At 32.2% G+C, this 48,954-nt stretch carries 59 protein-coding genes; 1 reads left to right on the forward strand and 58 read right to left on the reverse strand.

Annotated features, from left to right (window positions below; all coding sequences use genetic code 11):
* Positions 1–50: 50 nt before the first annotated feature.
* From DCO46_RS11255 to DCO46_RS11380, 25 genes are all read right to left on the reverse strand, one after another.
* The gene (locus DCO46_RS11255; RefSeq protein ID WP_116752652.1) at positions 51–656 is read right to left on the reverse strand and encodes an acyltransferase; all 606 of its coding nucleotides are present in this window, start codon (positions 654–656) and stop codon (positions 51–53) included.
* A 10-nt stretch (positions 657–666) separates the two neighbouring features.
* Positions 667–1,794, reverse strand: a complete 1,128-nt coding sequence (locus tag DCO46_RS11260) for a glycosyltransferase family 4 protein (protein ID WP_116752653.1) — start codon at positions 1,792–1,794, stop codon at positions 667–669.
* A 79-nt stretch (positions 1,795–1,873) separates the two neighbouring features.
* Complete coding sequence (locus tag DCO46_RS23225; RefSeq protein WP_243416298.1) at positions 1,874–2,569, reverse strand: CatB-related O-acetyltransferase; 696 nt, start codon at positions 2,567–2,569, stop codon at positions 1,874–1,876.
* Complete coding sequence (locus DCO46_RS11270) at positions 2,547–4,004, reverse strand: hypothetical protein (protein WP_116752654.1); 1,458 nt, start codon at positions 4,002–4,004, stop codon at positions 2,547–2,549. Before DCO46_RS11270 ends, DCO46_RS23225 begins: the two co-directional genes overlap by 23 nt.
* A 2-nt stretch (positions 4,005–4,006) precedes the next feature.
* A complete protein-coding gene (locus DCO46_RS11275) occupies positions 4,007–5,410 on the reverse strand; it encodes a lipopolysaccharide biosynthesis protein (RefSeq protein WP_116752655.1) in 1,404 nt (467 codons plus the stop codon).
* A gap of 203 nt (positions 5,411–5,613) precedes the next feature.
* Positions 5,614–6,792, reverse strand: coding sequence for a sialidase family protein (locus DCO46_RS11280; RefSeq protein WP_116752656.1), 1,179 nt, complete (start codon positions 6,790–6,792; stop codon positions 5,614–5,616).
* Positions 6,793–6,795: 3 nt separating this feature from the next.
* Positions 6,796–7,488 (reverse strand): cytidylyltransferase domain-containing protein, encoded by a 693-nt coding sequence (locus tag DCO46_RS11285; protein ID WP_116752657.1) that lies wholly within the window; start codon positions 7,486–7,488, stop codon positions 6,796–6,798.
* Between the two features lie 6 nt (positions 7,489–7,494).
* Positions 7,495–8,940 carry an aminotransferase class I/II-fold pyridoxal phosphate-dependent enzyme gene (locus DCO46_RS11290; protein WP_116752658.1) on the reverse strand — a complete coding sequence of 482 codons (1,446 nt, stop codon included), beginning with the start codon at positions 8,938–8,940 and terminating at the stop codon, positions 7,495–7,497.
* Positions 8,930–9,778: a TIM barrel protein gene (locus DCO46_RS11295; protein ID WP_116752659.1), complete on the reverse strand. Its 849-nt coding sequence runs from the start codon at positions 9,776–9,778 to the stop codon at positions 8,930–8,932. The genes DCO46_RS11290 and DCO46_RS11295 overlap by 11 nt, the downstream gene beginning before the upstream one ends.
* Entirely contained in the window at positions 9,768–10,214 is a 447-nt protein-coding gene (locus DCO46_RS11300; RefSeq protein WP_116752660.1) for a GNAT family N-acetyltransferase, read from the reverse strand. The genes DCO46_RS11295 and DCO46_RS11300 overlap by 11 nt, the downstream gene beginning before the upstream one ends.
* On the reverse strand, positions 10,208–11,233 hold the full coding sequence (gene neuB, locus DCO46_RS11305; RefSeq protein ID WP_116752661.1) for an N-acetylneuraminate synthase: 1,026 nt from the start codon (positions 11,231–11,233) through the stop codon (positions 10,208–10,210). The genes DCO46_RS11300 and neuB overlap by 7 nt, the downstream gene beginning before the upstream one ends.
* A 64-nt stretch (positions 11,234–11,297) precedes the next feature.
* On the reverse strand, positions 11,298–12,371 hold the full coding sequence (gene gmd, locus DCO46_RS11310) for a GDP-mannose 4,6-dehydratase (protein ID WP_116752662.1): 1,074 nt from the start codon (positions 12,369–12,371) through the stop codon (positions 11,298–11,300).
* 64 nt (positions 12,372–12,435) lie between these two features.
* Complete coding sequence (locus DCO46_RS11315) at positions 12,436–13,386, reverse strand: GDP-L-fucose synthase family protein (protein WP_116752663.1); 951 nt, start codon at positions 13,384–13,386, stop codon at positions 12,436–12,438.
* 40 nt (positions 13,387–13,426) lie between these two features.
* On the reverse strand, positions 13,427–14,485 hold the full coding sequence (locus DCO46_RS11320; RefSeq protein WP_116752664.1) for a lipopolysaccharide biosynthesis protein: 1,059 nt from the start codon (positions 14,483–14,485) through the stop codon (positions 13,427–13,429).
* Between the two features lie 10 nt (positions 14,486–14,495).
* Positions 14,496–16,907: an SLBB domain-containing protein gene (locus DCO46_RS11325; RefSeq protein ID WP_116752665.1), complete on the reverse strand. Its 2,412-nt coding sequence runs from the start codon at positions 16,905–16,907 to the stop codon at positions 14,496–14,498.
* A 43-nt stretch (positions 16,908–16,950) separates the two neighbouring features.
* Positions 16,951–17,997 carry a dTDP-glucose 4,6-dehydratase gene (gene rfbB / locus DCO46_RS11330; RefSeq protein ID WP_116752666.1) on the reverse strand — a complete coding sequence of 349 codons (1,047 nt, stop codon included), beginning with the start codon at positions 17,995–17,997 and terminating at the stop codon, positions 16,951–16,953.
* A gap of 3 nt (positions 17,998–18,000) precedes the next feature.
* Positions 18,001–19,008, reverse strand: coding sequence for a mannose-1-phosphate guanylyltransferase (locus DCO46_RS11335; protein WP_116752667.1), 1,008 nt, complete (start codon positions 19,006–19,008; stop codon positions 18,001–18,003).
* A 36-nt stretch (positions 19,009–19,044) separates the two neighbouring features.
* Positions 19,045–20,328 carry a nucleotide sugar dehydrogenase gene (locus DCO46_RS11340; protein ID WP_165828924.1) on the reverse strand — a complete coding sequence of 428 codons (1,284 nt, stop codon included), beginning with the start codon at positions 20,326–20,328 and terminating at the stop codon, positions 19,045–19,047.
* Positions 20,329–20,622: 294 nt separating this feature from the next.
* Entirely contained in the window at positions 20,623–21,087 is a 465-nt protein-coding gene (locus DCO46_RS11350) for a UpxY family transcription antiterminator (protein ID WP_116752669.1), read from the reverse strand.
* Between the two features lie 84 nt (positions 21,088–21,171).
* Positions 21,172–22,563, reverse strand: a complete 1,392-nt coding sequence (locus DCO46_RS11355; RefSeq protein WP_116752670.1) for a UDP-glucose 6-dehydrogenase — start codon at positions 22,561–22,563, stop codon at positions 21,172–21,174.
* Positions 22,564–22,592: 29 nt separating this feature from the next.
* A complete protein-coding gene (locus tag DCO46_RS11360; protein WP_116752671.1) occupies positions 22,593–23,576 on the reverse strand; it encodes an SDR family oxidoreductase in 984 nt (327 codons plus the stop codon).
* A gap of 7 nt (positions 23,577–23,583) precedes the next feature.
* Positions 23,584–26,031: a polysaccharide biosynthesis tyrosine autokinase gene (locus tag DCO46_RS11365; protein ID WP_116752672.1), complete on the reverse strand. Its 2,448-nt coding sequence runs from the start codon at positions 26,029–26,031 to the stop codon at positions 23,584–23,586.
* Between the two features lie 14 nt (positions 26,032–26,045).
* Positions 26,046–26,840 carry a polysaccharide biosynthesis/export family protein gene (locus DCO46_RS11370; RefSeq protein ID WP_116752673.1) on the reverse strand — a complete coding sequence of 265 codons (795 nt, stop codon included), beginning with the start codon at positions 26,838–26,840 and terminating at the stop codon, positions 26,046–26,048.
* 71 nt (positions 26,841–26,911) lie between these two features.
* Positions 26,912–27,532 (reverse strand): recombination mediator RecR, encoded by a 621-nt coding sequence (gene recR / locus DCO46_RS11375; RefSeq protein WP_116752674.1) that lies wholly within the window; start codon positions 27,530–27,532, stop codon positions 26,912–26,914.
* A gap of 106 nt (positions 27,533–27,638) precedes the next feature.
* Positions 27,639–28,004 carry a CoA-binding protein gene (locus tag DCO46_RS11380; protein ID WP_116752675.1) on the reverse strand — a complete coding sequence of 122 codons (366 nt, stop codon included), beginning with the start codon at positions 28,002–28,004 and terminating at the stop codon, positions 27,639–27,641.
* A gap of 153 nt (positions 28,005–28,157) precedes the next feature.
* On the opposite strand from DCO46_RS11380, the gene DCO46_RS11385 reads away from it, so the two are divergent.
* Entirely contained in the window at positions 28,158–28,787 is a 630-nt protein-coding gene (locus tag DCO46_RS11385) for a MarC family NAAT transporter (protein ID WP_116752676.1), read from the forward strand.
* Between the two features lie 79 nt (positions 28,788–28,866).
* Here DCO46_RS11385 and ctlX read toward each other — a convergent pair whose 3' ends face one another.
* The 33 genes from ctlX to rplC all read right to left on the reverse strand — a co-directional run bounded on the left by ctlX (position 28,867) and on the right by rplC (position 48,658).
* Positions 28,867–29,802, reverse strand: coding sequence for a citrulline utilization hydrolase CtlX (ctlX, locus tag DCO46_RS11390; protein ID WP_116752677.1), 936 nt, complete (start codon positions 29,800–29,802; stop codon positions 28,867–28,869).
* An 81-nt stretch (positions 29,803–29,883) separates the two neighbouring features.
* Positions 29,884–30,798 (reverse strand): dimethylarginine dimethylaminohydrolase family protein, encoded by a 915-nt coding sequence (locus tag DCO46_RS11395; protein ID WP_116752678.1) that lies wholly within the window; start codon positions 30,796–30,798, stop codon positions 29,884–29,886.
* 64 nt (positions 30,799–30,862) lie between these two features.
* The gene (locus DCO46_RS11400; protein WP_116752679.1) at positions 30,863–32,140 is read right to left on the reverse strand and encodes a citrate synthase; all 1,278 of its coding nucleotides are present in this window, start codon (positions 32,138–32,140) and stop codon (positions 30,863–30,865) included.
* Positions 32,141–32,297: 157 nt separating this feature from the next.
* On the reverse strand, positions 32,298–33,590 hold the full coding sequence (gene eno, locus DCO46_RS11405) for a phosphopyruvate hydratase (protein WP_116752680.1): 1,293 nt from the start codon (positions 33,588–33,590) through the stop codon (positions 32,298–32,300).
* A 100-nt stretch (positions 33,591–33,690) separates the two neighbouring features.
* Positions 33,691–34,809, reverse strand: coding sequence for a glutamine-hydrolyzing carbamoyl-phosphate synthase small subunit (carA, locus tag DCO46_RS11410; protein ID WP_116752681.1), 1,119 nt, complete (start codon positions 34,807–34,809; stop codon positions 33,691–33,693).
* A 241-nt stretch (positions 34,810–35,050) separates the two neighbouring features.
* Positions 35,051–35,542, reverse strand: coding sequence for a 50S ribosomal protein L17 (gene rplQ, locus DCO46_RS11415; protein WP_029272056.1), 492 nt, complete (start codon positions 35,540–35,542; stop codon positions 35,051–35,053).
* Positions 35,543–35,578: 36 nt separating this feature from the next.
* Entirely contained in the window at positions 35,579–36,571 is a 993-nt protein-coding gene (locus DCO46_RS11420; RefSeq protein WP_026109818.1) for a DNA-directed RNA polymerase subunit alpha, read from the reverse strand.
* A gap of 21 nt (positions 36,572–36,592) precedes the next feature.
* Positions 36,593–37,198: a 30S ribosomal protein S4 gene (gene rpsD, locus DCO46_RS11425; RefSeq protein ID WP_035619621.1), complete on the reverse strand. Its 606-nt coding sequence runs from the start codon at positions 37,196–37,198 to the stop codon at positions 36,593–36,595.
* A gap of 90 nt (positions 37,199–37,288) precedes the next feature.
* Complete coding sequence (gene rpsK / locus DCO46_RS11430; RefSeq protein WP_007803677.1) at positions 37,289–37,672, reverse strand: 30S ribosomal protein S11; 384 nt, start codon at positions 37,670–37,672, stop codon at positions 37,289–37,291.
* A gap of 8 nt (positions 37,673–37,680) precedes the next feature.
* Complete coding sequence (rpsM, locus tag DCO46_RS11435; RefSeq protein ID WP_012022478.1) at positions 37,681–38,055, reverse strand: 30S ribosomal protein S13; 375 nt, start codon at positions 38,053–38,055, stop codon at positions 37,681–37,683.
* Positions 38,056–38,057: 2 nt separating this feature from the next.
* Complete coding sequence (gene ykgO, locus DCO46_RS11440; RefSeq protein WP_002987490.1) at positions 38,058–38,174, reverse strand: type B 50S ribosomal protein L36; 117 nt, start codon at positions 38,172–38,174, stop codon at positions 38,058–38,060.
* Positions 38,175–38,186: 12 nt separating this feature from the next.
* A complete protein-coding gene (gene infA, locus DCO46_RS11445; protein ID WP_007136545.1) occupies positions 38,187–38,402 on the reverse strand; it encodes a translation initiation factor IF-1 in 216 nt (71 codons plus the stop codon).
* 7 nt (positions 38,403–38,409) lie between these two features.
* Positions 38,410–39,756, reverse strand: coding sequence for a preprotein translocase subunit SecY (gene secY / locus DCO46_RS11450; protein ID WP_116752682.1), 1,347 nt, complete (start codon positions 39,754–39,756; stop codon positions 38,410–38,412).
* A gap of 12 nt (positions 39,757–39,768) precedes the next feature.
* Complete coding sequence (gene rplO / locus DCO46_RS11455; protein WP_007803667.1) at positions 39,769–40,221, reverse strand: 50S ribosomal protein L15; 453 nt, start codon at positions 40,219–40,221, stop codon at positions 39,769–39,771.
* 11 nt (positions 40,222–40,232) lie between these two features.
* Positions 40,233–40,415 carry a 50S ribosomal protein L30 gene (gene rpmD, locus DCO46_RS11460; protein WP_017495010.1) on the reverse strand — a complete coding sequence of 61 codons (183 nt, stop codon included), beginning with the start codon at positions 40,413–40,415 and terminating at the stop codon, positions 40,233–40,235.
* Between the two features lie 12 nt (positions 40,416–40,427).
* Entirely contained in the window at positions 40,428–40,952 is a 525-nt protein-coding gene (rpsE, locus tag DCO46_RS11465) for a 30S ribosomal protein S5 (protein ID WP_085950926.1), read from the reverse strand.
* Between the two features lie 3 nt (positions 40,953–40,955).
* A complete protein-coding gene (gene rplR / locus DCO46_RS11470) occupies positions 40,956–41,306 on the reverse strand; it encodes a 50S ribosomal protein L18 (RefSeq protein ID WP_089058805.1) in 351 nt (116 codons plus the stop codon).
* 11 nt (positions 41,307–41,317) lie between these two features.
* On the reverse strand, positions 41,318–41,860 hold the full coding sequence (rplF, locus tag DCO46_RS11475) for a 50S ribosomal protein L6 (RefSeq protein WP_116752683.1): 543 nt from the start codon (positions 41,858–41,860) through the stop codon (positions 41,318–41,320).
* A gap of 19 nt (positions 41,861–41,879) precedes the next feature.
* Positions 41,880–42,278: a 30S ribosomal protein S8 gene (gene rpsH, locus DCO46_RS11480; RefSeq protein WP_007803657.1), complete on the reverse strand. Its 399-nt coding sequence runs from the start codon at positions 42,276–42,278 to the stop codon at positions 41,880–41,882.
* Positions 42,279–42,355: 77 nt separating this feature from the next.
* Positions 42,356–42,625, reverse strand: coding sequence for a 30S ribosomal protein S14 (gene rpsN / locus DCO46_RS11485; RefSeq protein ID WP_031456037.1), 270 nt, complete (start codon positions 42,623–42,625; stop codon positions 42,356–42,358).
* A 3-nt stretch (positions 42,626–42,628) separates the two neighbouring features.
* Positions 42,629–43,180, reverse strand: coding sequence for a 50S ribosomal protein L5 (rplE, locus tag DCO46_RS11490; RefSeq protein ID WP_017495015.1), 552 nt, complete (start codon positions 43,178–43,180; stop codon positions 42,629–42,631).
* Positions 43,181–43,182: 2 nt separating this feature from the next.
* Complete coding sequence (rplX, locus tag DCO46_RS11495) at positions 43,183–43,497, reverse strand: 50S ribosomal protein L24 (RefSeq protein WP_007803650.1); 315 nt, start codon at positions 43,495–43,497, stop codon at positions 43,183–43,185.
* A gap of 11 nt (positions 43,498–43,508) precedes the next feature.
* A complete protein-coding gene (gene rplN / locus DCO46_RS11500; RefSeq protein ID WP_007803649.1) occupies positions 43,509–43,877 on the reverse strand; it encodes a 50S ribosomal protein L14 in 369 nt (122 codons plus the stop codon).
* Positions 43,878–43,879: 2 nt separating this feature from the next.
* The gene (gene rpsQ, locus DCO46_RS11505; RefSeq protein ID WP_007803646.1) at positions 43,880–44,140 is read right to left on the reverse strand and encodes a 30S ribosomal protein S17; all 261 of its coding nucleotides are present in this window, start codon (positions 44,138–44,140) and stop codon (positions 43,880–43,882) included.
* Between the two features lie 17 nt (positions 44,141–44,157).
* Positions 44,158–44,349 carry a 50S ribosomal protein L29 gene (gene rpmC, locus DCO46_RS11510; RefSeq protein ID WP_007803639.1) on the reverse strand — a complete coding sequence of 64 codons (192 nt, stop codon included), beginning with the start codon at positions 44,347–44,349 and terminating at the stop codon, positions 44,158–44,160.
* A 13-nt stretch (positions 44,350–44,362) separates the two neighbouring features.
* Complete coding sequence (rplP, locus tag DCO46_RS11515) at positions 44,363–44,788, reverse strand: 50S ribosomal protein L16 (RefSeq protein WP_007803637.1); 426 nt, start codon at positions 44,786–44,788, stop codon at positions 44,363–44,365.
* A gap of 19 nt (positions 44,789–44,807) precedes the next feature.
* Positions 44,808–45,569: a 30S ribosomal protein S3 gene (rpsC, locus tag DCO46_RS11520; RefSeq protein ID WP_007803635.1), complete on the reverse strand. Its 762-nt coding sequence runs from the start codon at positions 45,567–45,569 to the stop codon at positions 44,808–44,810.
* 5 nt (positions 45,570–45,574) lie between these two features.
* Positions 45,575–45,988 carry a 50S ribosomal protein L22 gene (gene rplV, locus DCO46_RS11525; RefSeq protein WP_007803631.1) on the reverse strand — a complete coding sequence of 138 codons (414 nt, stop codon included), beginning with the start codon at positions 45,986–45,988 and terminating at the stop codon, positions 45,575–45,577.
* A 6-nt stretch (positions 45,989–45,994) separates the two neighbouring features.
* Complete coding sequence (rpsS, locus tag DCO46_RS11530) at positions 45,995–46,273, reverse strand: 30S ribosomal protein S19 (RefSeq protein WP_007803626.1); 279 nt, start codon at positions 46,271–46,273, stop codon at positions 45,995–45,997.
* Between the two features lie 6 nt (positions 46,274–46,279).
* A complete protein-coding gene (gene rplB / locus DCO46_RS11535) occupies positions 46,280–47,104 on the reverse strand; it encodes a 50S ribosomal protein L2 (protein WP_007803623.1) in 825 nt (274 codons plus the stop codon).
* Positions 47,105–47,113: 9 nt separating this feature from the next.
* A complete protein-coding gene (rplW, locus tag DCO46_RS11540) occupies positions 47,114–47,404 on the reverse strand; it encodes a 50S ribosomal protein L23 (protein ID WP_017495018.1) in 291 nt (96 codons plus the stop codon).
* 7 nt (positions 47,405–47,411) lie between these two features.
* The gene (gene rplD / locus DCO46_RS11545) at positions 47,412–48,041 is read right to left on the reverse strand and encodes a 50S ribosomal protein L4 (RefSeq protein ID WP_116752684.1); all 630 of its coding nucleotides are present in this window, start codon (positions 48,039–48,041) and stop codon (positions 47,412–47,414) included.
* Entirely contained in the window at positions 48,041–48,658 is a 618-nt protein-coding gene (gene rplC / locus DCO46_RS11550; protein WP_007803612.1) for a 50S ribosomal protein L3, read from the reverse strand. The genes rplD and rplC overlap by 1 nt, the downstream gene beginning before the upstream one ends.
* Positions 48,659–48,954 lie beyond the last annotated feature (296 nt).

Below are 48,954 nucleotides of genomic sequence, written 5' to 3' on the forward strand. Positions count from 1 at the left end.
AAGTATTAAATCTATCATTTCTTAGAGTTTGAGATTCCGGATTTATAAATTTAATAACTTTCTATATTTCTAATTTTTTTTATTGGATTTCCAGCCCAAATTTCATCATTCGGAATGTTTTTTGTAACCACACTTCCTGCACCAATTATTGAACGATCACCAATAGTTACGCCCTTTAAAATAATACTATTTGCTCCAATAAAAACGTCATCTCCAATTATGATTGGTGCCGTTTTTGTGCTTTCAAATCCTTTTCTTCTTAATTTGTAATCTATAGGATGAAAATCGGTGTCCCAGATAGCGACGTTTCCTCCAAAATTGCAAAATTTTCCAATTTCTATGCTACTTTCACAAAAAATGGAAACACCCGAAAAACCAGTATCATTTTTAATAATCAATTTTGCATTCTTCTTAACTGCAATTGTCGACTGTTTATATAAGCCAACTAAATTAGATTCTAAACTACTATTAAAAATAACATTATCTCCAAGATGACAAGAGCCGTTATTTACAATTAATAGTTTTCCATTTATTTTAGGCATACTATTAAATGAGACGGCATTAATTCGTAACATCAAAAAATTATAAACAAAGTAATAACTGTTCTTTAAGGCTCTATACGGTACAATAATTATTAATTTAATTATTCTTTTCATTTGATTGATACTATAAATAACAATTAAAAGTCAATTCTGCATTTTTTTTGGCGTCAAATTTTTCTTCTGCAAATTTTCTTGCATTTTCCCCCAACAACGTTCTTAATGGCTTATTATTAGAAAGATTTAAAATCTTTTCAATTGCTTCATTGTTCTCTGTATACAAAAATCCAGTAACATTATTGATTATTAATTCATTCTGGCTGCCAACATTTGTGGCAATTGAAGGAATACCTATTGAGGCTGCCTCAACAATTGCACGCGAAAAATGGGCAGTTTTGAAAGGGCTTATTAACATGTCTGAAGCACAAAGATAATCAGCTACATTAGAAATCATTGGCATGAAGAAAACATTAGAAAAAGCTTTTTCTTTTACTTCTTTTGCATATGGAGTATCATTTTCAAAACCGAAGATGAAAAATTTAATTTTTTTATGAGAAAATAAAGATTCTGCAATATTAATCAAATCTAAAGTTCCATTCGAAGGAGAAACCCTGGCAAAATATGAGACTAGGATTTCATCATCTAAAACACCTAATTCATCTCTTTTTTCCTTTCTAACAGATTCGCTCTTTACATATTCACCTACATTGACAAAATTGTTAATGACTGTAACATCATTTCCATTTTGTACAAATGGAGCAGCATCGTTGTTACTTATTGCAATAAATTTATCAACGGAGCTGGAATTCATTTTTAGCAAGATATTACCAAAAAAATTAGGCAAAAGTGGCTCCCTGACATGTGAAACTACCAAAGTCTTTTTGCTTACCTTTTTTGAAGCCCTTCCAAAATGAAATAAGCAAGTAGTAGTTAAATGAATGACATCTGGCTGTATCTCTTTAATTAATTTTTTAGCAAAAAAGTAGGTTGGGAAATAACCTAAAATATTTTTCAAAAAAATCATAAATGACATTCCTGATACAGTTGTTCCATGAAAAGGCTGATGCCATTTTGAGTCACTAATTAAAACCGGAATTCCCAGTTTTTGAAACATAGGAACAACAGGTCCATTTCGCATTACCCATATAATAACGTCATATTTAGACTTGTCTATACTGTCAATTAGATAGAATACACTTTTAGGTGCACCTCCCATAGCTCCTCCATGATGTATATACAAAATTTTCTTTTTCATAGAATAATTTAGATTTAAAAAACCTTAATATTGATGATCTTATATTATTTTCCTCAATAAAAAATGTTATTGCAACTAATTATAAAAAATCATTTAGATTAGATAAATCTTCGGTTAAAAATAATTCTTTATTCGCTTTAATCTTTTTTAGATCCCAATCCCACCATTTAATTTTTAAAAGATTATCAATTGTAGGCTTATCGAATCTATATTTGATTATTCTTGCCGGAGAACCACCAACAATAGCATAAGGAGGAACATCTTTATTAATTACGCTGTTACTGGCAATTATTGCTCCATCTCCAATGGTAACACCAGATAAAATAACAGAATGGGCACCAATCCAAACGTCATTACCTACTTTAATTGGTCCTTTTGAAACAATGTCCGGATGTTCACCATTAAATATATGTTTCATTATCAAATGAGTTGTAACTCTATTTGTATAATGAGTAAATTCCTGAAAAGAAACATTTCTCGCAATACTGCAGAATGCTCCTATTTCTATACAATTTAATGACGCATAAAAATCTGTATTTGGTCCATTGACAACGCTGTATTTACCAATAGAAACCTTAGCATTTTGAGAAGTATTAATACTAACTCCTGCCTGTATCAATACTTTATCAGCAATATTAACAGTACCGTATATTTGAACATTGTTCAAAACAGCAGATGCAGAAATTTTTGAAGAACTAGAAATTGAGATTAAATTAAATCTTAAAAATCTATTATATATATGGGTATAAACCTTATTGAGAAATAAACTTTTCATTGGTAAAAATTTTAATAGCTTCAAAATAATCCATTTCTTCTACAAGTTTTTCTATTGATGATTCTTGATCTACAATACAATTTTGAATAAATGTAAATAAATTCAATTCTGTAAGTGGGTCAAAATAAAAAGCTCTTTTTTCATCCAAAATCTTCTTAAAAAACTTTTTGCCTATTTTATCTATTACTACATTAACTTTAATATTCATTAAATCTGCTTCCAAAATACTACCTGAAAAATGTGATATATGAGCTGAACACTGAGCCAAAATTAGTGGTAAAGGAAGTCTTGATGCTTTTTCAATTTCTACTCTATCAATTAAATTTTCATTTTTTAATTGTTCATGTAATGTAGAGATTTCAATATCAGTCATTCTTGGATGTAATCTAAGCCACCATGTATATTCTTCTGGGGTATTCTTTATCCCATCAATAATATAAGGATGCAAAACTGGTGTTTGAGTTGTTTGTAAAGTATATAAAATAACCTTTTTATTATCTAAAAAAATGCTTTTATTTTTTAAAAAATTAATCCAAGGATTACCTCCGACAATTACATTGTGGGTTGAATTTTGAGTAAACTTAAAGATATTATTAGCTGAAACTTTATCCCAAGTCCAAAAATAGTCAGGTAGTAATTCGTACCCATCTTGTGGTAATGAGCTAAAATTGTAAGCACAATTAAAATCACTCTGACCGCCATGTTGCATATCTACGGATAAAATATTTCGCTCTTTTGCTGCTAATATCAATCCGTACATTTTACTATTGTAATAACATAAAACAAATACATTCTGAACTTTACTTTTATCTATGACAGTGAGCCATAAATTTTTCCAAGATAAAGCATTATTAAATTCACTTGATATTCTTTCCAAAATTTCACTAGTAGAAATTTTCATCTGGTTTTCGAATTCTTGCATTAATTCGCTAAACCCTTCAAGTTTTTCAAAATCAATATCAATATTCTTATTTTTAAATTTAAAATAATGAATGAGCTTTGTAGCATCAAAAACACGATCCTGACGATAATGAATAGAGCCTTGCATTTTCTCATATTCAAAAATCTTTGATTTATATCCATGTGATTCTAAATAATCCATGATTGGATCAAAATAACGATTGTAGAAAAACTTCTCAAATAAAACTCTATGCCCAAAAAAACCTGAAAATAAAAAATCAATTTTTTTAAACTTTAGCGTTTTTAAGCAAATGAAAGAATACAAAACATTCAATTTCATCAATTTTAAAAAATTGATGAAATACTTTTTTATACTTTTTTGTGCAACTTCTTTTTTCTCGTAACTAACAAAAAAAACAGATGTTTTTATAATTGGCCAAGCTCTTACCCCCTCTATTTTCCATTCTTGTACAGGAAATTTACCTTCAGCATCTTTCAAAAAATATATTAATTTTTCTCTCTGTTCGAACTCCATCCTTAACTAAGCTTTTTATTAAATTTAACTATACATAGAAATATAGCTAATGAAGATATTATAGAGATAAATATTTTTGTAATTATAGAATACTCAACAAATTCATACGCTAAAAATGTCAAAACAATTGTAGCAATAAGCCACCACAATTGATAAAAATTAGTATTATTTATTTCTTTAAAAATTTTATAATAGAACCCTGCATAACCCATATATAGAAAAGCAGCAAAAGTTGTGAAAGCTGCAGCTTTATATCCATAAAATGGCATAAATATTAAATTAAGTACTACATTGATTATTGCAGCTGTCAATGTAAGTTTCCATAAAAAAGTAGTTTTCTCTTTATAAAACAATTTATTTACTGAGCCCAAATACATCGGCCTATAATTATAAGACATGACAATTATGATAGCGAGTGGATAAAGTGTGTTTAACGATTTATTTTGAATCATCAACTGAAAAACTTCTTTCATCCACAGACTAGCTGTAAAAGTTAAAAAAAAGAAAGCAATTTGCATAACAAAGATTAAATCCCTGGCTCCCTTATCATCATTTTTTTTATATTTTTCATTCATCAGTGGCCCTACAGCGTATCCTCCTGCCACACCTAAAGCATTAAATATATTACCAACAGTATAAGCAACATTGTATTTACCGATGTCACTTGTCGAGATTTTTTCAAAATCCATCAATACTTTATCTGAGCTATCTAATAAATATGATGAATAATGATGTGGTATAATTGGCAAACTGACTTTTAGACTTTTCTTTATATGTTTCCATTTAAAATTATAAATAGGAGTAATTTTATATTTCACATTTAAAGGATACCAATAGGATAGATTATTTAAAATACCGACAATAAAATTTGCCCAAAACCATCCCATATATCCCATTTTATAATAGGCAATTAGAATTACATTTAGAGCTACAGTTAAAACACCAAAAAACAGACTCCTCATTGCTATTTGCATTGGCTTCTGATTTAACTGATAGTAAGTTAATCCAACCATAGATGTTTGACCAAAAAAAACAAGCGGAATAATATTTAAAAAAAGTATTAACCATTTATTGGCTGAGGCTTCTGGCGGAATAATAACTAGTACTAATATTCCTAAAATTATAGCATAAATTATATTCCATAAATTTAAAAACCCATAAATTTGGCGCCATGACCACTTATATTGTTTTGGCGAATGGTAAAAAGAGTTAACTAAAACCAAACGAAGTCCCAAAATAGAAAGTACAGAAATTGCTGAAGTATAAGCAGTTAAAAGCCCGTAAACACCGTAATCACTAGACGTTAATTCTTTTGTTATGATTGGTAAAGCTAAAAAACCGGCAATTTTAGAAACTTGAGGAGCAAGTCCATAAATTGCGGTATGAGAGAAAAGCTTTTTTAACATTATAAATTAATATATTAACATTTTTAAATTAAGAACATCGATACTTATTTTTAAAATTAAAGTTTCAATATTGTAAGGATAATCCTTGTATCCTTTTAAAATTGAATTTTAAGATTATTCTTAATTCAAATTATTCTGATTATACTTATATCCTTGATAAAACAAGTTCTCATAAGAATAAAAATAAATCATCATTAAAGCATTTATAGCTTAATATCGATTTTTGCTAATTTTATCGATACGTTTCTTGAAATATTATTCATTTCATAATAATTAAGATATAGATTATCTTTATCATAAAACATAGATGGATAGCTAAAAGAATATTCACTTGCTGTCTCAATATTACCAATTAATTTCCAATTATGTCCTTTATCTGTACTGTATCCAATTGAAAGTGGAGTCCTGTTTCCTGCTGACTTTGAAAAATCAGAATTGGTATTATTCCAGGCAATAAAAAGTATATCTGAATTTTTTTTCTTAAAAATTGTTTGAGGTGAGGCAGGAGATTTTAAATTTGAATATTCAAAAGCCCAGTTTATCCCATTATCATATGATCGGGCAAAAAGTACAGTGCCTTTTTTAGTTCTAATATTTAAAAGTAATTCTTTTTCAGACAAAACTGTTATGCATGGTTCCATTAGTGCATAATTCTTTTTCAAGCGAACAGTTTTCTTCCAGGTAACACCTAAATCATCTGAATAATAACAAAAAACTTTTTGTGAGTCATACGTTTTGAAAATTTCTCCATCTGGAACAGCAACAGGAACCCATAAGCGATTATTTTCGTAAACTACCCTATCATTATTCATTACATAATATCCGGTATTAAAATCATTTATTATTTTGGGAGACCCCCAACTTTTTCCTTGATCAAATGATTCTTTAAAATAGAGATTAATATTACTAGTGCTTTCCTTTGCTGCAAAAAACAATAATAAATGCTGATCCGAAACTTTTATCAAACTAGGATTCGAGACATTAATGGTTGCAATATTTTCTTGTAAAATTTCAGGCTTTGACCAGGTTTTTCCATTATCAGTACTTTTAACACCTATAATTTTGGTGTTTTTACTTAGGTCATCAAAACTTGCCCAACTTACTCCTGCCATATAAAAAGATCCATCGTCTAATTTTATGGTTGAAGAATATGAATATTGTCTTTGCATAAATCCACTTTTCAATACAACAGAATAATCAACATTACTTGGAGACACTTCCTGCGTCGCATCTAATTTTATTGTAACATCGTCCTCTTGTTGTTCAGCTTCACAACTAAAAATCACAAACAAAAACAACAAACGGCAAAAAAATTTTACAGACATAAACATTTCTTTAGAGATTAATAATTTTATATGAAATAAAGTATTTTTATTGATCATAAACTATAATTCCGTTTCGTTCATTAAAATCTCAGCGATCTTAAAATCCACAATGTCATCAATGTCAATAGAAGCTTCTTTGGGCATAACATATTTTGTCATATTCAATTTTTGATACCCTTTTTCTAATAGCTTATCAACTTTAATGACATAAATAGCTCCATTCAATTCATAAACAACAGGACAATCTTGTCTTCTAGTATAAATTCCGTCTTTTGTTTTTTTTAAAATTCCATCATTATTTTCTTCAAACAAAACATAATAAGGATTTGAATCTGTTTCTTTTACTGAAACTATCAATTCTACATTAGAATCAATTAATTGTATTGCTCCTCTTATATGATCACTTTTTCTTAAAGGGGATGTCGGCTGGAGGTAAACAATATATTCGTAATTTATACCAATACTTTTATAAAAATTAATTGCATGTAATAATACATCTTCGGTAGTTGCGGAATCAGATGCTATATCTGAAGGTCTTAAAAATGGAACTTTTAACCCTGAATCTTCAACTATTTTTTTAATTTCTAAAGAATCTGTGGATACACAAATATCTTCACTATCTGAAATTTCTAAAGCCGCTTCGATTGAATAACTAATCAAAGGCTTGCCATTTAAATTTCTTATGTTTTTATTTAAAACTCCTTTTGACCCACCTCTGGCGGGGATTATATAAAGTATTTTTCTTTTTAACATTTTGGCCTAACCTTTAATTTCGTCAATAAAACTTGAAATACAGCTACATATGTAATTTGTTTCAACTACTGACAAACTTACTGAAGATGGCAAACTCATACCCAGTACAGATATATCAGAAGATACTTTTAGATTTTCGTCATTTCCAAACAATTTATAAGGAGGCATAATATGAAGTGGATAAAAAACAGGTCTGGTTTCAACACCTCTTTTACTCAAGTAGTTCATCAATTCTTCTCTCGTAAACGGAGCTTCTTCTTTCACTAAAAAAGTATAAAGCCAATATGAGCTATATGTATCTTGTTTCTCTACAGGTATTTGAAAAAAAGAATACTTACTTAATGTTTCGTTATAAGATTCAGCTAACTTTCTTTTCGCATTTACAAACTCATTTAATCTTTCAAATTGAGCAACACCTATAGCAGCTTGTAAATTGGTCAATCTATAATTGTATCCAACAAAATCATGCCAGTAGCGTCTTTCTTTACTCATACCATGATCTCTAAGAACAGCACCTTTATTAGCAACCACAGAATCTTTAAACAATACCATTCCACCCTCTCCTGTTGTTATTGTTTTATTTCCAAAGAAGCTGAAAGTTGCAGCATCTCCAAATACACCAAGAGGCCTGTTTTTGTATTTAGATCCTAATGCTTCTGCACAATCTTCAATTATAAGTAAGTTATGTTTTTTTGAGATTGCAACAATTTTATCCATGTCACAAGACTGTCCATACAAATGGACTGGCATTATCGCTTTTGTTTTATTTGTAATATGTTTTTCAATATTATCCATATCAATATTAAAAGAATCTCTTTCAACATCAACTAATACTGGTGTAGCACCAGTATAAATAATTGCGTTTATAGAAGCTGCAAAAGTCAAATTAGGTACAAGTACTTCATCTCCTTCACCAATTCCTAATGCATCTAAAGCTAAATGTAAAGCAACAGTCCCATTGCTGACTGCCAAAGCTGAGTAGTTTTCGTGATAATCAGAAAATAATTTTTCAAACGATCTAACATATTTACCTTGAGAAGAAATCCAATTTGTTTTGATACAATCTGTTACATATAACAATTCATTACCTTCAAGAAGTGGTGCAGAAATCGAAATTCTACGTAATTTATTAATTGAAGCGTAATCAACAATTTTTCCTAAATCATCAACTAAAGGAATAACTTTAATCTTATTGTTTATATTATTGAGAATTGTTTCATTGTCTGAATCAACTGATAGTGAAAAAAAGTTAGTATTCATTACATCTTTAACATTATTATCCAGATTCCCATTTAGCAATAAGAATCTTCTAATATCACCATCTGTTAAAACTCCAACCAATTTTTCAAAATCATCAACAATAAATAGTATACCTAAACCTAATTTATCCAGTAATTGAAGGGCGTCCCTCAATTTAGCATCCTGATTTATAATTACATCCTTAACGTCCATTTTCTTTAAGTAATTTTATTTGATTTTTTATTTCATTTACATCTTGAGCTTTTATCTCAAGAACATGAACATATTCTTTAAACTTTTTCATATAAGGTAAAAACCAATAATCTTCCTTTAGTACTAAATTATTGTCTATCGTTCCGTCATTATCGCTATGATGAAATGCTTTTACAAAAGGTTCGATTTTTTCAAACTCTTCTTGTAGATTTATCTGGAGAGTTTTACAACTTACTTTTAGATGAGCTGTATCTAATAGCAAACCTAACCTTGGATTTTTAATATTATCAAAAAGCCAATCTATTTCTGAAAATTCGCAACAAAGCAGAGGGTTTGTTCCATCAAAGTTAAATGGTGCCAAAACATTATTTTCAATTAAGAAATCTACTTTGATTTTATCGGCAAATTCCAAAATTTCGTTTACCGAATCAAGAAATAATTGTTTATGAATTTTCTTATCGTAATTTTCTTTTATGGCAATTTTTCTGCCCAATTCATTTGGGTCCGGATCAATGCAAAATCCAGCATGAGCTGAGAAAAAAGGAGAATTACTTTTTTTAGATAAGCTTAATCCGTTTTTGCAGTGAGCAATAGATTTTGCTCTAATTTCATCATTACTACTTGCTAAATTTAAAACATACGGATCTTTTGGTGCAGGAAAATAATTATGCGGCATTCTGGTTAAAACCGATTCAGAATAAATCGATTCCATATCATCTCTATATGGCATTCCAGAACTAAACTCTAAGTTAAAATTATTTTCATAACAAACTTTTATAATATCTTCTACAGGTTTTCCTATAAAGGCTAAAGAACTGACATATATATTAGATTCCATTATCTTTTTTTCTTTTCATTAAAACAGCATAATTCTTCTCTAGCTTTTTAAATTCCCGAAAGCCATACTTTTCGTACAATCCAATAGCAACTAGATTATTTGTATCTACAGATAAACAAACTTCATTAATACTTTCTGTATCGGCATAATCAAGTAAATAGTTCATAATTAATTTACCTATGCCTTTCCCTTTGTTATTTTCTGAAACTGCTATACCCAACCAAACGACATCTCCTTCTTTATCTAAATGACCATACCCTATTGGCATATCATTATTTAAAACAACAATTGTCAATAAATGATTAGAAATCACCTCTAAAGGCCTGGTACTAAAATACCTAAAAGACTTAACTGAATCACCAATATTCTGAACAAATTGTTCTAAAATGCTGATGTTTTCAGTATTTATTCGCTTGATTATCATATCATCTACCATTCAATACAATTGTAGTCTAATGATTCATCTATAGTCATATCTTTAGTAACTTTTTTTCCAATTACTTCGTCTAACATATTTATAGGAATACCTTTTAGTGGTCTTTTAAAGCCAATATGCTTTTCTGTTATAACTGTTCCTTTTTCAATTGGTGTAACGATAACAAGGCCTCTTTTCATCCCTGCACTGTTTTCAACCTCAATTTTAGAAGGTTTTTTTACTGTACTTCCAAGAGCTGCCTCAATATCTCTAATACCAGATACCATTGACTTAAATTCAACAGGTGTTAATGAACATGAATGATCAGGTCCTTCCATGTTTTTATCTAGTGTAAAATGTTTTTCTATAATTTCTGCACCTAAAGCAACTGCTGCAAAACAAGCAAAATTATTTTCAACGTGATCTGAATATCCCACATTTACATTACATGCTGTTTTAATACTATTCATCGCTAAAATATTTGCATCTTCAATTTTAGAAGGGTAATTCGTTGTACATTGAAGTACTACAATATTGTTATTACCTACACCTCTAATAGCTTCAACACCATTAAAAACATCTGCCATGGTTGCCATACCTGTAGAAAGCAAAATTCTTTTATTGGTTTTTGCCACGTATCTTAAAAAAGGTAGTTCTGTTAATTGTCCCGATGCGATTTTATAAGTATGTACATCTAGTTTTTCTAAAAAATCTAAATCTTCTTTATTGTATGGAGTTGATAAAAAATCAATTTCAAGTTCTTTACAATAATCAATAAGATCTTTATAAACGTCAAAGCCAAGTTCCAGTTTCTTTAACATGTCAAATTGACTTTCGTTTTTATCTGTTACCTCTAATTGATACTTAGCTTTAGGTGATGATTTTGTTACTATTTGCTCAGCTTTGAAAGTTTGAAACTTTACACAGTCTGCACCTGATTCTTTTGCTTCCTTTATCAGTTCTTTTGCAAGTTTAGGATCTCCGTTATGATTAACACCTACTTCTGCTATTATGTATACTTTATTATAAAGTTTATTCATCTTTATTCTATATTAGATATTTATTAAAATCATTCAAAAAATGAACTTTATTATTAATCTGCAATTAATATAGTTTTAAATCACTTGCTACCATTTCTTTAACTAATCCAGCCAAATCATATTTAGGTTCCCAACCTAATTTAGTTTTTGATTTGGTAGGATCACCAATTAGTAAGTCTACTTCTGTCGGACGATAATATTCAGGGTCAACACGAACCACAACTTTTCCTATTTCTAACTGATATAAAGGATTATTACAAGCGGCAACTCTTGCAGTTTCGTTTTCATTCTCGCCTTCAAAAATTAATTCAATACCAACTTCTGCAAAAGCCATTATAACAAAATCTCGAATATATGTTGTAACACCGGTTGCAATTACATAATCTTCAGCGACATCCTGTTGTAAAATTCTCCACATAGCTTCTACATAATCTTTCGCATGTCCCCAGTCTCTTTGTGAATTTAGATTTCCTAAATAAAGACAATCTTGTTTTCCTTTTGCAATCGCAGCGGTAGCCATCGTAATTTTACGAGTCACAAAAGTCTCTCCACGTCTTGGAGATTCATGATTGAACAGAATTCCGTTACATGCATATAAATTGTAAGCTTCTCTATAATTTTTCGTAATCCAAAAACCATAAATCTTTGCTACACCATACGGAGAACGTGGATAGAATGGTGAGTTTTCATCATAAAAACCTTTCTCGTTTTTATTCTCTGCCAATCCACCATAAAGTTCTGAAGTAGATGCCTGATAAATTTTAGTCTTTTTTTCCAACCCTAAGATTCGAACTGCTTCAAGAATACGTAATGTTCCTATCCCATCAACGTTTGCAACATATTCAGGAGAATCAAATGAAACTTTAACATGAGACATAGCTCCTAAGTTATAAATTTCATCAGGTTGAACTTCTTGAATTATTCTAATAATATTAGTTGAATCAGTCAGATCCCCATAATGCAGTTTAAAATTTACATGTGCTTCATGTTGATCTTGATAAATATGATCTATACGCTGTGTATTGAAAGAGGATGCTCGACGCTTTACGCCATGAACCATGTATCCTTTTTCTAATAATAATTCAGCTAAATACGATCCATCTTGACCTGTAATACCAGTTACCAGAGCTGTTTTCATTTTTCTATTTTTTTATTAGGCTAATTCAAGAGTATTTAAAATGATTTTATACTCTATCGCATTATTATAATTTAACTTCTTTATATTTCCCTTCGTTTTCTAAAAACCAATCATAAGTTTTTTGAATTCCTGTTTCCAAATTTACTCTATGTTTCCAACCCAGTTCATGCATTTTAGATACATCCATTAATTTTCTAGGTGTTCCATCTGGTTTTGTATCATCCCAGATAATTTCACCTTTATGGCCTATTATTTGTTGGATAGTGTTCGCTAGCATTTTAATCGTTAAATCTTCTCCTGTACCAATATTATATAAATAATCTGGAAGTTTATTTTCTAAGGCAAAAACAACAGCTTCAGCCATATCATCCACAAACAGAAACTCTCTCATTGGACTTCCACTACCCCAAAGACTTACAGAGCTATTATTATTTAGCTTTGCTTCATGAAATTTTCTTATCATTGCTGGAAGTACATGTGATGATTTTAAATCAAAATTATCATGGGTTCCATACAAATTAGTAGGCATTAAACTAACATAATCTTTATCAAATTGCTTGCGGATAGCCTGACAAGTTTTGACTCCTGTAATTTTAGCTATTGCATACCATTCATTTGTTGGCTCTAATGTATCAGTTAAAAGATATTCTTCTTTAAGAGGTTGTGGTGCTAATTTTGGATATATACATGAGCTTCCGAGAAAAATAAATTTTTCCACATCAGATTTTAATGCTGTATCTATCAAATTATTTTGTATTTGCATATTTTCCATGATAAATTGATATGGAAAATCATTATTAGCTAAAATGCCTCCAACTCTTGCTGCCGCATCGATAACTACATCGGGTTTATGATGCTCAAAAAAATCTTTAACATTATTCTGATCTCTAAGATCTAGATCTTTACTAGAGACACCAATCAGATTAGTATATCCTTTTAATGATAAAGCTCTCCAAATTGCACTACCCACCATTCCGTTATGTCCAGCAATATATATTTTTTTTTCTTTATTCATTATTGTTTTATTATAATTAAATATTTGGCTCTTGAATAATTTAAGATAGTAATCTCTTTACAATTAAATATAGAAAAGTAAAAAAAACCATTGCGCAACCTGAAAGAAACATCACAATTATTTTATTTGCCTTATCATTAGGCAAAGGTAAAATAGGTCTATCTATTACCTGAATTAAAGGAGTATCTTTACGTAATGCAATTTTGGCAAGTTCTGTTTGTTGCACTAATGCTGTTAAAATAGCAGCATTAGCCTGAACATCTACCTGTTTTCTAGAGGAAGGTGTTCTTTTAACATTCATTGCCGGATTCAAATTAAATGTATTATCATCAGCAATCGCTACACCAGTAATAGCACTATTTAAAGCGGTCCGAACAGAATCCGATTGGCGTTTTAAAATATCCATATTGATTTGTGATTTTTTACTTTTTGTAGCTATATAAAACTTAGAAACTTCTTTTGCTAGGTTTTCACAAAACAATTTAGAGAAAAGTTCATTTTTTGAAATTACATCAATACTTATAATTGATACTTTTTTATCTTTTTGATAAACGTCTAAAACATTATTTGAAAGATCTCTATAAATAACTCCCAGAATACTATCCTCTTCTCTTGTATGATAGTCCTTTTTTAATCCAGAAAAAAAATCAATTTTCTTCAATCTTGGATTATCTTTCCATTTTTTTTTCCAGCCTTTATCCTCGATATAAAATTCAGCCAAATTTGTTTGCTTTTTTTCCATATCAATTGGAGCTAAAAGAGCTTTTTCTACCATAGCTCTAGATTTGAAAAGTTCCACAATATTAGATCCCATGAAAATTCCGCCACCAGAACCTCCTATATCTAATCCAAATTGGCTAGCCAAACCTAATGCCCCGCCTAATCCTCCTGAATTACCATCATCTTCAAGAGCAAAAGATAAAGTTGCTATATATTTAGTTTTTTTTGATAATGTGTATGCTAATCCTAAAAGGGCTCCAATAAATCCGGCTAATATAATCAGCTTCCATTTGGTTAGAAAATATCTGTACCATTCTTTGCATTTTTCAATCAGTCCTGTTAAAGATATTTCAGCATCTTCTTTATAATTTTCCTGCATAAAATTAAATTTATTTAAAAGCTGTTATGATTAGCAATGCCAAACTTGTCAAAACACTTCCGATACCAACCCATTCACCGGTAGTTAAATTTTTAGTCTCCGGTTTTTCAGGAACAACGATTTGTGAATCAGCTTCTACACGTGGATAGCTCCTAAAAAATAAAAATGATTTAGTAACATCAGCTTTTCCATTTGGGTATATGATATACGATTTCTTTTTCCAACCTTTATTGTCAACTCCTCCAACGGCGTTTATGTAGTATTTGAAGTTTTTCCCTCTCCTATATGGAATTTCTGAAGTTAACAAAACGTTCCCAGTAACTTTTACACCTTCGTTGTATACTGCTACTTCAATTTCATCACCTGGAAACAATGTTACATTAGAGTAATGATTTTTATCCTTAATGATTTTTTCCCAATTAATAGGAATTGTAGAGAATTTTATTTCTTTTTTAAGTTTTTCAGCCAAACTATCTTTATTAGACAAATTTAAATCTATGCTTTCAATTTTATCTATTTCTTCCTGTTTGATAGGCCTTTTAATTTTCATACCCTCAATATTTGCAATTGAGGTTAGACCACCTGCTCTCATTACAATATTATATACATTTTCTTTTTTGTTTGCTAAAACATATTTCCCAGGATAAGTAACTGCTCCTGATATTTTAACCATTTCAGGCTTTTCGTAAACAGCTATTCGTCGGATATTAATAACGTCAAATGGTTGCAAAATAAAATTTTTAACCTGTTCATTATTATCAGTAGTAATTTCAAGTTGTAATAACTCAATACGTTTAGGATCTCCATCTTTTATTTCATCAGATTTAAACATTCTTGCTATTTCAACTCTTTTTGATGCCGATCCAGTTAAACCCCCAACTTGTACAATTAAATCATTTAAAGTTATATTTTCAAAATAATCATAAGTTCCTGGATTTTTTACTTCACCATCTATCGTTATTTTATACTCTTCTCTGAAATCAAGAATAGAATAAACGGTAAGAATATCTTCTCTTTTTAATTCTATATCTGCATTTACATCTTCTGATAATGCTGCACTTAAATCAACATTTACAATTTCAGTTGTTAAATCAGATTTCAATCTTATAACTCTGGCTCTTTTAACATATGCATCTTCTTTAAGTCCCTCAGCCCTGGCAATAAAGTCAGATATTTTCATTCCTTCAATAAAAGAATAATAACCCGGTCTAAAAACAGCCCCTTCAATTTTAATTCTATTTTCATAGCGACTTAAGATTCGTGTCACTGTAAAAACATCTCCTGACTTAGGGATATAACTATTAAAATCATTTTCATTTATATCATGAACTTTATATTCCTTATTCGTTTTTTGCTCAACATTTACAGATCCTGTATAAGCAAATTCATTAAAACCGGAAGCAAAGTTTAATAAATCAGAAAAAGTCTCTCCATTTTTTATCTCAAAAATACCTGGACGTTTTACTTCTCCATTAATAGTTACTCTTTGACTATATGCAGGAATTCGTATAACATCATTATCTTTTAGACTAACATTGTCAGACTGATCTCCTTTTACTAAAAATCTATAAATATCTATGTTTTTAAAAACTTTATTATTCCTAATTAATTCAATATTTCTATAACTCCCATTTTTACCAGGGCCACCTGCTAAGTGCAAAGCATTATAAACTGTAGCCAATGATGAAATTGAATAATTACCTGGCTGCTTACCGCCAACAACTGTTATTTTTATAGTACGTATTTGATCTAAACTGACACTAACTTGTGATTGTCCTGATCGAACAGTACTGTAAACTTTTGCAATAGCAGCTTTGATTTTTTGTGTCGCAGCTTCAACAGTTATTCCTGAAACTGAAATTTGCCCAACATATTGAATTGTAATTTTTCCTTCAGCTGTTACAGATGCACGAGTATTAAACTCTTGAACGCCATATATATTAATTTGTAATATATCTCCCGGTCCTAATATATAATTCATTGGAGTCGCCAATTTTAAATCTGGCTCAAAATTCAAATTAGGATTATCAAATAATTCTGATCCAAAAATTAATGCATTTGCAGAATCTTTGACTTTATTATTTGTAATTACATCTTGGGTTCTCCCAAATTGAGAATTATTTTTATTTGAGTTAGATTGAGAATTATTATTTTCGGATGTATTCGATAAATTATTTAATCTGACTCTCAATTTATTAAACTCATCTTGGCTCATTCCTTTAGATATAGCAACAGGTTCAGCTTGATCTACACTCATGTTATTATTATGCAATTGTGTACTGATTCTAGAGATATCATCATCTGACAAGTTATCTACTTTTACAGTACTTAAATCTTTCGATTTAAGTATATCCTGAGCATTAATCCTAAAGGATCCTAAGAAAATAAAAAGAATAGTGAGAACGTAAATTATTTTTTTCATATGTAATATTTTTTTTTATCAAATTTAGATTTAAATAAAAAATTTATGAATATTGTTTTTTGTAGTAATCCATATATGAGCCTGATGTCACGTTTCTTAACCAATCATCATTACTAAGATACCAATCAATTGTTTTTTCTAATCCTTCTTCAAAAGTTACAGATGGTTTCCATCCTAATTCTCTATTTATTTTTGAAGCATCTATTGCATAACGTAAATCATGGCCAGGTCTATCTTTTACATAAGTAATCAATTGTTCAGAAGTCCCTTTAATTCTTTTTAATTTTTGATCCATAATTTGGCATAACAATTTTACCAAATCTATATTTTTCCATTCATTGAATCCTCCTATATTGTAGGTTTCATGATTTTTGCCTTCATGGAAAACTAAGTCTATTGCAGCAGCATGATCTTCTACAAATAGCCAATCACGTGTATAATTTCCATCACCGTATACTGGTAAAGGTTTGTTATTTATAATATTGTTTATAAAAAGCGGAATCAATTTCTCAGGAAAATGATATGATCCATAATTATTTGAACAGTTTGTTAAAACATATGGAAGCCCATAAGTTTCTCCGTACGCTCTTACAAAATGGTCAGAGCTTGCTTTTGAAGCAGAATAAGGAGAATTTGGATCATATGGTGTTGACTCAGTAAATAATCCTTCAGTTCCCAGGGAACCATAAACTTCATCAGTACTTATGTGATAAAATCGTTTATCTTCAAAATTATCTTTCCATTGACTTTTAGAAGCATTCAATAAATTCATTGTTCCGATTACATTTGTTTTCACAAATGCTAATGGATCTTCAATTGAGCGGTCTACATGAGATTCTGCGGCCAGGTGCAAAACTCCATCAAAATTATGAAGTGAAAAAAGCTCATTTATAAAATTTTCATCAACAATATTCCCTTTTATAAAATTATAATTAGGTCGATTTTCAACATCCTTAATATTTTCTAAGTTTCCAGCGTAAGTTAAAGCATCTAAGTTATAGATTTGATATTCCGGGTATTTATTGACAAAACGTCTTACTACATGTGACCCGATAAAACCGGCACCTCCAGTTATAAGAATTTTTTTCATTTTTTAATTTAGTAAATCAGAATTCTGTTTTTCAAGCTCACTGTATATATCCTTTACATTTTGTGAACTTTCTTTGTGTAGTATTAGGTTGGCCGTATCAGTATAAACAAAAATAGTATCTTGCAATCCTAAAAATGTGGTATGCTTTTCACATCCGATAACCATATTTCTATTTTCATCAACACGATGGCCTTTTGAAACCAAATAATCATATACAGATTCAAAAGAACCTAAATCAGACCATGCAAATGAAGCTGGTACAACCTTAATTTTTTTACTGCGTTCCATTACAGCATAGTCAATACTAATTGATGGAATTTCCATTGATAAATCTAAATTCAAAAACCCATCTTTGCTGGATTCCCAAACAGCTTTTGATTTTTCGTAAACATCTGGTTGAAACTGTTTCAATTCATCAAGTAAAACTCCCGCTTTAAAACAAAACATTCCGCTATTCCATAAAAAATTACCTCTTGCAATAAATTCCTTTGCAGTAGTTTCATTTGGTTTTTCACGAAATGAAATCACTTTGTCTCCTTTTGATTCTATATAACCATATCCAGTTTCTGGTTTTGTCGGGATAATCCCGAAAGTTACAATATTACCATCCTGCGCTTTTGATATAGCTTCATTTATAGCTTGATTGTAATTATCCATCTTGTCAATAATATGATCTGATGGAGTTACGATTAATATATCTTCAGGATCAGAAGCAAATGCCGCAAAAGCAATTGCTGCTGCAGTATTTCTTGGGGTAGCCTCAACAATATTAATGTAAGAAGTTTGTGTTTTGTCCATCACTTTACCGCTCAAATGATGGTTATCAACATTTCCTACCACCATAACTTTGTTGGCTAAATGACTATTTCTGTCTACAGTCATTTCAAACAAAGATTTTCCTTCAAATATCTCCAGATATTGTTTAGGTTGGCTTTTACGTGATAGTGGCCAAAGCCTGCTTCCAACACCTCCGGTTAGAATTACATGTATAATTGAATTATTTATTTTCATATTTACTTTAAATTTAAACAAAAAAGTTTTAGTAAACTATAATCTGTTATCAGCTATAGTACCTAAAACTCCTTTTACATCATATAATAAACTATTTGATTCTTGTAGCTCAGAAAAATTAAGTTTTAAAAATTCTTTGTGAGCAACACCCAATACAATAGCATCAAATTTTTCTTTTGGAACAGAATCTGTAGTTTTCAATTTATATTCTTTTTTAACTTCTTCAATGTTAGCTAAGGGATCATAAATAGTAACTGTTATTCCGTATTCTTTCAATGCTCTTACAACATCTACAATTTTTGTATTTCTGACGTCAGGACAATTTTCCTTAAAGGTAATACCCAGCATCAAAAGATTTGCACCATTTACAGAAATTCCTTTTTTGATCATCAACTTTACTACCTGAGAAGCAACATATTCTCCCATGCTGTCATTTAAACGTCGGCCTGCCAAAATTATTTCAGGATGGTATCCAAATTCCTGTGCTCTTTGTGCTAAATAATAAGGATCAACACCAATGCAATGACCTCCAACTAGTCCAGGTTTAAATGGTAAAAAATTCCATTTTGTTGACGCTGCTGTTAGTACTTCCTGCGTATCAATATTCATTAAGTTAAATATTTTCGCCAATTCATTAACAAAAGCAATATTAATGTCGCGTTGGGAGTTTTCTATAACTTTGGCTGCTTCAGCAACTTTTATTGAGGGTGCTAAATGGGTTCCAGCTGTAATAACAGATTTATATAATTCATCAACTTTTAAACCAATTTCAGGAGTAGATCCTGAAGTCACTTTTAAAATTTTTTCTACAGTATGTTCCTTATCTCCCGGATTAATTCTTTCCGGGGAATATCCGGCAAAAAAATCTTCATTAAATATCAATCCTGAAACTCTTTCTAAAACCGGAACACATTGTTCTTCAGTCACACCTGGATACACTGTAGATTCGTAAATTACAATGTCTCCTTTTTTCAATATCTTACCTACTGACTCACTTGATTTGTATAATGGAGTTAAATCCGGACGATTGTTTTTATCTACTGGGGTCGGAACCGTTATTATAAAGTAATTACAATTCGCAATATCGTTTAAAGATGTAGTACAATATAAACCAACTTTACCTTCATTATTTTCAACCAGTACATTTTGCAAAGTATCGTCATCGATCTCTAATGTAGTATCTGTTCCGGATTTTAAAGAACTTACTCTTGATTGGTTAATATCAAAACCTACAACAGGATATTTTGTCGCAAATAACCTGGCCAAAGGAAGCCCTACGTATCCTAAGCCAATAACTGCTATTTTTATATCTTTATTCAATTTATGTTCTTTTTTTTAATTCGGTCACTAAAAATCACGGCTTCGCCTCTCTCTGTCACATGCTGTGGCACAGATATCTGGAGATTGAGTTTTTGGCAAATATAACACATTAAGTCAATAAATTCAATACAGTTTCCTGTAGAACTTAAAAAGAAAATTCTTAAAAGTTGTAAATCTTCACCAAACATTTACAAATCAGTTAACAAAGAAATTATTTACAAAAAAATAAAGAATAAAAAACACTAACAAGTGAATTTTATTCTTTATTAAATTAAAATATAGAAATTCAAAACTTTATTTATATTTAATTTTTAACACACAACCAAGAGATTCTAAAACCAAAATATAGTGTGTATTTGAAACTTCCTGAACAATTGCATCCTGATTACTAAAAACCCCTGAATCTAGTTTTATTCTGTCTCCAACCTGCATTGTTGTTACTGAGATTTCACTAACATTTGATGCGTTGAGATTTCTTTTTATTATATCAATTTCTTCATCTCTGACAATTGCTGGTTTTCCCAGCCAAAATAAATAACGAACTATACCTGCTACTTGAAAAACTGTATTTCTATCGTTATCAGCCAACTGAACAAAAACATATGAATTAAAAAGCGGTACTTCAACTTTTTTCTTTCTGTCTGACCATTGTTTTACCTGAGTAACCAATGGACAATAAGACTCAATTCCTATTTGTTGAAGTTTTTCTGCAACTTTTTTCTCCCATTTGGGCTTAGTATAAACCACATACCAATTCATATGTTTTTATATTGAAATAAAATTTTTAAATCCCTATTCATTGTATTCTTTTCTAAACAAAATTTAAATCAATATTAATACGAACTAAGAACCTATTCCTTTGTAAATAAATCCAATTAATTCTAATTCTTGTGAGTTTAATATATTCCTTCCATCAAAAATGAAGGCAGGTTTGTGCATTGAGTCATAAATTTTTTTCCAGTCATACGTTGTAAATTCATCCCATTCAGTAAGAATTGCTACAGCATGAGCCCCTTTGCAAGCATCATAAGAATTATCAAACGTTAAAATAGCTTCTTTATTTTCTACATCCGATCTTGTTTCTAAATAATTTAAATCACTCAGTATTTTATTTCTTGAAACTTTAGGATCATAAACCGAAATTTTAGCCTGTTCGTTAATCAAATCATCGGCCACATATATAGCTGCGGACTCACGGGTATCATTAGTATCTTTCTTAAATGCCCAACCTAAAAAGGTGATTTTTTTATCGGCAACGGTATTATATAATGTTTGAACTATTTTATTTGAAAATCTTCTTTTTTGATGATCGTTCATAATAATAACCTGTTCCCAATAGTCTGCTACTTCACTTAAACCATATGTTTTTGCTATGTAAACTAAGTTTAAAATATCTTTTTGAAAACAAGAACCTCCAAACCCTACAGATGCTTTTAAAAATTTAGGGCCAATTCGGCTATCCATACCTATTGCTCTTGCCACTTCACTGACATCAGCTCCCGTTTTTTCACACAATTCTGACATTGCATTTATTGATGAAATACGTTGTGCTAAAAATGCATTGGCTGTTAGCTTAGATAATTCTGACGACCAAACATTCGTAGTTAAGATTTTATCTCTGTCTACCCAATTTGCATATACATCAACTAAAGCATTAATCGCAATTTCTCCTTCTGTAGTAGTATCTCCACCTATTAAAATTCTGTCCGGATTTAATAAGTCTGTAACTGCAGTACCTTCTGCTAAAAATTCAGGATTTGATAAGATTTGAAACTGAACACCATTACCTGTGTTATCCAAAATACTTTTTATTGCCTCAGCTGTTCGAACTGGTAATGTTGATTTTTCTACTACAATTTTATTTTGTTTGGCAACTTTTGCAATTTGTCTTGCGCATAGTTCGATATATTTTAAATCTGCGGCCATACCTTTCCCTTTTCCATAGGTTTTGGTTGGTGTGTTTACAGAGATAAAAATTACCTGAGCCTCATCAATTGCTTTTTCTACTTCAGTAGAGAAGAAAAGATTTCTTCCTCTTGCTTCAGCAACAATTTCTGAAAGTCCCGGTTCATAAATTGGAATATTGTCTGTATTTGGGTCATTCCAATCTTTAATTCTTTGTTCGTTCAAATCGACAACAGTCACTTGAATATGGGGGCATTTTTGAGCTATCACTGCCATTGTTGGACCACCAACATATCCAGCTCCAATACAGCAAATTTTTGTAATTTCCATTTAATTTATTATTAATCTTAAATTTATTTTTATTTCAAGTTATTCCAATACCAGCTTACAGCTTCTTTTAACCCTTCCTGTAAAGAGTATTTTGGATCATATCCTAACATTTTTTTTGCCTTATTAATACTAGCCAATGAATGTGGAATATCACCTGCTCTATTAGCGCCATATATAATTTCAACTTCTGCAATTTTTGGATCAAATTCTGCTAAATACTTCTTCAAATATCCAACCAAATCATTTAATGTATTTCTGTCTCCAAATGCTGTATTATAAACTGTATTTATGGAATCGGCATTTTGACTTGTTACAGCCAATTCGTTCATCTGAATTACATTATCGATATAAGTAAAATCTCGTGAATAGTTTCCGTCACCATTTATAACCGGGCTTTCATAATTCATAAATTGCATAACAAACTTAGGAATCACTGCAGCATATGCTCCATTTGGATCTTGCTTTCTTCCGAAAACATTAAAATAACGCAGCCCAATTGTTTCTAATCCATAAGTTCTGCTAAAAATCTCAGCATACAATTCGTTCACATATTTTGTAATGGCGTATGGAGACAATGGTTTCCCGATCACTTCTTCAACTTTTGGTAATCCCTCAGAATCGCCATAGGTAGAAGAACTTGCTGCGTAGACAAAACGTTTTATCTTAGCATCGCGTGAGGCAACCAGCATATTTAAAAATCCGGAAACATTGACGTCATTTGATGTTATGGGATCATTTATAGATCTCGGAACTGAACCTAAAGCAGCCTGATGCAAAACATAATCAACTCCTTCAACTGCCAATACACAATCTGCAACATTACGAATGTCTCCTTCAATCAATTTGAAATTTGGATTTTCTATAAAATCTTTCAGGTTATGACGGTGTCCTGTTGAAAAATTATCTAAACAAATTACCTTATGACCTAATCCTAAAAAATGCTCGCATAAATTTGAACCAATAAAACCGGCTCCGCCTGTAACTAGAATTTTATATTGATCTGAAATTTTCATGGCCAAATTATTTTTTACTGAATTTACTGAAAAGAGACTTTATAAAGTTTGTCTTGTCTTCCTCTTCATGATATCCGTTTGAATATGCTCCGTAACCATAACCATACCCGTATCCGGAACCATATTTCGCTTTATTTTCATATCCATTTAAAACGATACTCGCATTACTTAATTCTCCTCTTTTTATTCTGTTATTCAGGAGAGTAATCATATCTTTTTTAGTGTAATTCTGTCTTACTATATACAAAGTTACATCAGCATACTGAGCTAATTCTAAAGAATCTGAAACCAGACCTACCGGAGGTGTATCTAAAATGATATAATCATATTTTTGTTTCAGCTCATCTATTAGTTCCTTCATTGCTTCACTTAAAATAAGTTCAGAAGGATTTGGAGGAATTGGTCCTGAAAGAATAACATCAAGATTTGGAATTTGAGTTGACTGAGTTATTTCATCAAGATTTTTTTGTTTGATTAAATAATTAACAACACCAATATTACTTGACAGATTAAACTCATCTGCTAATCTGGGTTTTCTCAAATCCAATCCAATTATGACTGTTTTTTTCTCACTCAAGGCAAAAACTGTTGCAATATTTATTGAGCAAAATGTTTTTCCTTCACCACTTACAGATGAAGTAATCATAAGTGTTTTTGCTCCACTTACACGCTGCTTTTTGTAAAGAAACTGAAGGGACGAACGTATTGTCCTAAATGATTCTGAAAGCGCCGATTTAGGTTTTTCGAAAACTGCTAAATTGATATTATCCTTATTAAAACCAATAACCCCTATAAGAGGAATCTGAGTCAGTTTACTGATATCCTCAGGGTTTTGAATTGAATTATTAATAAAGAAAATTATAAAAACAAATACTAGTGGTATAAGTGTTCCTAAAAATAATGCTAAAATATAATTTACAGATGTTTTTGGCCCAATTAAATTTCCTCCAATGTCTTTTGCAGGATCAATAAAGTGAATATCCGATAAATTAGATGCTTTTACAATTTCTGCCTCATTTCTTTTTTGAAGAAATTCAGTATAAATGTTATCATTTAAATCATATTTCCTTTTAATTTTCAATAACTCCTGTTGTTCCTCCGGAAGTCTTTTAACTGTGGTTTCAGCCTGTCCAATTTTTCCATTTATCAATGACAAATCGTACAACAAAGATGATTTTGCGCTTGTAATATTTTCTAACAAAACATCTTTTAGAGCACGCATCTGATTATCAAAATCTTTAAAAATTTTATCACTTTTTACTGCATATGCCATTTCTGATCTTTGTGTAGAAAGCGCTATCAGTTTTGAAACATTTACAGTTATATTCGGATCTTCAATTCCCGCAACAGACGGTGCAGGTAAACGTGAATAGTCTACACTATTATTTAAGTATGTTTTTAAGGAATTATAATAGGCTATTTTTCTTGAAATTTGATCTTTCTCTACATCAAAATCCATTATTTTATCGGAAACCTTTTGGCCCCCTGCTTCAATTTCATATATATTTTTATCCTTTCTGAAAGACTTAAGTTCATTTCCGGTTTCTTTCAATTGTGCTTCCATTGAAACCAATGTACTATCAATGAATCGTATCGTATTGGTTGCAAATTGGTTTTTTCCGTCAAGCTGAATTTTAATCAGCATTTTTACAGTTGAATTTAAATATTCTACCATTCTGGCTTTATTGGTGCCTTGTAGTGACAAAGTCAATAAAGATCCTCCTTTATCATCAGAACCTACATCTAAACCTCTATATCTGGAAACTGTTCCGTCAAAATCATTAAAACGAACAAAATATTCATTTCCCTTATAAAAACCGGGATTGTCATTAATTTGTAATTTCCAATTTAAAAAAGGTAATGAAACCTGTTCGCCAACTTTATATTTTTTTACAAATTCAGCAGGCTGAACAGCTGTAGTACTATATTTATTTTCAGAATAGGTTATCAATGAAACCGAATTGTTCTCGAACGGAATCCTGATTTCGTATTCATTTTCACTTAAAAATTTGATACTTACAAGAGTGTTCGCAATCTGTCCTTTTGATTTATCTATATTCAAGTAAAAAGGTACAGCTCCGTAAGAGTCAACTAGATTGTATTTACCCTGTGCGAGATAGTCAATATAAAACTGGAGTTTATCTACAACTAATTCGTTGTGTGATCTTGATTTAAGAATAGTTGAAATCCCGTTAACCTGATCGGAGATTCCTCCCCAGTTAAAAACCAAACTGGTATTAGAAGTAAAAAAAGGGTTACTTTCTTCCTTAATAGAAATCATTGTTTGCATAGAGTAAATCTTCTCTTTTCGAATATTTACCTGATATGCAATTGTAAGGGCAATTATTAAACTTATTAGAAACCATTTCCAATAGCTGACAATCTTCAACAAAAGTCCTTTAAAATCAAAATTCGAATGATTTTCAAAAATCGAAAAATCTTTTATATCTAACATCTTTGAATCCGGTTTTAATTTTTAAGAATTAAATAAACAGTCGTAGCCAATGACAGCAAAGTAATAATAGTACTTACAGACTGAATACCTGTCTGACCTGTCCCCCATGTTTTTTGCTTTAGTGGCTTTACATAAATGTAATCATTGGGCTGAAGGTAATAGTATGGGGACTTCATTACATTTACATCTGTAAGATCAATATTATTCATTAATACTCCTGTAGGAGTCTGACGAATAATCATCACTTCTTTTCTATTTCCAACTGTTGAAATATCACCGGCATTTGCTATAGCTTCCATAATATTAACATGTGTCTGAAATAATGTTTTTGTTCCGGTACTTCCTATCTCGCCATTAATTGTATACCTGAACCCTGCTAATTTTACTGTTACAAAAATATTAGCTTCACTTTTAAAATATTCTTCAAGCAACTTTTTTTCAATTATTACCCTCACTTCTTCAAGTGTATACCCGATAACATTTATTTCTCCCAGAATTGGCATTCTGATATTTCCATGATCATCAATTGTAAAACCATCAAAATACAAAGCAGATTCTGTTTTTCCTGTCGTTCCTGAAGCAGATTCTGTTTTATTAAAAATCGATACCAACTTAGGGTCAATTGCTTTGATATCTACACTTATTACATCATTTGCCTGTAATCTATAAGGTTTAGATTCAACCGCTGCAACTGTATTTTGTTCTCCTGAAGAATTTTTATCCTGTAAATACACTAAATCTTTTACAGGAATACAAGAAGTAAATAACACACTAATTAATAGTAATATATAAAAGCTGTTTTTTGTCATTGTTAATATTTTATCGGCAAATATAGGTTTTCCTTTAATCTTCAGGAAATCTAAAGTTTATTTGATCTTATTTAGTTGTTTTTGAAAGTTTTTTCAAACGGAACACGTTGCAAAATACTTCTGCCGAGTGTAATTTCATCTGCATATTCTAACTCGTCCCCGACTGAAATACCTCTTGCAATTGTTGAAAGTATAATCTCAGACTCTGCAATTTGTTTGTAGATATAAAAATTTGTTGTATCTCCTTCCATTGTTGAACTCAGGGCAAAAATAACTTCTGTTACTTTTCCCTCCTTTACTTTTTTGACCAGACTTGAAATATTCAATTGGCTGGGCCCAACACCTTCAATTGGAGAGATTTTGCCACCTAAAACATGATATATTCCCTTGTATTGACCTGTATTTTCAATAGCCATTACATCCCGAATATCTTCAACCACACAAATTAACCGGTGATTCCTTGCTGAATTAGCACATATTTCACAAATTTTCGTATCAGAAATATTATGGCAATTTTCACAAAATTTAATATCTTCCCGCATATTTAACAATGCCTGAGATAAAAAACCAGTCTGTTCCTTTGGTTGTTTTAACAAATGCAAAACCAGTCTCAATGCCGTACGTTTACCAATTCCTGGCAATTGTGACATTTCGTTTACTGCTTTCTCAATTAGTTTTGATGAAAATTCCATAACGACAAAAATAGTGTTTTCAGTGTACTTTTAGTCGATTCTGTTGATAGCAAAAAGATTTTTACTATCCATACAAAAAAAGACAATACTTAAGAAATTTCTAAAATTAATACTGGTTAGTAGCCAGTAAAACTAATGTACAAGCAATTTCAGCTTTAATATTATTTAACTCCAGTAATTGATATAATTCAGGATTTTCAGTTCCGGGATTAAAAATCACTCTTTTTGGCTGTGCTTCAACTATGTAATTGTAATAATCTCTTTGACGGGTTGGGTTTAAGTAGAGCGTGACAGTGTCAATATTGGTAACAGGTATAGCTTTTGTGTGAATTTTTACACCTGCAACTTCTCCTGTATTCTGACCGATTGCCAAAACTGTATGTCCTTTTTGAACTAAAGAATTTATGGCTCTAAAAGCGTAGCGATCTGGTTTTGTGGTAGCACCCAGAACTAAAGTTTTTTTGTTTTTCATCATTTTAAAATATCGTACAAAAGTAATCAAAAAGAATGAGCTTACTTTATGTTATTTATAGGGAATTAGTGTAATAAAAAAACAATAACAAAACATGATATTATACTCTGATATTAAAAAATGACTATTTTTACTCTAACTAACCCAAACAATATGGATTTATTCATTTATTTATTTGCTGCTCTTTTTTCAGTACTGAATCCAATTGGAACAGTACCTATTTTCGTAGGACTAACACAACATGATTCTAAAAAGGAACGCTCCAGAATCTCAATATGGACTGCAGTAAACGTTTTTATCATTTTAATTGTGTCCTATTTTATTGGTCAATATGTGCTTACTTTTTTTGGAATTAGCATCGATGCTCTTCGCATTGCCGGCGGAATCGTAATTGTTAACTCAGGTTTTTCTTTACTCTCTGGAAAGTTCAACAAAAAAAGAGGTATTAATAAAAAGATTGAAAATGAAATACAGCAAAGAAACGACATAGCCCTGACTCCTTTAGCCATTCCGATGTTAGCTGGTCCTGGTTCAATTTCATTATTAATTGCATTCTATCAGGAACATCACCAAATGGAAGAAATAATATTTTCCTGTTTAGCAATTTTGGCAATTGCAGTAGCAATCTTTCTTATACTCAAAAGCGCTCATTATCTGGCCCGAATATTAGGAGCTTCAGGAATTGTGGCTATTTCAAGAATTGTTGGTTTTATTGTAATTTCAATCGGAATTCAATATATAGTAAGTTCAATTGTCAATATTATAAAAGGAAATTTGATGTAATTATTTTTCTAAATTCAACATTATAAAAAAGGGATAAAACTCTAAGCTTTATCCCTTTTTTATTTTATTTTACTTCTACTTAACTTCTTGGCAAAAAAACTTCAGCCATCATACATCTTGCACTTCCTCCACCGCAAGCCTCGATTGTATCCAAACTTGAACTCAGAATTTCAGCATGGCTTTCTAATTGAGCTATTTGTTTAGATGTTAAACTTTGATGAGCAGATGCACTCATAACAATATATTTCTTATCATTTGTTCCTCGAACTTCCAGCATGTTTCCTGCAAAATTATTAACCTGAGCTTCGGTAATCAAAATAACCTCTTTATTGTCAGCTTTAAGATTTTCCAGAACCATTTTTCTCTCTTTTTTATCATCGATACAGTCTGCACAAATAACAGCAAAGGTTCCACCCAGACACATCATTACATTGGTATGATAAATTAATTTGCGTTCGCCGTCTACAGTCTGGAAAGCTTCAAAAATTACTGGTGCATAATCAAAATCTTCACAAAACTCTATAAACAGTTCTTCATCTGCACGAGGAGACAAAGCACAATACGCTTTTCCGTTTGCTCGATCTAAAAGTAAACTACCCGTTCCTTCAAGAAAAATCCCGTCTTCTTCTGCAGAAGTATAATCCATTATATTGGTAACTTCAAATCCTTTTTCTTCAAGAGTATCTAAAATATCTTCACGACGTTCCTGACGACGGTTTTCTGCAAACATTGGATACAAAGCTACATCTCCATTTTCATGAAATGAAACCCAGTTATTTGGAAAAATACTATCAGGAGTATCTGTTTCCAAAGTATCCTCAATCACGGTAACATCCACACCAACTGCTCTTAATTTCTCTACAAAAACATCAAATTCTTGCTGGGCTTTTGCATTTACAGTACTTGGTAAAAGTCCGTCTAATACTTTTTGATAATAATTATTTACCGCTGTTTGCTCATTCATTCTAAAAGCAACCGGGCGAATCATTACGATTGCATTTGTTGTTTGTTTCATTTTTTATATTTTTGTTTCAAGTTTAAAGTTTCACGTTTCACGCCTTGTAATAACTTGAAACCTAAAATTCAAAAACTATTATTAGTCTCTAATTAATGGTAAAGTTGAGCATCTCAACAACCCTTCTTGTTTAGCAATTTCAGCGTACGGAATCTCTTCTACTGTAAATCCATTTGCACGCAGCCAATTATTTAGTCTTGTAAAGTTTTTTTCAGAAACTACAACATTTTCATCTATTGAAAATACATTCGAAAACATATTATACATCTCATTTCTTTCAATGTGAAATAAATTTTCTTTTCCAAAAAGATTAACCAGATACAAATAATCAGCTTCTTCACGAAAACCTCTTTTGTAAATTATGCCTTTATTTTTTCCAACAGGCTGAAAACAACAATCCAGATGCAGTGCATTATCTCTGGCTTCAAGTTTAGACTTGACTAAATCGAATTCTTTTACAATTTTATTTGGGAATAATTCTTTGATATAATTTACACCGTGCATGTTTGTTCTCGCTGTAATATAATCTTTGTAATCACTACCTTTATAAGTACCTATAAAAATATGATCATTCCACAGCATTACATCACCTCCCTCGATATGAACTTCTTCCGGAGGGCGAACAACTTTTTGAGAATCTATCTGATCAATTACATACTGAATAGCATCTAATTCTCTTTCTCTGTCGGGTAAAATATTTGATTTTATAAAAGTATTATCAATAACAAAACCAATATCTCTGGCAAAGATCTGATTGTAATTTTCGATCATTTCCGGACGATAAATAGTTACATCATATTTCTGAAAGACAGCATTAAAAGCGTCCATTTCAGCAACCATATCTTTCTCCACAGGATAAGTACCTGCTTTAATATGTTCCAATGATTTAGGATCATAAGCCTCTTCAACTGAAGGAGTTGGCCCATTATGAACAGCAGAACCCAAAACTACAGCACGTAATCTAGACGTTTCGTTCTTTACATTTAATTGCAACATAACTATATTATATTTTGGGCAAAGATAAAAAAAGCTTCACAGTTAAGTGAAGCTTTAGATTTTTTTATTTGTTTGACTTAAAGTCTCTCAAAGGATGTCCGGTATAAATTTGTCTTGGTCGTCCGATTGGCTCCTTATTTTCACGCATTTCTTTCCATTGTGCAATCCAGCCTGGCAATCTTCCAATAGCAAACATTACTGTAAACATATCTGTTGGAATTCCTAATGCTCTGTAAATAATTCCAGAGTAGAAATCAACATTTGGATATAAATTTCTTGATTTGAAGTACTCATCTTCTAGAGCTGCCGCTTCCAATTTCTTAGCAATTTCTAAAATCGGATCATCAACACCTAATGTTTCCAAAACTTCATTAGCCGCTTTTTTGATGATTTTTGCTCTAGGATCAAAGTTTTTATAAACTCTGTGCCCAAATCCCATTAAACGGAAAGGGTCATTTTTATCTTTTGCTTTCGCTAAAAATTTATCAGTATCTCCACCATCTTTATTAATCTCTTCTAACATTTCAAGTACAGCTTGATTTGCACCTCCGTGAAGAGGGCCCCAAAGAGCTGAAACTCCAGCAGATATAGAAGCAAATAAACCAGCATGAGAAGAACCAACCATTCTTACCGTAGAAGTTGAACAGTTTTGCTCGTGATCTGCATGAAGAATGAATAATTTATCTAATGCGTCAATAACAACAGGGTTCGCAGAGTATGGTCCTGTAGGCAATTTAAACATTAACTGCATAAAATTATCAACATAACCAGTTGTGTTATCGTAATAATTTAAAGGATAGCCCATAGATTTTCTATAAGTCCATGTTGCAATTACAAGAAATTTACCCATTGTTTTACAAATGGCCTCATACATTTCTTTTTCATTTTCAACATTTACCGCTTTTGGATTAAACGCTGTTAAAGCACTTGTCAAAGCAGATAAAACTCCCATTGGGTGGGCTGTTTTTGGAAAACCGTCAATGATATTTTTCATTTCTTCGTTTACCAAAGTATGTTTTTTAATACCATTTTCAAACTGCTCTAATTCCTGAGCTGTTGGTAATTCTCCGAAAATCAAAAGATAAGACACTTCTAAAAAACTAGCTTTTTCAGCCAAATCTTCGATTGAATATCCTCTGTAACGTAAAATTCCTAATTCTCCGTCTAAGAAGGTGATTTCACTTTTACAAGATCCAGAATTCTTATACCCTGGATCAATTGTAATAATACCTGTTAAATCACGTAATTTGTTAATATCGATAGCTGATTCATTTTCGCTCCCAGTGATTACCGGAAGTTCAATTTTTTGACCATCTACTTCTAATGTAGCTATTTTTGACATAATATATTGGGAAATAATTCTATAAAATAATAATTTACCAAATCTAAGGAATTTAAGACTAATTAAAAAAAGAAACCTGCTATGAATTTGTTAAAAGTCCAAAAAAAAACCATTCGCATAACACGAATGGTTTAATCTTAATATATAACTCTTATAATTATTTGATCTTGAAAGCGTTTAAACCTGGGAAATAAGCAGTACTTCCAAGCTCTTCTTCAATTCTTAATAATTGATTGTATTTTGCCATACGATCTGAACGGGAAGCAGAACCTGTTTTAATTTGCCCGCAGTTTAAAGCTACAGCTAAATCTGCAATCGTATTATCTTCTGTTTCTCCTGAACGGTGAGACATTACCGAAGTATAACCAGCATTTTTAGCCATGTTCACTGCAGCAATCGTTTCAGTCAAAGTTCCGATTTGGTTTACTTTTACAAGGATAGAATTAGCAATACCTTTTTGAATTCCTGTAGATAAACGAGCAACGTTTGTTACGAATAAATCATCACCTACTAATTGTACTTTATGTCCAATTTTTTCAGTTAAATATTTCCACCCATCCCAGTCATCTTCATACATACCATCTTCGATAGAGATAATTGGATATTTAGCAGCAAGTTCAGCTAAATAATCGGCTTGCTCTTCAGAAGTTCTGATTTTTCCAGTTTCACCTTCAAATTTTGTATAATCGTATTTACCATTTACATAGAATTCAGAAGCTGCACAGTCAAGAGCAATCATGATTTCGTCACCAAAAGTATATCCTGCTTTTTCAACCGCTAGTTTGATAGTATCTAAAGCATCTTCAGTACCACCTGCCAAGTTTGGAGCAAAACCTCCTTCGTCACCAACAGCAGTACTTAAACCTCTGTCATGCAAAACTTTTTTCAAGCTGTGAAAAATCTCAGTTCCCATTTGCATAGAATGTGTAAAAGAAGTAGCTTTTACAGGGAAAATCATAAATTCCTGAAATGCGATTGGCGCATCAGAGTGAGAACCTCCGTTGATGATGTTCATCATTGGTACAGGTAATGTATTAGCAGAAACTCCTCCTACATATCTGTATAATGGCATACCTAATTCGTTAGCAGCAGCTTTTGCAGCAGCTAAAGAAACTCCTAAAATAGCGTTAGCACCTAATTTAGATTTATTTGGAGTTCCATCTAAATCAATCATTAACTGATCGATAGTGTTTTGTTCGAATACAGAAGTACCAACTAATTCTTCAGCAATAACAGTATTTACATTATTCACTGCATTTAAAACTCCTTTTCCTAAGTAGGCCTTACCTCCATCACGTAATTCAACAGCTTCGTGCTCACCAGTTGAAGCTCCAGATGGTACAGCTGCTCTACCTAAAACTCCATTTTCTGTTACTACATCAACTTCAATAGTAGGATTCCCTCTGGAATCAAGAATTTGTCTTGCGTGAACTTTAATTATAATACTCATTATTTTTGTTTTTTATTAATAAACTATATTTTTTTTCGAAATTATAAAATTATTTAATAGTAATTACTCATTATATCTATTAAACGCCTTTATTTATTAACTATATCGTTTTAGCGATTGCTTGTTCTATGTTCTCAACAAACTGATCAAACAGATAAGAAGAATCATGTGGACCAGGACTAGCTTCAGGGTGATATTGTACTGAAAAACAATTCTTATTTTTCATGCGCATACCCGCTACCGTATCATCATTTAAATGTATATGGGTAAGTTCTAGTTCCGGATGTCCTTCCAAAGCTTCTCTTTTTACTGCAAATCCGTGATTTTGAGAAGTAATTTCTCCTTTTCCGGTAAGAAGATTTTTTACAGGGTGATTTATTCCTCTATGTCCACCGAACATTTTATAGGTCTTCACTCCATTTGCCAACGCAATTACCTGATGCCCTAAACAAATTCCAAACAAAGGTTTATCATCGGCGATAATCCTTTTTGCAACTTCAATCGCTCCGTAAAGTGGATCAGGATCTCCAGGACCATTTGACAAGAAATAACCATCAGGGTTAAATGCAGTTAAATCTTCGTATGATGAGTCGTATGGAAAAACTTTAATGTAGCAATCTCTCTTAGCCAGGTTTCTTAAAATATTCTTTTTTATCCCTAAATCCAATGCAGAGATCTTGTACTTTGCGTTTTCATCACCAACAAAATATGGTTCTTTAGTTGACACTTTAGAAGCCAATTCAAGTCCTTCCATGTTTGGAACATTTGCTAATTCTTTTTTCAGATCTTCAACAGAAGTTCCGTCTGTGCAAATAACAGCATTCATAGCACCATTATCACGGATGTAACTAACAAGAGCTCGTGTATCAACATCAGAAATACATATTAGGTTTTGTTTAGTAAAATAGTCTTCTAAACTTCCCGAAGCACCTTCTCTTGAATAATTAAAACTAAAATTTTTACAAACTAAACCAGCAATTTTCACGCTGTCTGATTCAACTTCTAAATCATTAATACCATAATTCCCAATATGTGGATTAGTAGTAACCATAATTTGTCCAAAATACGAAGGATCTGTAAAAATCTCCTGATATCCAGTCATTCCAGTATTAAAACAAACTTCACCAAAAGTTTTACCGCTAATTCCGATCGATTTTCCATGAAAAATAGTCCCATCACTTAGTAATAAAATGGCGCTTTGTCGTGTTGTGTATTTCATTCCTTAATTTGTATTGTTTTGTAATTGTATACGAAACTCAAAAAGTCTCATTTGAATTAGATTTTTTGCAAATTTACTTCTTTAAAAGAGTGCTGCCAAGATTTTTTAAAAATTTCATTCACAAAAATAAAACCGTGACATCGAAATAAGTTAAATTTTAGTTTCTTTAAAAAAATCAAAAAAAAAGGATAAACTAAAAATTAGTTTATCCTTGATTTTTATAGAATCATTATTTTCATAATTATTCAGAAGCTTCAGTAGTCGATTCTGATTCAGCAGCAGGAGCTTCCGGAGTAGTCTCCTCAGCTTTTTTAGCTTTACCACCACGACGGCTTTTTGCTTTTTTAACTTCTTTTTTACCACCATTGTAAAGTTCATTGAAATCTACAAGTTCGATCATTGCCATATCAGCATTATCTCCCAAACGATTTCCAACTTTAATGATACGAGTGTATCCACCTGGACGGTCACCAACTTTAGCAGCTACATCTCTGAACAAGTCAGTTACAGCATATTTACTACGTAAGTAAGCAAAAACAATACGACGATTGTGAGTCGTATCTTCTTTTGATTTTGTAATTAAAGGCTCAACGAATTGTTTAAGCGCTTTAGCTTTAGCAACAGTAGTGTTAATACGTTTGTGCTCGATAAGAGAACAAGCCATATTAGCCAACATAGCTTTTCTATGTCCAGTCTGTCTGCTTAAGTGATTGAATTTTTTTCCGTGTCTCATTGCTATTTTAAATTTAATCCGCCGAAGCGGATTGAATTATTCTTTATCTAATTTGTATTTAGCTAAATCCATTCCGAAAGTTAAATTTTTAACTGCAACAAGTTCATCAAGTTCAGTTAAAGATTTTTTACCAAAATTACGGAATTTCATTAGGTCATTTTTATTGAACGATACTAAATCACCAAGTGTATCAACTTCAGCCGCTTTCAAGCAATTTAATGCTCTCACAGATAAATCCATATCAACAAGCTTAGTTTTAAGCAATTGTCTCATATGCAATGACTCTTCATCATACGATTCTGTTTGTGCAATTTCGTCAGCCTCGAGTGTAATTCTTTCGTCAGAAAATAACATGAAGTGGTGAATTAAAACTTTAGCTGCCTCAGTAAGAGCATCTTTTGGATTAATAGAACCATCAGTTTTAATTTCAAAAACTAATTTTTCGTAATCCGTTTTTTGCTCAACACGGAAGTTTTCAATTGCATATTTTACATTTTTTACCGGAGTAAAAATAGAATCTGTAAAAATAGTACCAATTGCAGCATTCTGTTTCTTGTTCTCCTCAGCAGGAACGTATCCTCTACCTTTTTCGATTGTTAAATCGAAGTTCAATTTGATTTTAGAATCTAAGTTACAGATTACAAGATCTGGATTCAGAACTTGAAAACCTGAGATAAATTTTTGAAAATCACCTGCTGTCAATTGATCTTTACCAGAAACAGAAATTGTAACTGCTTCATTATCGATATCTTCGATCTGACGTTTGAAACGTACTTGTTTTAGATTAAGGATAATTTCGGTAACATCTTCAACAACACCTGAAATAGTAGAAAACTCATGATCTACACCCTCGATACGAACAGATGTAATTGCATAACCTTCTAATGCTGAAAGCAAAACTCTTCTAAGTGCATTACCAACAGTCAATCCATAACCAGGTTCCAAAGGTCTAAATTCGAATTTACCTTCAAAATCGGTTGAATCGATCATGATAACTTTATCGGGCTTTTGAAAATTAAATATTGCCATAAATTTCGACTAAGTCAATTATTATTTGTTGTACAACTCTACGATTAATTGTTCTTTAATGTTTTCTGGAATTTGAAGTCTCGCAGGTACAGAAACAAAAGTTCCTTCTTTAAGATCATTGTTCCAAGTAATCCATTCATAAACATGACTTGAATTTGATAAAGAACGTTCGATAGCTTCTAAAGATTTAGATTTTTCACGAACTGCAACTTTATCACCAGGCTTAAGGTGGTAAGAAGGAATATTTACAACTTCTCCATTTACAGTAACGTGTCTGTGAGATACGATTTGTCGTGCACCTCTTCTAGAAGGAGCAATACCCATTCTAAAAACTACGTTATCCAATCTTGCTTCGCATAATTGTAATAAAACTTCACCAGTAACTCCTTTAGTAGCTGATGCTTTTTCGAATAAATTTCTGAATTGTTTTTCTAAAATTCCGTAAGAATATTTAGCTTTTTGCTTTTCCATTAACTGAACAGCGTACTCAGATTTTTTTCCTCTTTTTTTAGCCATCCCGTGTTGTCCAGGTGGGTAATTTCTTTTTTCGAAAGATTTATCATCTCCGAAGATTGCTTCGCCAAATTTACGAGCGATTCTTGTGCTAGGACCAGTATATCTTGCCATTTTAATTTGTTTAAGATAGAGATTATGAATTCAGGTCTTATCCTTCGATAATCTATATTCTATCTAGGTTATACTATAAAAATTTGAGTATTAAACTCTACGTCTTTTTGGAGGACGACATCCGTTGTGAGGCATTGGAGTAACATCGATGATCTCTGTAACTTCAATTCCACCGTTATGAATAGAACGGATAGCAGACTCACGTCCGTTTCCTGGTCCTTTTACATAAACTTTTACTTTTTTAAGTCCTGCTTCAAGAGCTACTTTACTACAATCTTCTGCTGCCATTTGAGCTGCGTACGGAGTGTTCTTTTTAGAACCTCTGAAACCCATTTTACCAGCTGAAGACCAAGAAATAACTTCACCTTTCTTATTAGTCAAAGAAATGATAATATTGTTGAAAGTCGCAGAAATATGAGCTTCACCCGTTGATTCAACGATAACTTTACGTTTTTTTGCAGTTGCTTTAGCCATATTACTTATTATTTAGTTGCTTTTTTCTTGTTAGCAACAGTTTTTCTTTTACCTTTTCTTGTTCTAGAGTTGTTTTTAGTTCTTTGTCCTCTTAATGGAAGACCAGATCTATGACGGATACCTCTGTAACAACCAATATCCATTAAACGTTTGATGTTCAAAGAAACTTCAGAACGTAATTCTCCTTCAATTTTGTAAAATGAAACTGCATCACGAATTGCTCCGATCTCATCATCATTCCAATCTTGAACTTTTTTATCTTGGCTAACTTGAGCTTTTTCTAAAATCTCAATAGCTCTACTTTTTCCTAATCCGAAGATATAGGTTAGTGCTATAACACCTCTCTTATTTTTTGGGATATCTACCCCTGCTATTCTTGCCATAATTATCCTTGTCTTTGTTTAAATCTAGGATTCTTTTTGTTTATTACGTACAATCTCCCTTTTCTACGCACGATAATGCACTCGGCACTTCTCTTTTTTACTGATGCTCTAACTTTCATAGTGAATATCCTTTAATATCGATAAGTAATTCTTGCTTTTGACAAATCATAAGGACTCATTTCCAGTTTCACTTTATCACCAGGTAATAATTTGATGTAATGCATACGCATTTTACCAGAAATATGAGCAATTACAATATGTCCATTTTCTAACTCTACACGGAACATCGCATTGGATAACGCTTCGATGATTGATCCGTCTTGTTCTATTGCTGATTGTTTTGCCATAAATATATTAAGCTACTGCTTTTCTATTTTTACCAGTCTTCATTAAACCATCATAATGTTTGTTTAACAAGTATGAATTGATTTGTTGAATAGTATCTATTGCAACCCCAACCATAATTATTAATGAGGTACCTCCAAAAAACATTGCCCAAGATTGTTGTACATCCATAATACTTACAACAATAGCTGGGAACACAGCAATCAAAGCAAGGAATAAAGATCCTGGGAAAGTTATTAAAGACATCACTTTATCAAGAAATTCTGAAGTTTCAGCTCCCGGACGAACGCCAGGGATAAAACCACCACTTCTTTTTAAATCATCAGCCATTTTATTAGTAGGTACTGTGATAGCAGTATAGAAAAATGTAAATACAATAATTAAAGTTGCAAAAACAAAATTATACCAAAATCCAAAAATATCACTAAATGCTCCAACGATAGATTGTGATGTGTCTGACTTAGACAGTCCGGCTACAGCTGCAGGAATAAACATAATTGCCTGAGCAAAAATGATTGGCATAACTCCAGAAGCGTTAAGCTTAAGAGGAATCCATTGTCTATTACCACCTGCTAAGTCTTGCTCGTAATCTCCAGTTGTTGTACGACGAGCGTATTGAACCGGAATTCTACGTACTGCCATAGTAAGCAATACACAAGAAATAATTACCAATAACCACACAATAATTTCTATGGCCATTAACATTAAACCTCCAGTATTATTTGTAACTACAGATTTGAATTCTTGCATAAAAGCTTGTGGTAAACGAGCCAAAATACCGACCATAATCAATAATGAAATTCCATTTCCAATTCCTTTATCAGTAATCTTTTCACCAAGCCACATAGCAAAAATTGTACCAGTAACTAATATGATAACAGACGAAAATAAAAACTCAGGAGAGTTAAACCCTAATAAGAATGCACTTCCAGGCAACGTTCTGTATAAATTATAGATATAAGTTGGACCTTGAACCAATGTAATAGCAATAGTTAACCAACGTGTAATTTGATTAATCTTTTTTCTACCACTTTCTCCATCATTTTGAAGTTTTTGCAAATAAGGAATAGCAATTCCCATTAACTGAACAACAATAGAAGCAGAAATATAAGGCATAATTCCTAAAGCAAAAACTGAAGCTTTAGAGAAAGCACCTCCGGTGAACATGTCTAGGATAGATCCTAAACCATTTTTAGTTTGTCCTGCTAATCCTGTTAACTGAGTTGCGTCAATTCCAGGAAGCGTAACGTGTGCTCCAAAACGATATACTAATAGAAGTCCTAGTGTAATAAGGATTCTGTTTTTTAGTTCTTCGATTTTCCAAACATTGCTAATTGATTCAATAAATTTCTTCATACAATAGAAAAATTATATTGTTACAGCCTCTCCTCCAGCAGCTTCAATAGCAGCTTTTGCAGTAGCAGTAAATTTGTGAGCAGTTACTTTTAATTTTGCTTTCAATTCTCCTCTACCTAAAATCTTAACGATTTCATTTTTGGTAGCAAGACGGTTAGCTACGTAATCTGTCATAGAAACAGAATCAGTAATCACACCATTGTCTACTAATAATTGAAGCGTATCTAAATTAACACCTTCGTATTCTTTACGGTTGATGTTTGTGAAACCAAACTTAGGCACACGTCTTTGAAGTGGCATTTGCCCTCCTTCAAAACCAATCTTTTTAGAATAACCAGAACGAGATTTTGCTCCTTTGTGACCTCTTGCAGAAGTACCACCTTTTCCAGAACCTTCTCCTCTACCTAATCTTTTATTTTGATTGTGTGTTGACCCTTCAGCTGGTTGTAAGTTACTTAAATTCATAACAGTATTTGTTATTTAGCTTCTTCTACAGAAACTAAGTGTTTAACTTTGTTTATCATCCCAAGGATAGCAGGGTTTGAATCATGCTCTACAACTTGTCCCATTTTACGTAGACCCAAAGCTTCCAAACCTCTCTTTTGAGAAAGAGGGCAGTTGATTTTGCTTCTTACTTGTTTTACTAATAATTTAGCCATAATTTCCTTGAATTAACCTTTAAAAACTTTTTCTAAAGAAACACCTCTTTGTTTTGCAACAGTGTGAGCGCTTCTCATTTGTAATAAAGCATCAAAAGTTGCTTTCACTACGTTATGAGGATTTGATGATCCTTGAGATTTTGATAATACATCGTGAATACCTACTGATTCAAGAACTGAACGAACAGCTCCACCAGCAATAACTCCTGTACCATGAGACGCAGGAATTAAGAATACACGTGCACCACCAAATTTACCTTTTTGTTCGTGAGGAACAGATTGCCCATTCAAAGGAATTTTTACTAAATTTTTCTTTGCATCTTCTACTGCTTTCGCAATTGCTTCAGAAACGTCTTTAGATTTTCCTAATCCGTGACCAACTACTCCATTTTCATCACCTACAACTACAATAGCAGAAAAACCGAAAGCTCTACCACCTTTTGTAACTTTAGTAACACGATTAACACTTACCAGACGATCTTTAAGTTCAAGACCACTTGGTTTTACCAATTCTACATTTTTGTATTTAGACATAATATATTAGAATTTAAGTCCAGCCGCTCTTGCGCCTTCTGCTAATGATTTAATACGACCGTGATATAAATATCCACCTCTGTCAAAAGTGATGGTATCAATCCCGGCTTTTAACGCTTTCTCTGCAACAAGTTTTCCAACTGCAGCAGCGATTTCAACGTTAGTACCTTTTCCTATTTCTTTTTCTCTTGAAGATGCAGCTAATATAGTAACTCCATTCACGTCATCAATAAGTTGAGCGTAAATTTCTTTATTACTTCTAAATACAGATAGTCTTGGGTTAGCAGCTGTACCACTAATCGATTTTCTAATTCTGAATCTAATTCTCTGTCTTCTATCAGATTTTGTTAATGACATAATCTTATTTTTTAAGCTGATTTACCTGCTTTTCTTCTTAATACTTCACCCACAAATTTAACACCTTTTCCTTTATATGGCTCAGGCTTACGGAAACCTCTGATTTTCGCAGCAACCTGACCTAAAAGTTGTTTATCAAATGATGTTAATTTTACGATAGGGTTTTTACCTTTTTCAGATATTGTTTCTAAAGCTACTTCCGGAGCAATTTCTAAAACAATATTGTGAGAATATCCAAGAGCTAAATCTAACTTTTGACCTTGGTTTGAAGCTCTATAACCAACTCCAACTAATTCAAGTTCTTTTGTAAAACCTTCAGATACACCAAGAATCATGTTATTGATTAATGATCTGTATAATCCGTGTTTTGCTCTTTGATCTTTATGATCAGACGATCTTTCAACTAAAACCTGATCGCCTTCAACTTTTACAGTTACGTCCGAAAACTCCTGAGTTAGTTGACCTTTTTTTCCTTTTACTGTAATAATACCGTCTTTAACTTCTACAGTTACACCAGCAGTGATTACAATTGGGCTTTTACCTATTCTTGACATCTTTATCTAGTGTTTAAAATTAGTATACGTAACAAATTACTTCACCACCTACATTTAATTGCTTAGCTTGTTTACCAGTCATCAAACCTTTTGATGTAGAAACAATAGCAATTCCTAATCCGTTAAGGATTCTAGGTAATTTGGCAGCACCTGCGTACTTACGTAAACCAGGTTTACTAATTCTTTGGATATCTTTAATTACAGGCTCTTTAGTATCTTTATCATACTTCAAAGCAATTTTGATTGAACCCTGAACAGTGTTGTCCTCAAATTTGTAACTTAAGATGTAACCTTGATCAAATAAGATCTTAGTTATTTCTTTTTTTAGATTAGAAGCTGGAATTTCAACAACTTTGTGGTTTGCAGCCACAGCGTTACGAACTCTAGTCAAATAATCTGCAATAGGATCTGTATACATATGTATTTGATTGCGATTATGGTTTTCAGGAAGCACTCTGCCTCCTGAACCTTTAATCAATTTATAAACTTTTTATATTACCAGCTGGCTTTTTTTACACCTGGAATTAATCCATTGTTAGCCATTTCACGGAAAGTTACACGTGAAATACCGAATTGACGGATATAACCTCTTGGTCTACCTGTTAATTTACAACGATTGTGTAAACGAACTGGTGAAGCATTTTTAGGTAACTTTTGTAAGCCTTCATAATCTCCAGCTTCTAATAAAGCTTTTCTTTTTTCAGCATACTTAGCTACCGTTTTCTCTCTTTTCACCTCACGGGCTTTCATTGATTCTTTAGCCATGTCTTAATTCTTTTTAAAAGGTAAACCTAATTCAGCCAATAATGACTTTGCCTCTTTGTCTGTTTTTGCAGTAGTAACAAAAGTAATATCCATTCCTGAAATTTTGTTTACTTTGTCAATATCAATTTCAGGGAAAATGATTTGCTCTAAAACTCCAAGATTGTAATTACCTCTTCCGTCGAAACCAGTAGCTTTGATACCACTAAAATCTCTAACGCGCGGTAAAGCAGAAGTAATAAGTCTATCTAAAAACTCATACATTCTCTCACCACGTAAAGTAACTTTTGCTCCAATAGGCATCCCTTTTCTCAATTTGAAAGACGCAACGTCTTTCTTTGAAATTGTAGATACTGCTTTTTGTCCAGTGATCTTAGTTAACTCATCAACTGCATAGTCAATAAGTTTTTTATCAGATACAGCTGCACCAACTCCACGGCTCAAAACGATTTTTTCCAATTTTGGAACTTGCATTACGTTTGTATATCCGAATTCCTCTTTAAGAGCAGAGATTACTCTACTCTTATATTCTTCTTTTAGTCTAGGTGTATATGCCATTACTATAGTACTTGATTAGATTTTTTTGAAAATCTTACTTTCTTATCTCCTTCTACTCTAATACCAACTCTAGTTGTTTCCTTAGTTTTAGGATCAATTAGTGAAATGTTAGATATTTGTATAGAAGCTTCTTTCTTAACGATACCACCTTGAGGGTTTTTAGCACTTGGTTTTGTATGTTTCGAAACCATGTTTACACCTTCAACTATCGCTTTATTTTTCTCACGGTAAACACGTAAAACTTTACCTTCAGCACCTTTATGGTCTCCAGCAATTACTCTTACGATATCTCCTGATTTTATTTTTAGCTTTATCATCTTAAAACGAATTAAAGCACTTCTGGTGCTAATGATACAATTTTCATGAATTGTTTTTCACGAAGTTCTCTTGCTACCGGACCAAAAACACGAGTTCCTCTCATTTCACCTGCAGCGTTCAAAAGAACACATGCATTGTCATCGAAACGGATATAAGAACCATCGGCTCTTCTCACTTCTTTTTTGGTACGTACAACAACTGCAGTTGAAACAGCTCCTTTTTTTACGTTTCCGTTTGGAGTTGCATCTTTGATAGAAACTACAATCTTGTCACCAACAGAGGCATACCTTCTTTTGGTACCTCCTAAAACACGGATAGTTAAAACTTCTTTTGCTCCCGTGTTATCTGCTACTTTTAGTCTTGATTCTTGTTGTACCATAATTATTTAGCTCTTTCTAAGATTTCAACTAATCTCCAACATTTTGTTTTACTTAAAGGACGCGTTTCGCTAATTCTTACAGTATCTCCAATGTTACAGTCGTTTGTTTCGTCGTGTGCAACGTATTTCTTAGTTTTCAACACGAACTTACCGTATAATGGGTGTTTTACTTTTCTTACTTCAGCAATAACAATAGATTTATCCATTTTATTTGAAGTAACAACACCTATTCTTTCTTTTCTTAAATTTCTTTTTTCTTCCATCTTTCAGCAGAATACAATTATTGTAACTCTCTTTTAGTTAACTCTGTAGCCAATCTTGCAACTGTTCTTCTTACACTTCTAATTTGAAGTGGGTTCTCAATTGGAGAAATAGCGTGAGCCATTTTTAGGTCAGCATATATTTTCTTAGTTTGACTAAGTTTTTCTTGCAACTCCGCTGCAGAAAGATCTTTTATTTCTGATTGTTTCATAATATAAATTTAATTATGCTTCGAAATCTCTAGCAACGACGAATTTAGTTTTTACTGGAAGCTTTTGAGCTGCAAGACGTAACGCCTCTTTTGCAACTGATAAAGGAACTCCTCCAACTTCAAACATAATTCTTCCGGGTTTAACAACGGCAGCCCAATATTCAACGGCACCTTTTCCTTTACCCATACGTACCTCAAGAGGCTTCTTAGTAATTGGTTTGTCTGGAAATATTTTGATCCATAATTGTCCTTCTCTCTTCATGAAACGAGTTGCAGCGATACGTGCAGCTTCGATTTGACGAGAAGTTAAGAACATTCCATCTTCATGTACAGATTTAATACCAAACATTCCATTAGAAAGTTCATGCCCTCTTTGAGAGTTACCTTTCATTTTACCCTTTTGTACCTTACGGTATTTTGTTCTTTTAGGCTGTAACATTTTTCTTTAGTTTAAAAATTTACTTTCTTTTACGAGCGTCTGGTTTACCACCTTTATTAAAGGGTTTTCTATCTCCTCTTGGAGAATCACCACCTTTACCACCACCAGTTCCGGATTGTTTTTTATCCATTCCTGCAAGTGGAGAAAGATCTCTCTTTCCATAAACTTCACCTTTCATGATCCATACTTTGATTCCCATTCTACCGTAAGTAGTGTGAGCTTCAGCCAAAGCATAATCAATGTCAGCTCTGAAAGTTGATAGAGGAATTCTACCTTCTTTGAAACCTTCTGAACGTGCCATCTCAGCACCATTCAAACGACCAGAAATCAAAACTTTGATACCTTCAGCGTTCATACGCATAGAAGCAGCAATAGCCATTTTGATTGCACGTCTGTAAGAGATACGGCTTTCGATTTGACGAGCGATGCTTGTCGCCACAAGATAAGCATCTAATTCAGGTCTTTTAATTTCAAAGATGTTGATTTGAACCTCTTTGTCAGTAACTTTCTTAAGTTCTTCTTTCAACTTGTCTACCTCTTGTCCGCCTTTTCCGATAATGATACCAGGTCTTGCAGTAGTGATAGTAACGGTTACAAGCTTTAAAGTTCTCTCAATGATTACTTTAGATACACTAGCTTTTGATAAACGAGCGTGGATATACTTTCTGATTTTGTGATCTTCGGCAAGTTTATCACCGTAATCATTTCCACCATACCAGTTTGAGTCCCATCCTCTGATGATACCAAGTCTATTTCCAATTGGATTTGTCTTTTGTCCCATGCTGCTTAAGAATTGCTTTGTGTGTTATTGATAGCTCCAAGCACGATTGTTACGTGGTTAGAACGTTTTCTTATTCTGTGTGCACGACCTTGTGGAGCTGGACGAAGTCTTTTTAACATCATTCCACCATCTACTCTGATCTCTTTAACAAATAATCCAGCTTCTTCTAAATTACCTTCACTATTTTTTTGCTCCCAGTTGTTGATTGCAGATAATAATAGTTTCTCTAATTTTCTTGAAGCTTCTTTAGAACTGAATCTTAAGATGTTAAGTGCTCTTTCTACCTTCTGACCTCTTACCAAGTCCGCTACTAAGCGCATTTTTCTAGGTGAAGTAGGGCAGTTATTCAATTTTGCGAAAGCAATAGACTTATTAGCCTCTTTTCTCGCATCTGCTGTTTCTCTTTTACGAACTCCCATTGCTTCTTATTTTTTACCTTTATTTTTTGCTCCAGCATGACCTCTAAAAGATCTAGTTGGTGAAAACTCTCCTAATTTGTGACCTACCATGTTTTCTGTTACGTAAACTGGTACAAATTGACGACCGTTATGAACTGCGATAGTCTGTCCAACAAAGTCTGGAGTAATCATAGAAGCTCTAGACCAAGTCTTTACTACTCCTTTGTTTCCGTTTTCAATGTTTTCCTGAACTTTCTTGTCTAACTTATAATGAACGAAAGGTCCTTTTTTTAATGAACGTGCCATATCTTATTATTTCTTTCTACGTTCTACGATATACTTGTTACTCGGGTTTTTCTTAGAACGAGTTCTATAACCTTTTGCTGGTATTCCATTTCTTGAACGTGGATGTCCACCAGAAGAACGTCCTTCTCCACCACCCATTGGGTGATCAACAGGGTTCATTGCAACAGGTCTTGTTCTAGGTCTTCTTCCTAACCATCTTGTTCTACCAGCTTTTCCTGATACAACTAATTGGTGGTCTGAATTAGAAACAGCTCCAATTGTAGCCGAACAAGTTAACAAGATCAATCTTGTTTCACCAGATGGCATTTTGATTGTAGCATATTTTCCATCTCTTGCCATTAATTGAGCAAATGTACCAGCAGAACGTGCAATAACCGCACCCTGACCTGGACGTAACTCAATACAAGAGATAACAGTTCCTAAAGGAATTCTGCTTAAAGGCAATGTATTACCAATTTCTGGTTGAGATTCTGGACCAGAAACTAATTTCTGACCAACTTTCAATCCGTTTTGAGCAATAACATAAGTTTTCTCACCATCAGCATAAGCTAATAAAGCGATAAATGCAGTACGATTTGGATCGTATTCGATTGATTTCACAGTAGCCGGAATTCCGTCTTTAGTTCTTTTGAAATCAATGATACGATATCTCTGCTTGTGACCACCACCCGTATAACGCATGGTCATCTTTCCTTGACTATTTCTACCTCCAGAGTTTTTTATCGGTGCTATCAAAGAGCGTTCCGGCTTATCAGTTGTAATGGCGTCATAACCATTCACAACTCTAAATCGCTGACCTGGGGTAATAGGTTTTAATTTTCTTACTGACATTTTTCTATCTTAGATATTGTTGTAAAAATCAATTGTTTCTCCTTCTTGTACTTGAACAATCGCTTTTTTAATTGCATTTGTCTTTCCACTGATTAAACCACTTTTAGTGTATTTTGTAGTTCTGTCCGGTCTTACGTTCATCGTGTTAACTGAAACGATAGTTACTCCATAAGCAGCTTCAACAGCTTTCTTAATCTGAACTTTGTTTGCTTTTTTGTCAACAACGAATCCGAAGCGGTTTAAAACTTCACTTTCTTTGGTTACTTTTTCCGTTACTATAGGTCTAATTATGATGCTCATATTCCTATTATTTACTTAAATTTTCTTCAATTAACTCCAAAGAACCTTCTAAAAGCACTAAATTATTAGTGTTTAAAATAGCGTAAGTGCTTAATTCTGAGCTAGTTACGACATTTGAAGCCTTTAAATTGCGTGACGACAAATATACATTTTTATTTGACTCTCCCAACACAAATAGAGATTTTTTACTTTCTAACCCTAAAGCTTTCAAAACGTTAATGAAATTTTTAGTGTTTGGCGTTTCAAAATTAAAGTCTTCAAGAACGATAATATTTGACTCTTTTGCTTTGATTGAGAAAGCTGATTTTCTTGCCAATCTTTTCAAGCTTTTATTCAATTTGAATGAATAACTTCTTGGTCTTGGTCCGAAAATTGTTCCACCACCTTTAAACAATGGATTTTTGATACTTCCCGCACGAGCTGTACCTGTTCCTTTTTGTTTTTTAATCTTACGTGTACTTCCTGTCACTTCAGCTCTTTCTTTAGCTTTGTGAGTTCCTTGTCTTTGATTAGCAAGATATTGCTTAACATCAAGGTATACAGCGTGATTGTTTGGTTCAATTGCGAATACTGAATCAGAAAGTTGAACTTTTCTTCCAGTATCTTTTCCGTTGAAATCTAATACTTTTACTTCCATTACTTCTGAATGATTACATAAGAGTTTTTATGTCCAGGAACACATCCTTTAATAACAAGTAGATTCTTTTCAGCTACTACTTTTAAAACTCTAAGGTTTTGAACTTTTACATTGTCTCCTCCCATTCTTCCAGCCATACGCATTCCTTTGAATACTCTAGATGGATAAGAAGAAGCTCCCACAGAACCTGGCGCTCTTAAACGGTTGTGCTGACCATGAGTTGCTTGTCCAACACCACCAAATCCGTGGCGTTTAACAACCCCTTGAAAACCTTTACCTTTAGATACACCTTGTACATCTACAAATTCTCCTTCAGCAAAAATAGAAACATCAATAAGATCTCCTAATTTTTGTTCAGTTGCAAAATCTTGAAATTCAACGACTTTTTTCTTAGCAACAGTTCCAGCTTTTTTAAAGTGACCTAAAGCCGCTTTAGTGGAATGTTTCTCGTTTTTGTCATCGAAACCAAGTTGCAACGCTTCGTACCCGTCAACACCTTTGGTTCTGACTTGGGTAACAACACACGGCCCAGCTTCGATTACTGTACAAGGAATGTTTTTCCCGTTTTCGTCGAAAATACTAGTCATGCCGATTTTTTTACCAATTAACCCAGACATAAATATTAATTATTAATTACTAAAATTCCCTTCAATTTGAAAATAACAGAAATTTCCAAACAGGGAGTGCAAAAGTAGATATTAAAATTGAATATACCAAACAGTTACAAAAATTAAATCGCTCATAATCAAAATTCAAGAGATTAACTCCACCCGAATTAGCATTTATTTGTTTCAAAAAACAGATATTAATTCTTAACTTATCTCAACAATATTATTAACATTTACCTAATCGCAAAATCATAAAACCTTCGGCAAGCGCCTAAACAAAAGACACTTCAATAAAATATATTTCA

Origin of the sequence: Flavobacterium sp. HTF (genome assembly GCF_003105115.1) — a bacterium.
In the GTDB taxonomy this organism is placed as follows: domain Bacteria; phylum Bacteroidota; class Bacteroidia; order Flavobacteriales; family Flavobacteriaceae; genus Flavobacterium.

Coding starts and splice junctions, on each gene's coding strand:
- DCO46_RS11255 (WP_116752652.1), bottom strand. CDS start 656: ATGAAAAGAATAATTAAATTAATAATTATTGTACCGTATAGAGCCTTA.
- DCO46_RS11260 (WP_116752653.1), bottom strand. CDS start 1,794: ATGAAAAAGAAAATTTTGTATATACATCATGGAGGAGCTATGGGAGGT.
- DCO46_RS23225 (WP_243416298.1), bottom strand. CDS start 2,569: ATGAAAAGTTTATTTCTCAATAAGGTTTATACCCATATATATAATAGA.
- DCO46_RS11270 (WP_116752654.1), bottom strand. CDS start 4,004: ATGGAGTTCGAACAGAGAGAAAAATTAATATATTTTTTGAAAGATGCT.
- DCO46_RS11275 (WP_116752655.1), bottom strand. CDS start 5,410: ATGTTAAAAAAGCTTTTCTCTCATACCGCAATTTATGGACTTGCTCCT.
- DCO46_RS11280 (WP_116752656.1), bottom strand. CDS start 6,792: ATGATCAATAAAAATACTTTATTTCATATAAAATTATTAATCTCTAAA.
- DCO46_RS11285 (WP_116752657.1), bottom strand. CDS start 7,488: ATGTTAAAAAGAAAAATACTTTATATAATCCCCGCCAGAGGTGGGTCA.
- DCO46_RS11290 (WP_116752658.1), bottom strand. CDS start 8,940: ATGGACGTTAAGGATGTAATTATAAATCAGGATGCTAAATTGAGGGAC.
- DCO46_RS11295 (WP_116752659.1), bottom strand. CDS start 9,778: ATGGAATCTAATATATATGTCAGTTCTTTAGCCTTTATAGGAAAACCT.
- DCO46_RS11300 (WP_116752660.1), bottom strand. CDS start 10,214: ATGGTAGATGATATGATAATCAAGCGAATAAATACTGAAAACATCAGC.
- neuB (WP_116752661.1), bottom strand. CDS start 11,233: ATGAATAAACTTTATAATAAAGTATACATAATAGCAGAAGTAGGTGTT.
- gmd (WP_116752662.1), bottom strand. CDS start 12,371: ATGAAAACAGCTCTGGTAACTGGTATTACAGGTCAAGATGGATCGTAT.
- DCO46_RS11315 (WP_116752663.1), bottom strand. CDS start 13,386: ATGAATAAAGAAAAAAAAATATATATTGCTGGACATAACGGAATGGTG.
- DCO46_RS11320 (WP_116752664.1), bottom strand. CDS start 14,485: ATGCAGGAAAATTATAAAGAAGATGCTGAAATATCTTTAACAGGACTG.
- DCO46_RS11325 (WP_116752665.1), bottom strand. CDS start 16,907: ATGAAAAAAATAATTTACGTTCTCACTATTCTTTTTATTTTCTTAGGA.
- rfbB (WP_116752666.1), bottom strand. CDS start 17,997: ATGAAAAAAATTCTTATAACTGGAGGTGCCGGTTTTATCGGGTCACAT.
- DCO46_RS11335 (WP_116752667.1), bottom strand. CDS start 19,008: ATGAAAATAAATAATTCAATTATACATGTAATTCTAACCGGAGGTGTT.
- DCO46_RS11350 (WP_116752669.1), bottom strand. CDS start 21,087: ATGAATTGGTATGTGGTTTATACTAAGCCCAAATGGGAGAAAAAAGTT.
- DCO46_RS11355 (WP_116752670.1), bottom strand. CDS start 22,563: ATGGAAATTACAAAAATTTGCTGTATTGGAGCTGGATATGTTGGTGGT.
- DCO46_RS11360 (WP_116752671.1), bottom strand. CDS start 23,576: ATGAAAATTTCAGATCAATATAAAATTCTAGTTACAGGCGGAGCCGGT.
- DCO46_RS11365 (WP_116752672.1), bottom strand. CDS start 26,031: ATGTTAGATATAAAAGATTTTTCGATTTTTGAAAATCATTCGAATTTT.
- DCO46_RS11370 (WP_116752673.1), bottom strand. CDS start 26,840: ATGACAAAAAACAGCTTTTATATATTACTATTAATTAGTGTGTTATTT.
- recR (WP_116752674.1), bottom strand. CDS start 27,532: ATGGAATTTTCATCAAAACTAATTGAGAAAGCAGTAAACGAAATGTCA.
- DCO46_RS11380 (WP_116752675.1), bottom strand. CDS start 28,004: ATGAAAAACAAAAAAACTTTAGTTCTGGGTGCTACCACAAAACCAGAT.
- DCO46_RS11385 (WP_116752676.1), top strand. CDS start 28,158: ATGGATTTATTCATTTATTTATTTGCTGCTCTTTTTTCAGTACTGAAT.
- ctlX (WP_116752677.1), bottom strand. CDS start 29,802: ATGAAACAAACAACAAATGCAATCGTAATGATTCGCCCGGTTGCTTTT.
- DCO46_RS11395 (WP_116752678.1), bottom strand. CDS start 30,798: ATGTTGCAATTAAATGTAAAGAACGAAACGTCTAGATTACGTGCTGTA.
- DCO46_RS11400 (WP_116752679.1), bottom strand. CDS start 32,140: ATGTCAAAAATAGCTACATTAGAAGTAGATGGTCAAAAAATTGAACTT.
- eno (WP_116752680.1), bottom strand. CDS start 33,590: ATGAGTATTATAATTAAAGTTCACGCAAGACAAATTCTTGATTCCAGA.
- carA (WP_116752681.1), bottom strand. CDS start 34,809: ATGAAATACACAACACGACAAAGCGCCATTTTATTACTAAGTGATGGG.
- rplQ (WP_029272056.1), bottom strand. CDS start 35,542: ATGAGACACGGAAAAAAATTCAATCACTTAAGCAGACAGACTGGACAT.
- DCO46_RS11420 (WP_026109818.1), bottom strand. CDS start 36,571: ATGGCAATATTTAATTTTCAAAAGCCCGATAAAGTTATCATGATCGAT.
- rpsD (WP_035619621.1), bottom strand. CDS start 37,198: ATGGCAAGATATACTGGTCCTAGCACAAGAATCGCTCGTAAATTTGGC.
- rpsK (WP_007803677.1), bottom strand. CDS start 37,672: ATGGCTAAAGCAACTGCAAAAAAACGTAAAGTTATCGTTGAATCAACG.
- rpsM (WP_012022478.1), bottom strand. CDS start 38,055: ATGGCAAGAATAGCAGGGGTAGATATCCCAAAAAATAAGAGAGGTGTT.
- ykgO (WP_002987490.1), bottom strand. CDS start 38,174: ATGAAAGTTAGAGCATCAGTAAAAAAGAGAAGTGCCGAGTGCATTATC.
- infA (WP_007136545.1), bottom strand. CDS start 38,402: ATGGCAAAACAATCAGCAATAGAACAAGACGGATCAATCATCGAAGCG.
- secY (WP_116752682.1), bottom strand. CDS start 39,756: ATGAAGAAATTTATTGAATCAATTAGCAATGTTTGGAAAATCGAAGAA.
- rplO (WP_007803667.1), bottom strand. CDS start 40,221: ATGAATTTAAGTAACTTACAACCAGCTGAAGGGTCAACACACAATCAA.
- rpmD (WP_017495010.1), bottom strand. CDS start 40,415: ATGGCTAAATTATTAGTAAAACAAGTAAGAAGCAAAATCAACTGCCCT.
- rplR (WP_089058805.1), bottom strand. CDS start 41,306: ATGTCATTAACAAAATCTGATAGAAGACAGAGAATTAGATTCAGAATT.
- rplF (WP_116752683.1), bottom strand. CDS start 41,860: ATGTCAAGAATAGGTAAAAGCCCAATTGTAATCACTGCTGGTGTAACT.
- rpsH (WP_007803657.1), bottom strand. CDS start 42,278: ATGTATACAGATCCTATTGCAGATTATTTGACTAGAGTTCGTAACGCT.
- rpsN (WP_031456037.1), bottom strand. CDS start 42,625: ATGGCTAAAGAATCAATGAAAGCCCGTGAGGTGAAAAGAGAGAAAACG.
- rplE (WP_017495015.1), bottom strand. CDS start 43,180: ATGGCATATACACCTAGACTAAAAGAAGAATATAAGAGTAGAGTAATC.
- rplX (WP_007803650.1), bottom strand. CDS start 43,497: ATGATAAAGCTAAAAATAAAATCAGGAGATATCGTAAGAGTAATTGCT.
- rplN (WP_007803649.1), bottom strand. CDS start 43,877: ATGGTACAACAAGAATCAAGACTAAAAGTAGCAGATAACACGGGAGCA.
- rpsQ (WP_007803646.1), bottom strand. CDS start 44,140: ATGGAAGAAAAAAGAAATTTAAGAAAAGAAAGAATAGGTGTTGTTACT.
- rpmC (WP_007803639.1), bottom strand. CDS start 44,349: ATGAAACAATCAGAAATAAAAGATCTTTCTGCAGCGGAGTTGCAAGAA.
- rplP (WP_007803637.1), bottom strand. CDS start 44,788: ATGTTACAGCCTAAAAGAACAAAATACCGTAAGGTACAAAAGGGTAAA.
- rpsC (WP_007803635.1), bottom strand. CDS start 45,569: ATGGGACAAAAGACAAATCCAATTGGAAATAGACTTGGTATCATCAGA.
- rplV (WP_007803631.1), bottom strand. CDS start 45,988: ATGGGAGTTCGTAAAAGAGAAACAGCAGATGCGAGAAAAGAGGCTAAT.
- rpsS (WP_007803626.1), bottom strand. CDS start 46,273: ATGGCACGTTCATTAAAAAAAGGACCTTTCGTTCATTATAAGTTAGAC.
- rplB (WP_007803623.1), bottom strand. CDS start 47,104: ATGTCAGTAAGAAAATTAAAACCTATTACCCCAGGTCAGCGATTTAGA.
- rplW (WP_017495018.1), bottom strand. CDS start 47,404: ATGAGCATCATAATTAGACCTATAGTAACGGAAAAAGTAACCAAAGAA.
- rplD (WP_116752684.1), bottom strand. CDS start 48,041: ATGGAAGTAAAAGTATTAGATTTCAACGGAAAAGATACTGGAAGAAAA.
- rplC (WP_007803612.1), bottom strand. CDS start 48,658: ATGTCTGGGTTAATTGGTAAAAAAATCGGCATGACTAGTATTTTCGAC.